This window comes from Kitasatospora purpeofusca (assembly GCF_042691725.1).
Taxonomy (GTDB): domain Bacteria; phylum Actinomycetota; class Actinomycetes; order Streptomycetales; family Streptomycetaceae; genus Kitasatospora; species Kitasatospora purpeofusca_B.
Map to the genome: position 1 here is coordinate 1,709,608 of NZ_CP170483.1, position 54,418 is coordinate 1,764,025.

At 74.8% G+C, this 54,418-nt stretch carries 56 protein-coding genes and 1 riboswitch (2 of these 57 running past the window's edge); of the genes, 24 read left to right on the plus strand and 32 right to left on the minus strand.

Features of this window, described 5'->3' with window-relative positions; translation table 11 throughout:
- A protein-coding gene (locus ACFCLZ_RS06715; protein ID WP_380283816.1) for a DUF2079 domain-containing protein crosses the window boundary here: on the plus strand, positions 1-480 show its 3' end. The gene continues 1,242 nt to the left of window position 1, outside the view; the window shows 480 of its 1,722 coding nt (coding positions 1,243-1,722); the start codon falls outside the window, past its left edge; its stop codon occupies positions 478-480.
- Between the two features lie 49 nt (positions 481-529).
- On the opposite strand, the gene ACFCLZ_RS06720 is transcribed toward ACFCLZ_RS06715, so the two are convergent.
- Together ACFCLZ_RS06720 and ACFCLZ_RS06725 are read right to left on the minus strand one after the other, a co-directional pair.
- Entirely contained in the window at positions 530-811 is a 282-nt protein-coding gene (locus ACFCLZ_RS06720; protein ID WP_380283817.1) for a hypothetical protein, read from the minus strand.
- A 35-nt stretch (positions 812-846) separates the two neighbouring features.
- Positions 847-1,815, minus strand: a complete 969-nt coding sequence (locus tag ACFCLZ_RS06725) for a Ku protein (protein ID WP_380283818.1) — start codon at positions 1,813-1,815, stop codon at positions 847-849.
- Between the two features lie 162 nt (positions 1,816-1,977).
- Between ACFCLZ_RS06725 and ACFCLZ_RS06730 the strand changes: the two genes are divergently transcribed.
- A complete protein-coding gene (locus tag ACFCLZ_RS06730; protein ID WP_380283819.1) occupies positions 1,978-2,265 on the plus strand; it encodes a hypothetical protein in 288 nt (95 codons plus the stop codon).
- Here ACFCLZ_RS06730 and ACFCLZ_RS06735 read toward each other — a convergent pair.
- The gene (locus ACFCLZ_RS06735; RefSeq protein ID WP_380286094.1) at positions 2,240-3,481 is read right to left on the minus strand and encodes a metallophosphoesterase; all 1,242 of its coding nucleotides are present in this window, start codon (positions 3,479-3,481) and stop codon (positions 2,240-2,242) included. The two genes, ACFCLZ_RS06730 and ACFCLZ_RS06735, sit on opposite strands and share 26 nt — an antisense overlap.
- A gap of 267 nt (positions 3,482-3,748) precedes the next feature.
- Here ACFCLZ_RS06735 and ACFCLZ_RS06740 point away from each other — a divergent pair, with 267 nt between their 5' ends.
- The 4 genes from ACFCLZ_RS06740 to ACFCLZ_RS06755 all read left to right on the plus strand — a co-directional run bounded on the left by ACFCLZ_RS06740 (position 3,749) and on the right by ACFCLZ_RS06755 (position 8,227).
- The gene (locus tag ACFCLZ_RS06740; protein ID WP_380283820.1) at positions 3,749-5,197 is read left to right on the plus strand and encodes an amino acid permease; all 1,449 of its coding nucleotides are present in this window, start codon (positions 3,749-3,751) and stop codon (positions 5,195-5,197) included.
- Positions 5,198-5,335: 138 nt separating this feature from the next.
- Entirely contained in the window at positions 5,336-6,283 is a 948-nt protein-coding gene (locus tag ACFCLZ_RS06745; protein ID WP_380283821.1) for an EI24 domain-containing protein, read from the plus strand.
- Between the two features lie 597 nt (positions 6,284-6,880).
- Positions 6,881-7,567, plus strand: coding sequence for a lytic transglycosylase domain-containing protein (locus ACFCLZ_RS06750; RefSeq protein WP_380283822.1), 687 nt, complete (start codon positions 6,881-6,883; stop codon positions 7,565-7,567).
- 102 nt (positions 7,568-7,669) lie between these two features.
- Positions 7,670-8,227 (plus strand): GNAT family N-acetyltransferase, encoded by a 558-nt coding sequence (locus tag ACFCLZ_RS06755; RefSeq protein WP_380283823.1) that lies wholly within the window; start codon positions 7,670-7,672, stop codon positions 8,225-8,227.
- Positions 8,228-8,249: 22 nt separating this feature from the next.
- Here ACFCLZ_RS06755 and ACFCLZ_RS06760 read toward each other — a convergent pair whose 3' ends face one another.
- The 3 genes from ACFCLZ_RS06760 to ACFCLZ_RS06770 all read right to left on the minus strand — a co-directional run bounded on the left by ACFCLZ_RS06760 (position 8,250) and on the right by ACFCLZ_RS06770 (position 11,619).
- Entirely contained in the window at positions 8,250-9,488 is a 1,239-nt protein-coding gene (locus ACFCLZ_RS06760) for a threonine/serine exporter ThrE family protein (RefSeq protein WP_380283824.1), read from the minus strand.
- A 617-nt stretch (positions 9,489-10,105) separates the two neighbouring features.
- A complete protein-coding gene (locus tag ACFCLZ_RS06765) occupies positions 10,106-10,456 on the minus strand; it encodes a hypothetical protein (RefSeq protein ID WP_380283825.1) in 351 nt (116 codons plus the stop codon).
- A gap of 536 nt (positions 10,457-10,992) precedes the next feature.
- Positions 10,993-11,619 (minus strand): hypothetical protein, encoded by a 627-nt coding sequence (locus ACFCLZ_RS06770; protein ID WP_380283826.1) that lies wholly within the window; start codon positions 11,617-11,619, stop codon positions 10,993-10,995.
- A gap of 132 nt (positions 11,620-11,751) precedes the next feature.
- Between ACFCLZ_RS06770 and ACFCLZ_RS06775 the strand changes: the two genes are divergently transcribed.
- Both ACFCLZ_RS06775 and ACFCLZ_RS06780 read left to right on the plus strand, forming a co-directional pair.
- Positions 11,752-14,679, plus strand: a complete 2,928-nt coding sequence (locus ACFCLZ_RS06775; protein WP_380283827.1) for an FAD-binding and (Fe-S)-binding domain-containing protein — start codon at positions 11,752-11,754, stop codon at positions 14,677-14,679.
- Between the two features lie 111 nt (positions 14,680-14,790).
- Positions 14,791-15,201, plus strand: coding sequence for a PaaI family thioesterase (locus ACFCLZ_RS06780; protein ID WP_380283828.1), 411 nt, complete (start codon positions 14,791-14,793; stop codon positions 15,199-15,201).
- A 23-nt stretch (positions 15,202-15,224) separates the two neighbouring features.
- Here ACFCLZ_RS06780 and ACFCLZ_RS06785 read toward each other — a convergent pair whose 3' ends face one another.
- The gene (locus ACFCLZ_RS06785; RefSeq protein WP_380283829.1) at positions 15,225-15,692 is read right to left on the minus strand and encodes a CBS domain-containing protein; all 468 of its coding nucleotides are present in this window, start codon (positions 15,690-15,692) and stop codon (positions 15,225-15,227) included.
- A 76-nt stretch (positions 15,693-15,768) separates the two neighbouring features.
- Positions 15,769-16,764: a slipin family protein gene (locus ACFCLZ_RS06790; RefSeq protein ID WP_380283830.1), complete on the minus strand. Its 996-nt coding sequence runs from the start codon at positions 16,762-16,764 to the stop codon at positions 15,769-15,771.
- A gap of 138 nt (positions 16,765-16,902) precedes the next feature.
- On the opposite strand from ACFCLZ_RS06790, the gene ACFCLZ_RS06795 reads away from it, so the two are divergent.
- Positions 16,903-17,706: a uracil-DNA glycosylase gene (locus ACFCLZ_RS06795; RefSeq protein WP_380283831.1), complete on the plus strand. Its 804-nt coding sequence runs from the start codon at positions 16,903-16,905 to the stop codon at positions 17,704-17,706.
- Between the two features lie 9 nt (positions 17,707-17,715).
- On the opposite strand, the gene ACFCLZ_RS06800 is transcribed toward ACFCLZ_RS06795, so the two are convergent.
- The 3 genes from ACFCLZ_RS06800 to ACFCLZ_RS06810 all read right to left on the minus strand — a co-directional run bounded on the left by ACFCLZ_RS06800 (position 17,716) and on the right by ACFCLZ_RS06810 (position 20,279).
- Complete coding sequence (locus ACFCLZ_RS06800; protein WP_380283832.1) at positions 17,716-18,591, minus strand: CHAD domain-containing protein; 876 nt, start codon at positions 18,589-18,591, stop codon at positions 17,716-17,718.
- Positions 18,592-19,626: 1,035 nt separating this feature from the next.
- Positions 19,627-20,013, minus strand: coding sequence for a hypothetical protein (locus ACFCLZ_RS06805; protein WP_380283833.1), 387 nt, complete (start codon positions 20,011-20,013; stop codon positions 19,627-19,629).
- Complete coding sequence (locus tag ACFCLZ_RS06810; RefSeq protein ID WP_380283835.1) at positions 20,010-20,279, minus strand: hypothetical protein; 270 nt, start codon at positions 20,277-20,279, stop codon at positions 20,010-20,012. Before ACFCLZ_RS06810 ends, ACFCLZ_RS06805 begins: the two co-directional genes overlap by 4 nt.
- A gap of 10 nt (positions 20,280-20,289) precedes the next feature.
- On the opposite strand from ACFCLZ_RS06810, the gene ACFCLZ_RS06815 reads away from it, so the two are divergent.
- The 6 genes from ACFCLZ_RS06815 (at position 20,290) to ACFCLZ_RS06840 (ending at position 27,168) form a co-directional block, all read left to right on the plus strand.
- Positions 20,290-20,604 carry a hypothetical protein gene (locus ACFCLZ_RS06815; protein WP_380283836.1) on the plus strand — a complete coding sequence of 105 codons (315 nt, stop codon included), beginning with the start codon at positions 20,290-20,292 and terminating at the stop codon, positions 20,602-20,604.
- A 213-nt stretch (positions 20,605-20,817) separates the two neighbouring features.
- Complete coding sequence (locus tag ACFCLZ_RS06820; protein WP_380283838.1) at positions 20,818-21,495, plus strand: hypothetical protein; 678 nt, start codon at positions 20,818-20,820, stop codon at positions 21,493-21,495.
- A gap of 184 nt (positions 21,496-21,679) precedes the next feature.
- Entirely contained in the window at positions 21,680-22,501 is an 822-nt protein-coding gene (locus ACFCLZ_RS06825; protein ID WP_380283839.1) for a thioredoxin domain-containing protein, read from the plus strand.
- Positions 22,502-22,565: 64 nt separating this feature from the next.
- A complete protein-coding gene (locus ACFCLZ_RS06830) occupies positions 22,566-23,237 on the plus strand; it encodes a vitamin K epoxide reductase family protein (protein WP_380283840.1) in 672 nt (223 codons plus the stop codon).
- Positions 23,238-23,680: 443 nt separating this feature from the next.
- Complete coding sequence (locus ACFCLZ_RS06835; protein ID WP_380283841.1) at positions 23,681-24,958, plus strand: hypothetical protein; 1,278 nt, start codon at positions 23,681-23,683, stop codon at positions 24,956-24,958.
- Between the two features lie 47 nt (positions 24,959-25,005).
- Positions 25,006-27,168 carry a tetratricopeptide repeat protein gene (locus ACFCLZ_RS06840; RefSeq protein ID WP_380283843.1) on the plus strand — a complete coding sequence of 721 codons (2,163 nt, stop codon included), beginning with the start codon at positions 25,006-25,008 and terminating at the stop codon, positions 27,166-27,168.
- Positions 27,169-27,187: 19 nt separating this feature from the next.
- Here the strand turns inward: ACFCLZ_RS06840 and ACFCLZ_RS06845 are convergent, their stop codons facing one another.
- The 4 genes from ACFCLZ_RS06845 to ACFCLZ_RS06860 form a co-directional block, all read right to left on the minus strand.
- Positions 27,188-27,628: a helix-turn-helix domain-containing protein gene (locus tag ACFCLZ_RS06845; protein WP_380283845.1), complete on the minus strand. Its 441-nt coding sequence runs from the start codon at positions 27,626-27,628 to the stop codon at positions 27,188-27,190.
- Between the two features lie 469 nt (positions 27,629-28,097).
- On the minus strand, positions 28,098-29,174 hold the full coding sequence (locus ACFCLZ_RS06850; RefSeq protein WP_380283846.1) for a serine hydrolase domain-containing protein: 1,077 nt from the start codon (positions 29,172-29,174) through the stop codon (positions 28,098-28,100).
- Between the two features lie 83 nt (positions 29,175-29,257).
- Positions 29,258-29,800, minus strand: coding sequence for a GNAT family N-acetyltransferase (locus ACFCLZ_RS06855; RefSeq protein WP_380283847.1), 543 nt, complete (start codon positions 29,798-29,800; stop codon positions 29,258-29,260).
- Between the two features lie 24 nt (positions 29,801-29,824).
- Positions 29,825-30,229, minus strand: a complete 405-nt coding sequence (locus ACFCLZ_RS06860) for an ankyrin repeat domain-containing protein (protein WP_380283848.1) — start codon at positions 30,227-30,229, stop codon at positions 29,825-29,827.
- A gap of 249 nt (positions 30,230-30,478) precedes the next feature.
- Between ACFCLZ_RS06860 and ACFCLZ_RS06865 the strand changes: the two genes are divergently transcribed.
- The 3 genes from ACFCLZ_RS06865 to ACFCLZ_RS06875 all read left to right on the plus strand — a co-directional run bounded on the left by ACFCLZ_RS06865 (position 30,479) and on the right by ACFCLZ_RS06875 (position 33,081).
- Positions 30,479-30,673 (plus strand): hypothetical protein, encoded by a 195-nt coding sequence (locus ACFCLZ_RS06865; protein WP_350541028.1) that lies wholly within the window; start codon positions 30,479-30,481, stop codon positions 30,671-30,673.
- 106 nt (positions 30,674-30,779) lie between these two features.
- A complete protein-coding gene (locus ACFCLZ_RS06870) occupies positions 30,780-32,408 on the plus strand; it encodes a hypothetical protein (protein ID WP_380283850.1) in 1,629 nt (542 codons plus the stop codon).
- 298 nt (positions 32,409-32,706) lie between these two features.
- Entirely contained in the window at positions 32,707-33,081 is a 375-nt protein-coding gene (locus tag ACFCLZ_RS06875) for an RNA polymerase-binding protein RbpA (protein WP_380283851.1), read from the plus strand.
- Between the two features lie 99 nt (positions 33,082-33,180).
- Here ACFCLZ_RS06875 and fxsA read toward each other — a convergent pair whose 3' ends face one another.
- The 4 genes from fxsA to ACFCLZ_RS06895 form a co-directional block, all read right to left on the minus strand.
- The gene (gene fxsA / locus ACFCLZ_RS06880) at positions 33,181-33,762 is read right to left on the minus strand and encodes an FxsA family membrane protein (RefSeq protein ID WP_380283852.1); all 582 of its coding nucleotides are present in this window, start codon (positions 33,760-33,762) and stop codon (positions 33,181-33,183) included.
- Positions 33,763-33,841: 79 nt separating this feature from the next.
- Positions 33,842-35,491, minus strand: coding sequence for an apolipoprotein N-acyltransferase (gene lnt, locus ACFCLZ_RS06885; RefSeq protein ID WP_380283853.1), 1,650 nt, complete (start codon positions 35,489-35,491; stop codon positions 33,842-33,844).
- A 168-nt stretch (positions 35,492-35,659) separates the two neighbouring features.
- Positions 35,660-37,285, minus strand: a complete 1,626-nt coding sequence (locus ACFCLZ_RS06890; RefSeq protein ID WP_380283855.1) for an amidohydrolase — start codon at positions 37,283-37,285, stop codon at positions 35,660-35,662.
- Between the two features lie 31 nt (positions 37,286-37,316).
- Positions 37,317-37,757, minus strand: a complete 441-nt coding sequence (locus tag ACFCLZ_RS06895) for an Lrp/AsnC family transcriptional regulator (protein ID WP_380283856.1) — start codon at positions 37,755-37,757, stop codon at positions 37,317-37,319.
- Positions 37,758-38,031: 274 nt separating this feature from the next.
- Here ACFCLZ_RS06895 and ACFCLZ_RS06900 point away from each other — a divergent pair, with 274 nt between their 5' ends.
- Positions 38,032-38,484: a hypothetical protein gene (locus ACFCLZ_RS06900; protein WP_380283858.1), complete on the plus strand. Its 453-nt coding sequence runs from the start codon at positions 38,032-38,034 to the stop codon at positions 38,482-38,484.
- Between the two features lie 183 nt (positions 38,485-38,667).
- On the opposite strand, the gene ACFCLZ_RS06905 is transcribed toward ACFCLZ_RS06900, so the two are convergent.
- A complete protein-coding gene (locus ACFCLZ_RS06905) occupies positions 38,668-39,831 on the minus strand; it encodes an acyl-CoA dehydrogenase family protein (protein ID WP_380283860.1) in 1,164 nt (387 codons plus the stop codon).
- Positions 39,832-40,076: 245 nt separating this feature from the next.
- Between ACFCLZ_RS06905 and ACFCLZ_RS06910 the strand changes: the two genes are divergently transcribed.
- Both ACFCLZ_RS06910 and ACFCLZ_RS06915 read left to right on the plus strand, forming a co-directional pair.
- Entirely contained in the window at positions 40,077-40,694 is a 618-nt protein-coding gene (locus ACFCLZ_RS06910; RefSeq protein ID WP_380286095.1) for a uridine kinase, read from the plus strand.
- Between the two features lie 370 nt (positions 40,695-41,064).
- A complete protein-coding gene (locus ACFCLZ_RS06915) occupies positions 41,065-43,104 on the plus strand; it encodes an AAA family ATPase (protein WP_380286096.1) in 2,040 nt (679 codons plus the stop codon).
- Positions 43,105-43,188: 84 nt separating this feature from the next.
- On the opposite strand, the gene ACFCLZ_RS06920 is transcribed toward ACFCLZ_RS06915, so the two are convergent.
- From ACFCLZ_RS06920 to ACFCLZ_RS06965, 10 genes are all read right to left on the minus strand, one after another.
- Entirely contained in the window at positions 43,189-44,172 is a 984-nt protein-coding gene (locus ACFCLZ_RS06920; protein WP_380283862.1) for an NAD-dependent epimerase/dehydratase family protein, read from the minus strand.
- Between the two features lie 98 nt (positions 44,173-44,270).
- Positions 44,271-45,320, minus strand: a complete 1,050-nt coding sequence (locus ACFCLZ_RS06925; protein ID WP_380283863.1) for a hemolysin family protein — start codon at positions 45,318-45,320, stop codon at positions 44,271-44,273.
- Entirely contained in the window at positions 45,317-46,663 is a 1,347-nt protein-coding gene (locus ACFCLZ_RS06930) for a hemolysin family protein (protein WP_380283864.1), read from the minus strand. Before ACFCLZ_RS06930 ends, ACFCLZ_RS06925 begins: the two co-directional genes overlap by 4 nt.
- A gap of 257 nt (positions 46,664-46,920) precedes the next feature.
- Complete coding sequence (locus ACFCLZ_RS06935) at positions 46,921-47,355, minus strand: PH domain-containing protein (protein WP_380283866.1); 435 nt, start codon at positions 47,353-47,355, stop codon at positions 46,921-46,923.
- A gap of 103 nt (positions 47,356-47,458) precedes the next feature.
- Complete coding sequence (hisG, locus tag ACFCLZ_RS06940; RefSeq protein WP_380283867.1) at positions 47,459-48,307, minus strand: ATP phosphoribosyltransferase; 849 nt, start codon at positions 48,305-48,307, stop codon at positions 47,459-47,461.
- 59 nt (positions 48,308-48,366) lie between these two features.
- A complete protein-coding gene (locus tag ACFCLZ_RS06945) occupies positions 48,367-48,639 on the minus strand; it encodes a phosphoribosyl-ATP diphosphatase (RefSeq protein ID WP_030306151.1) in 273 nt (90 codons plus the stop codon).
- A gap of 106 nt (positions 48,640-48,745) precedes the next feature.
- On the minus strand, positions 48,746-49,216 hold the full coding sequence (gene ribH / locus ACFCLZ_RS06950; protein ID WP_380283868.1) for a 6,7-dimethyl-8-ribityllumazine synthase: 471 nt from the start codon (positions 49,214-49,216) through the stop codon (positions 48,746-48,748).
- Positions 49,217-49,269: 53 nt separating this feature from the next.
- Complete coding sequence (locus tag ACFCLZ_RS06955) at positions 49,270-50,523, minus strand: bifunctional 3,4-dihydroxy-2-butanone-4-phosphate synthase/GTP cyclohydrolase II (RefSeq protein ID WP_380283869.1); 1,254 nt, start codon at positions 50,521-50,523, stop codon at positions 49,270-49,272.
- On the minus strand, positions 50,520-51,110 hold the full coding sequence (locus tag ACFCLZ_RS06960; protein ID WP_380286097.1) for a nicotinamide riboside transporter PnuC: 591 nt from the start codon (positions 51,108-51,110) through the stop codon (positions 50,520-50,522). The genes ACFCLZ_RS06955 and ACFCLZ_RS06960 overlap by 4 nt, the downstream gene beginning before the upstream one ends.
- 56 nt (positions 51,111-51,166) lie before the next feature.
- A complete protein-coding gene (locus ACFCLZ_RS06965) occupies positions 51,167-51,829 on the minus strand; it encodes a riboflavin synthase (RefSeq protein ID WP_380283870.1) in 663 nt (220 codons plus the stop codon).
- Positions 51,830-52,042: 213 nt separating this feature from the next.
- A riboswitch (FMN riboswitch) is annotated at positions 52,043-52,170 on the minus strand.
- 182 nt (positions 52,171-52,352) lie between these two features.
- On the opposite strand from ACFCLZ_RS06965, the gene ACFCLZ_RS06970 reads away from it, so the two are divergent.
- Both ACFCLZ_RS06970 and ACFCLZ_RS06975 read left to right on the plus strand, forming a co-directional pair.
- Entirely contained in the window at positions 52,353-52,601 is a 249-nt protein-coding gene (locus ACFCLZ_RS06970) for an SCO4226 family nickel-binding protein (protein ID WP_380283871.1), read from the plus strand.
- A 52-nt stretch (positions 52,602-52,653) separates the two neighbouring features.
- On the plus strand, positions 52,654-53,349 hold the full coding sequence (locus ACFCLZ_RS06975) for an MSMEG_1061 family FMN-dependent PPOX-type flavoprotein (RefSeq protein WP_380283872.1): 696 nt from the start codon (positions 52,654-52,656) through the stop codon (positions 53,347-53,349).
- A 95-nt stretch (positions 53,350-53,444) separates the two neighbouring features.
- On the opposite strand, the gene ACFCLZ_RS06980 is transcribed toward ACFCLZ_RS06975, so the two are convergent.
- The gene (locus tag ACFCLZ_RS06980; protein WP_380283873.1) at positions 53,445-53,639 is read right to left on the minus strand and encodes a YegP family protein; all 195 of its coding nucleotides are present in this window, start codon (positions 53,637-53,639) and stop codon (positions 53,445-53,447) included.
- 160 nt (positions 53,640-53,799) lie between these two features.
- Between ACFCLZ_RS06980 and ACFCLZ_RS06985 the strand changes: the two genes are divergently transcribed.
- Positions 53,800-54,222 (plus strand): HIT family protein, encoded by a 423-nt coding sequence (locus ACFCLZ_RS06985; protein WP_380283874.1) that lies wholly within the window; start codon positions 53,800-53,802, stop codon positions 54,220-54,222.
- A gap of 52 nt (positions 54,223-54,274) precedes the next feature.
- Here ACFCLZ_RS06985 and ACFCLZ_RS06990 read toward each other — a convergent pair whose 3' ends face one another.
- On the minus strand, positions 54,275-54,418 hold the end of the coding sequence (locus ACFCLZ_RS06990; RefSeq protein ID WP_380283876.1) for a GntR family transcriptional regulator. Its footprint extends 630 nt past the window's final position; 144 of the gene's 774 nt are visible here — the last part of the coding sequence; the start codon falls outside the window, past its right edge; it ends in the stop codon at positions 54,275-54,277.

The following is a 54,418-nucleotide window of genomic DNA, read 5'->3' on the forward strand; positions in this document are numbered from 1 at the left end:
GCCGCCTACGGCCTGGGCACGGCGGTGGTGGCCGGCTCGCTGGCGTGCAGCCTGCTGCTGGGCGGGATCAGCGTGCTCACCCCGGCCTTCTGGCGCCCCTCGGCGAGCAACGCCGCCCTGGTCCGGGGCGCCGCGCAGATCCCGGACGGCGCGCTGGTGGAGGCCGACAACCAGGTGGTGCCCCGGCTGGTCGGCCGCACCGACGTCGTCCTGGTGGACGCCACACCGCGCGGGCGCGACTACGTCCTGATCCGCTCCGACACCCGGACCTTCCCGTTCCAGACGACGGACGAGCAGGCCGACCGGATCGAACTGCTGCTCGCCCACGGCTACCGGCAGGTCTGGGCCGAGGACGGAGTGGTGCTGCTGCACCGGGAGAGCGACGAGCCGGTGCCGGGCGCGGCGGTCCCGGACGGGAACAGCACGCCGGTGAAGGAGATCGTCCCCTCGGACGTCGGCCACAACCTGTTCAAGGGCTGAGGACGCACCGGTGGCCCCGGTACGGACCGGGGCCACCGTCGGGACGGGATCAGGTGGCCATCCGGTGGCGGACCGGGAGGGTCGTCCGCCAGCGGACGAACACACCCGCCAGGGCGAGCAGGGTGGCGCCCCAGACGACGCTGAAGACGATCAGCATCGGCAGCCAGGTCACCTGGGCGGCGACGGCCCCGAGGCCGAGCGAGAGGCCGACCATGAAGACCAGGGCGGTCGGGGTGAGACTGCACAGCCAGTGCAGGGCCCGGTGCGCCCAGCTCGGGTGCTCCGGTGCGTCGGGGCCGGTGTCCAGGGCCTTGTAGGTGATGAGATCCATCGGCAATCGCCTCCGGGGGTGTCGGTCGGGGGAGGTCACGAGGCCTTCCGGGGAGTGGCGGACTTCCGGGTCGTGGTCTTCTTCGCGGCGGACCGCGTGGTCTTCCTGGCCGCCGTGGTCTTCTTCGCGGCGGCGCGCTTGCGCGGGGCGGGCTTCTCGTCGGCCTCCTCGGCGTCCTCCGCTTCCCCGGCCTCCCCGGCCTCCTCGGCGCGGGTGCGGCCCGGGTGGGCGTCCTTGGCCTGCCGCAGACTGGTGCGCAGCGCCTCCATGAGGTCGATGACGTTGTCCGGCGCCGCCCCCGCCTCCTCCTCGTGCGGCACCTCGACGCCCTGCAGCCGGGCCTCGATCACCTGCTGGAGCGCCTGCTGGTAGTCGTCGTGGAGCTGGTCGAGGTCGAAGTCCTCGGAGAGGGTCGCCATCAGGGAGCGCGCCATCCTCAGCTCCTGCGGCCGCACGGCGACGTCCTCCTCGGGCGCGATGCCGGCCGCCGGGCGGACCTCGTCGGGCCAGATGCAGGTCTGGAGCACCAGCGTGCCGTCGTGCACCCGCAGGACCGCCGGGGACTCCCGGGTGCGCAGCGCGATCTTGGTGACGGCGATCTGCCCGGACTCGACGAGCGCGTCGCGCAGCAGCGCGTAGGGCTTGGCGGCGGCCTTGTCGGCGACCCCGACGTAGTAGGCCTTGGAGAACATCAGCGGGTCGATCTCGCCCTCGTCGACGAAGGCCAGCACGTCGATGATCTTCTTACTGGGGAGCGGGAGGTCGGCGAGGTCCTCGTCGGTGAGGGTGACGGTGCGGCCGTCCGGCGACTCGTAGCCCTTGGCGATCTCCGTGTACGGGACCTCCTTCTCCTCCCGCTCGCAGTACCGCTTCATCCGCACCCGGCCGCCGTCCCTGGTGTGCACCTGGTGCAGCGGGACGTCGTGCTCCTTGGTGGCGGAGTACAGGTGGACGGGGATCGAGACCAGGCCGAAGCTGATCGTCCCCTTCCAGGTGGTCTGCATGGGGTCGCTCCTTCCCGGAGCCGTCCCGCGGTTCGCGCCGGCCGGGCACCGGCCCCGGAGATTTCCACTCTGCCCGGATTCGCGCCGTTCGGCCACAGGATGCCGCCGGACCCGTCGCGGACCGGTCGGGCGGACAATGGACGGCGGGACGGAGGTGGGCGTGTGGAGCGGAGCAGCCGGCCGGCCCCGCCGCCGGACGCGACGACGTACCGGGTGCGGTACGCACTGGCCGGCGCGGCGGGGGTGCGGCACGCCGAGGTCACCGTGGTGCCGGGGTACTCGCGCGAGAGCGACCTCCCGGCGATCCTGGCCGCCCGGCTCACCGGGCGGCCGGCGGACGCGCGGCGGATCGTCCTGCTGGAGGTGGCCGAGGCCCGCGACCCCGCTTCCTCGGGCCGCGAGCCTCCTCGGGCGGGGAGCCTTCTCAGGCCCGGAGCGAGGCCAGCGTGACGACGGTGATGTCGGACGGCGCGCCGACCCGGACCGGCGGCCCCCAGGCCCCGGCGCCGCGCGTCACGTAGAGCTGGGTGTCGCCGTAGCGCTCCAGCCCGGCGACCGTGGGGTTGGCCAGCTCGGCGATCAGGTTGCCCGGCCAGAGCTGCCCGCCGTGGGTGTGGCCGGAGAGCTGGAGGTCGACGCCGTGCCGGACCGCGTCGTGGATGGTGACCGGCTGGTGCGAGAGCAGGACGGCGGTGCGGGCCGGGTCGCGGTCGCCGAGCGCCCGGCCGAAGTCGGGGCCGTCGCCCTCCCGCTGCCCGGCGAGGTCGTTGACCCCGGCGAGGTCGAAGCCGCCCAGCTCCACCCGGGCGTTCTGCAGGGGGTGGACGCCCAGCTCCCGGACGAAGTCCACCCAGGGCGCCGCACCGGAGAAGTACTCGTGGTTGCCGGTGACGAAGAACGCCCCGTCGCGGGCCCGCAGCTGCGCCAACGGCTCGGCGTCGCGGCCGAGTTCGGCCACCGTGCCGTCGACCAGGTCACCGACGATCGTGATCAGGTCGGGCTTGGCGGCGTTGATGGTGTCGACGATCCGCTGCGTGTGGGCGCGGCCGAGGAGCGGCCCGAGGTGGATGTCGCTGACCACGGCTATCCGGTACCCGTGGGCGCGGGCCGGCAGCTTGGCCAGCGGGACGGTCACCTGCTTGAGCCGCGGTCCGCGCAGGACGCCGTAGGTGCCGGTGCCGACCACGGCCGCCGCCGCGCCGGAGGCGCCGAGCGCGACCGCCCGCGCGACGAACAGCCGCCGCTCCGGCGAGGGGGCGGCCTGCGCCTCCGGTGCGTCGGGCGCCTCCCCGCCGTCCTCATCGACGGACTCCGGGGCGGCCTCCGGGGCGGCCGCGGCCGGTGCGGTGCGGCGGACCGGCAGGCGCAGCAGCAGCGGTCGCAGCAGCTCGCCGACCCCGAGCGCGAGCAGCAGGTACAGCAGCACCGGCAGCCAGAGGTAGCCCGGCCAGGCGAACCAGCGCTCGACCGCCATCGGGAACGCCCGCCCGCCGACCAGCGCGCCGATCGAGAGCACCGGCAGGACGACGGCGAGCACCGTGCCGGCCCGGCGCCAGCGGCCGCCCGGCGCCGAGACGTCGCGCACCAGCCGCCGCCAGAGGTACCAGTGGACGAGGGCCAGCAGGCCCAGGACGAGGAGGGCACCGAGCACCACGAGGACGATCATCACGCGAGAAGTATGGACGGCCGCCTGACAAACCCCGCCGGAGGGCCCCAACGTGCTGCCGCTGCGTCAGATTTGAGCTTTTCGCGGCCTCTTCTCACCTGCGCTGACCTGGCCTTTTCCGTCCGCTCAACGAACATTTCGCGGCGCCTTGTTCCGATAGCCGGAGGTAGCGACTAGGTTGCACCGCAATGCGCGGATCCGTCCCCCACCCTCCGGCGTTCGAGCCGAGGGTCAGGCCGCGCCGGAAAGGCACAGGGCACCCTCACGATGCGTGCGGACATCACCACCCGGGCCGGTTCCTCACCGGCCGGCTCCCCCGGGAACTCCCCCTCCCCCGGCCAGGGCGGCGACGGCCACCTCAAGGCCGGGCTCAAGAACCGTCATCTGTCGATGATCGCCATCGGCGGTGTGATCGGCGCGGGTCTGTTCGTCGGCTCCGGCGCGGGCATCGCCGCCACCGGCCCCGGCATCCTGCTCTCCTACGCGCTGGCCGGTGTGCTGGTCGTACTGGTCATGCGGATGCTCGGCGAGATGGCGGCGGCCGACCCGCAGAGCGGCTCCTTCTCGGCGTACGCGGACCGGGCGCTGGGCCGCTGGGCCGGGTTCACGATCGGCTGGCTGTACTGGTTCTTCTGGGTGGTGGTGCTGGCCGTCGAGGCCACCGCCGGCGCGAAGATCCTCAACAACTGGATGCCGGGCGTGCCGCAGTGGGCGTTCGCGCTGATCGTGATGGCCGTGCTGACCGCGACCAACCTGGGCTCGGTCGCCTCCTACGGCGAGTTCGAGTTCTGGTTCGCCGGGATCAAGGTGGTGGCGATCGCCGCCTTCCTGGTGATCGGCACGCTGGCCGCGTTCGGCCTGCTGCCGGGCACCCACGCGGTCGGCGCCACCAATCTGACCGGCCACGAAGGCTTCCTGCCGCACGGCGTGGGCGCGGTGTTCACCGGCATGCTCACCGTCGTCTTCGCCTTCATGGGCAGCGAGATCGTCACCCTGGCCGCCGGCGAGTCCGAGGACCCGCAGAAGGCGGTCAGCAAGGCGACCAACAGCGTCATCTGGCGGATCGGGATCTTCTACCTCGGCTCCATCCTGCTCGTGGTGACCCTGCTGCCGTGGGACTCCGCGGCCGTCGAGGGCAGCCCGTACGTCGCGGTGCTGGAGCACGTGGGCATCCCGGGCGCCGGGCGGGTGATGGACGTGATCGTGCTGACGGCCGTGCTGTCCTGCCTCAACTCGGGCATGTACACCGCCTCCCGGATGGCCTACTCGCTCGGACAGCGCGGCGACGCGCCGAAGGCCTTCGCCACGGTGACCAAGCGCGGCGTGCCGCGGGTGGCGATCCTCTCCTCGGTGGTGTTCGGCTTCGTGGCGGTGTTCTTCAACTACACCTCGCCCGACACCGTCTTCGCCTTCCTGCTGAACTCGTCCGGCGCGGTGGCGCTCTTCGTCTGGCTCGTGATCTGCTTCTCCCAGCTGCGGATGCGCCGGATCCTCGAGCACGAGTGCCCGGAGCGGCTGACCGTCCGGATGTGGCTGTACCCGTACCTCACCTGGGCCGCGATCGGCATGATCGGGTTCGTGGTGGCGTACATGTTCACCGACGCCGACGGTCGGAAGCAGATGTACTTGTCGCTGGTCGCCGCGGCCATCGTGCTGGCGGCGTCGGCCGTGGTGGGCCGCCGGCGGCGGGCCGCGGCGGTGGCACCGGCCTCCTGAGCCGGCACGCAGTACCGTCCGCGGGCACCGGGCCCGGGAGCCGTTGCGGAGGCTCCCGGGCCCGGCCGCCTTTCCGGTGCCGTTCCGTGACGGACCGGACATGACCCGGCGACGCTGCGGCCCCTACCCTTTCCCCTCATGCGAGATCTTGCAGCGGGGATGGGGTACCTGGCCAAGGGCCAGAAGTGGGTGGCGCGGCACGGCCGCTGGTGGGCGTTCGGGATGCTCCCGGCGCTGATCACCCTGGTCGGCTACGCGGTGGCGCTGTTCTTCCTGGCCGGCTGGTCCGGGGACCTCGCCGAGTGGGCCACCCCGTTCGCCGACTCCTGGTCCTCGCTCTGGCAGGACCTGCTGCGCACCACGCTCGCCGCGCTGGTCTTCGTCGGCGGGCTGCTGCTGTCCGTGCTCACCTTCACGGCGGTCACCCTGCTGGTCGGCCAGCCGTTCTACGAGGAGCTGTGCGAGAAGGTCGACGAGACCGAGGGCGGCGCGCCGACCCCGCCGGAGGTGCCGCTCTGGCGCGAGCTGGTGGTGGCGGCCCGGGACAGCCTCCTCGTCCTGGTGCGGGCCGGCGGCTTCGGCGTGCTGCTGTTCGCGGCCGGGTTCGTCCCGGTGGTCGGGCAGACCGTGGTGCCGGTGCTGGGCTTCGCGGTCTCCGGCTTCTTCCTCACCCTGGAGCTGACCTCGGTCGCGCTGCAGCGGCGCGGGGTGCCGCAGCGCGAGCGGCTGCGGCTGCTGCGCGGGCGGCTCGGCCTGGCCCTCGGGTTCGGCGTGCCGCTGGTGCTGGGCTTCCTGGTCCCGCTGGTGACGGTGGTCGCCATGCCGGGCGCGGTGGCCGGCGCCACGCTGCTGGCCCGCGACCTGGTGCCCGTCGAGGAGGGGCCGGCGGAGGAGGACGGTGGCGGCGAGGACGGCGGCGAGGAGGACGGCGGCCAGGAGCCTGACGCGGCGGCCGTCCCGGAGCTGCCGGGCTACGACGCGCAGCGGCCCGTGGCGGGCAACCCGTACGCCGACGGCCCGGCCGCGGGCAACCCGTACGCCGCCGCCCCGCGCCCGGTGGAGCCGAACGCGTACCGCGGCGCGTGAGCGCGCCGTCACCCTGCGCCCACCCCGGTCCCGCCCGCGTGTGAGGCCCCCCACAGGGACCGGGCGGTCTACTGCCGCCGATAGTGGACGGCCGCCCGGCGGCGCGCCACCGGGGCTCCGCGGGACGCCGCCCGGCGGGTGCCCGCGCGACCGACGGGGCGGCGCCGGACCGGAACGACCCAGGCGGCGGGCCGGTTCGGGCCGTTGGTTCGTCGACGACTCCGCCGATCCCCCCATCGATTCCTCGAAACGGACAAAACGCCACGAAGCGCCCGCCGTCGGCCGGGCGCTTCGCCGTTCCGGCCGCTCGCTCCACTACCGCCCGTCGTAGCAGGCGGCTTTGCCGCCCCCGCCGGGCTCTGCCAAGAATGGCCCGTCGCCAGGCAGCGCGGCCGGTCCCCCGCCGCGCAACCCGTCCCACCCCGCCCGTCCGCACCGGGACACCACCACGGCCGTCCCGGAGCCGCCGCGGGCCGCTCCCCCGAGCGGGTCCCGCGCGATGTCCGGCGCCCGCGCCGCCGCCCCGCCCGGGGCCGGCACGCCCCGACGGCCACCGAGGCCCCGACGGCACCCCGACGGAAAAGGATCGACCGCTCCATGCAGCTCAGCCATGCCCGCCGCAACTCGCTGATCACCGGGATCACCACCCTGGTGGTGGCGAGCGCGGCCACCGCCGCCCTCGCCATCCCGGACAGCGGGACCGCCGTCGCCGAGGCCCCCGCCGCCGCGGTGGTCGGCACCGCCGGCGACACCTCGGCGGACGCGCAGGCCGCCGCCGCGGCGCAGGCGCAGGCGGACGCCGCCACGCAGGCGCAGGCCGCCGCTGCCGCGCAGGCCCAGGCCGAGGCGGACGCCGCCGCGCAGGCGCAGGCCGCCGCTGCCGCGCAGGCCGAGGCCGAGGCGAAGGCCCAGGCGGACGCGAAGGCCAAGGCCGACGCCGAGGCCGCCGCCTCCCGCTCGCAGGAGCGCTCCGCCCTGAACAGCAAGCCGTCCTACTCCGGCAGCCCGCGCGAGATCGCCGCCCAGATCGTCCCGGCCGGCCAGCTCCAGTGCTTCAACAACATCGTGTCCCGCGAGAGCAGCTGGAACATCACCGCCACCAACCCCTCCTCCGGCGCCTACGGCCTGGTCCAGGCCCTGCCCGGCTCCAAGATGGCCTCGGCCGGCGCCGACTGGCGCACCAACCCGGTCACCCAGATCAAGTGGGGCCTGGACTACATGAACTCCCGCTACGGCAGCCCGTGCGGCGCCTGGGCGTTCTGGCAGTCCCACCACTGGTACTGAGCCGGCTCCCGCGTCGATGACCGACGGGGCGCGTGGTCCGGACTGTGAGCTGGCCGAAATCCTGATGGCCCCGCGCACGTCCGGGGCGCCAGAGTGGGACCCATGGACCATGTGAGGCTCTCCGACGGGGTCGTCACGCTGACGCCGTTCCGGGCGGCGGACATAGACGCGCACCTGGCCGGCGAGGACGAACTGCTGGTGCGGTGGCTGAACGGCGGGCCGAGCACCCGGGCGGGCACCGAGGAGTACGTGCGGCGGTGCACCGCGCAGTGGGTGCACCGCGGGCCGGCCCGGGTGTTCGGGATCCGGACCGGGCCGGAACCGGTGCTGGTCGGCACGATCGACCTGCGGTTCGCGATGCCGTGCCTCGGCCCGGGGCAGGTCAACATCGCGTACGGCCTCTACCCGGCCTGGCGCGGCCGGGGCCTGGTGACCCGGGCGGTTCACCTGGTGGGCCGGTACGCGGCGCTGGAGGGCGCGACCGAGGGCGTCATCCGGGTCGACCCGGAGAACCTCGCCTCGGCGGCCGTGGCCCGGCGGGCCGGTTTCCGCTACGCCGGCCGGGTGCTGGAGCCGACGGGGAACCGGCTCGACCGGTACGTCCGCGAGCTGGTCGGGGCGCCCGCCGGCACCCGGACGGCCGCCGTCGGCGCGGTCTGAACGGCCCCCTTCGAGGACGGCTTCAAGGGCCGCGCCGAACGGCCGCCACCACCTCGCCGGTCACCAGCCCGACCGCGATCGCCGTCACCAGGGTGACCAGCTCCATCAGGTCGCGGAACCCCCCGATGGGGTGCCCGCCGGCCAGGTCGGTGAGGCCGCGCATGCCGAGCGAGCCGACGGTCAGGGTGAAGAAGCCGGGCAGCAGCAGGATCAGCCGCGGCGGCGCCCCCGGCCGGGCGGCGAGCCGGGTCGCGGCGGCGCCGAGGACGACGGCGGCGGCGAAGGTCCCGGCCACCTCGCCCGCCAGCCAGGTGGCCAGGCTCTGCACCGCCACCGTCAGGTAGACCAGGAGCAGCAGCACCGGCCCGAACCGGGCGGGGACGGCGAAGGCGAGCACGGTACCCGCGGTGAAGACGATCCAGGCGGTGAACAGCACCCAGCGCGGCAGGTCCTGGGTCGCCGTCAGATCGAACAGCGCGTGCCGGTCCCGGCCGGTGACGGCGAGTCCGATCAGGATCCCGACGTACAGCTGGAGCAGCAGGAACACCGCGTAGACCAGCCGCACGGCGCCCGGGGTGAGGTGCCCGGCCGCGAGTTCGGCGGTGGCCGCGCTCAGGTAGTCACCGGGGACGAAGAAGAACAGCGCGGGCAGCATGATCAGCACCGGTCCGCCGTGCGCCGGGGTGCGGGCGAACACCAGCAGCGCGACCACCGAGACCACCACGGCCGCCGCCAGCGGCAGCACCGGACCCAGCCGGGGCCGACGGCCCGCCGCCAGCACGAGCGTCGCGCTCGCCGAGGCGAGCACGGCGGTGGAGCCGACCTCCCACCAGGTGGGCTGCATCAGCGGGGCGAAACCGAGGGAGAACAGCACGATCCCGAGCGCCTTCGCCCACCGGGGGTACGGCGGCGGGGCGGTGTCGACGGCGGCGAGCCGCCCGGCCGCGGCGGGCAGGGTCAGCCGGCCGTCCGCGAGGTCGGCGAGCAGCGCACGGACGGCGGCCACCTGGTCGAGCCGGAACACCTCGGGGAACGCCCGGACGGTCACCGTGCTGGTCCCGCCGCCGGAGGTCACGCTGAGCACCGCGCCCTCCGGGACGACCAGCAGCCGCGCCGAGCCGCCGAGCACCCGGGCCGCCCCGGCCACGGCCGGTTCCAGCTCCTCGACGCCCTCGCCGCTGTTGCGCAGCAGCACGGTGGTCAGCCGGGCCAGGAAGGCGGTGAGTTCGCCGACCCGGGGTGGCCGCGTCAGCTGTTCCACAGGCCCGCCTCCGTCCGTGTCCCGACCGTGCCGACGCCTCCAGCCTGCCCGCCGGTCCGGGACCGCGCGCGCCGGAACCACGAGGGGGGATCCCGGCCCTGACGTGGACGCGCCCGGTGAGCGATCGGTGAAGACAGGGCGTACGTACGGCCGATTTGACGGGAGCTTCCCCGCCTACGGACCATCAGCGCTTTGCCACCGTTCGCAGGCGCTCCTACGCTCCCGCGTCATGCCCTCACCCCTGACCAGCGTCGTGGTCCCCGCCTACGACGAGCGGAGACAGCCGGCGGACTGCCTGGACTCGCTGCTCGGGCACTTCCGTCATCCATGGAACGGATGTGTCATGGCCCGGCGAGCGGAGCTGTACGACCGTAAGCCAAATGGGGCTCCATGGGTTGCCAAGAGTCTCCGCAATGATGCGCCGGTCGCCAAGACCGCCCCCCAAGGGCAACCGCACCCGTGCACCCAAGAGTGTCCGCCGGATGTCGGGCCTGTCGACAATCGACCACACCCCGCACTGACTCCACCGACTCCAAAACCTAGGCCGGATCGGCCGTAAACAGGCGAGGCCACAGCCCGAGAGCTGAGGCCTCGCAATGTCAAGCACCCTTGCAGTGCTAGCTGTTGCCACCGCTGCTGCCGCCGCCGGTGCTGCCGTTCCCGCTGCCGTTGTTCCCGCCCCCGCCATTGTTCCCGCCCCCGCCGCCGGTGGTCGGCGGCACCGACAGGAAGCTGAGCAGGCCGCCCAGGACGTTGGGGTTGTAGACGTAGGTATTGCCGCAGTTCGCCACGAAACCGTCGGAACCCGCGGAACAGAAGACCCCGGGCTGCCCATGGTGGTCGCCCTGGTGCCCATGGTGGCCACCCTGGTGACCCCGGTGGACACCGGAGTTCGCGCCGGCCACGCCCGCGCCCGTGAGCAGCAGGCTACCGACAGCAGCAACAACGACGGCGATTCGTCTGATCATCGTTTCCTCACTTGTGGAGACCTTGGCTCATCCTGCGGACCTCCGCGCGCCGACGTTGTCAGGCGCGATGACCGCCACCGGCATTGCTGAAAGGTTCACTCGGATCGGTCAGCAGGGGCCGATCACTGCGAATAGCCATGCCCCAGCCAACCCGGCGAGCCCAGTCGGCAAGGCATCCCGCCGGGACGAACTGTCGACGCCGTCGAATACCTTCTTCACTCACTCAAGAGGCGGCGCACAGCCCACCACAGTGATCAACTTCCGGCCGACTCCTCAGGGTCAGGGCTCCTGTCGTTGTCGGCGCCGTCCCGCGCAACCATGTGGTCGAGCCCGGTGCCCAGCCTCCGCACGCCCGGGAGCGTCCCTCTCGGGAACACGACGCCGTGACCGTCGCGGCGGGAAGCCTTGCGCCCTCGACGCCCTGGGCTCCCTCGCCGACCGGCCGGCCCGGACCGGGCCGGCCGACCCGCTGCCCTTCGGCCGCACCCGGCAGCACGGCGGCCGGGACCGGCCCGGCGGCGCAGGTGGCCGGGCGGTCAGGCGTGCGCGGTGCCGCCGTCGGCGGCGAGGGCGGCGGCGATCCGGCGCAGGGTGTCGGCACGGACCTCGTCCGGCAGCGGCGGCAGGAGGTCCATCCACAGCGGCAGGGTGGAGCCGAGCAGCTGCCGCTGGCCCTCGGGACGGGCGATCAGCCACAGGTGGAGGTGGGCCGCGCCGTCGCCCCAGCGGCTCACGTGGACCCTGCCGATGCCGCCGAGTCCGAGGATCGCCCGCTCCACGCGCTGGAGCACCGGGCCGAGCTCCGCCGCCCGGGCCGGCGGCAGGTCGAGCAGGTCGTGGTGGCCGCGCGGGTTGAGCAGCAGCACGGCGGGCAGGCCGTGCGGTTGGCCGTAGGCCCGCAGGCGCCAGTGCTCGTCGGTCCAGACGAAGTCCTCGTCCGGGCGGTCGCACTCGCCGCACTCCGCCGCGCCCGCCTCGCCGTGCCGGGGCGGTTCGGGCAGCTCGGGGGCGTCCAGCGGCCGCACCCGCAGCTCGCCCCCCTCGGCCGGCTGGTACGGGAAGATCTCCCAGGACGGTGCGGCGTCCTCGGGGATCGGGAGCCGCTCGCCGACCGGCAGGTGGGCGAGGAAGGGGCGGGGGTCGTCGTGAGGGTCGGTGATCATGGAAGCCGACAGTGCCAGACGCCCCGCCTCCTCGGCCAGCCCTTTCCCGGTACCGCCCGCCCGGCGCGGCTGCGATGATCGGCTCAGCCGCACCCATCACCTGGACGCGCCCACCGCCCGGGAGGACCGCCCGTGAGCCGACCCGACACCGCGCCCGGCACCGACCTGGCCCGCGAACTGTCCGCCGTGCTGCGCGGCGACGTCCGCTTCGGCGCCGCCGAGCGCACCGTCTACAGCCACGACGCCTCCAACTACCGCCAGCTGCCGCTCGGCGTCGTCAAGCCCGCCGACCTGGACGACGTGCGCACCGCGCTCGCGCTCTGCCGCCGCTACGAGGTGCCGGTGGTGGCGCGCGGCGCCGGGACGAGCATCGGCGGGCAGGCGATCGGCCCCGGCGCGGTGGTGCTCGACTTCCGCCGCCACCTCGGCGCCGTGCTCGGCGTGGACCCGGAGCGCCGCACCGCGCGGGTCGAGCCCGGCACCGTCCTGGACGACCTGCAGCGCGCCGCGCGCCCGTACGGCCTGCGGTTCGGGCCGGACCCGTCCACGCACGGCCGCTGCACCCTCGGCGGCATGATCGGCAACGACTCCTGCGGCGCGCACTCGGTGGCCTGGGGCCGGACGGCCGACAACGTCGAGTCACTGGACCTGCTGCTCGCCGACGGCACCGAGCTGACCGTCAGCGGCCCGCTCGGCCCGGACGGGCGCGCCGCGCTCGCCGCCCTGCCCGGACGCGCCGGCCAACTCCACCACCGGCTCCAGGAGTTCACCGAACGGAACCTGGCCGTCATCCGCCGGGGCATGCCCGTGCTGCCGCGCCGGGTCTCCGGCTACCCGCTGGACGCGCTGCTGCCCGAACGCGGCCACCACCTGGCCCGCGCGCTCACCGGCACCGAGGGCACCTGCGCGCTGCTGCTCGGCGCCACCGTCAAGCTGGTCGAGGACCCGCCCGCCCGCGCCCTGGTGCTGGCCGGCTACCCGGACGAGACGGCCGCCGCCGACGCCGTCCCCGCGCTGCTGCCGCTCGGCCCGCTCACCGTCGAGGGCATGGCCGCCGACCTGGTCGCCGCGCTGCTCGCCGCCGGGCCGCGCCCGCCCGCCCTGGACCGGCTGCCCGACGGCGCCTGCTGGCTGTTCCTGGAGACCGGCGGCGCCACCCCGGCGGAGGCGCTGGACGCGGCCCGCCGGATCGCCGACGCCGTCCGGCGCGAGCGCACCGCCACCGTCGCCGTGGTCACCGACCCGGCCGAGCAGCGCCAGCTGTGGGGCGTGCGCGAGGCGGGCGCCGGCACCGTCACCCGGCTCCCCGGGGGCGGGGAGGCGTGGCCCGGCTGGGAGGACTCCGCCGTCCCGCCGGAGCGGCTCGGCGACTACCTGCGCGAGCTGCGCGCGCTGCTGCGCCGGCACAGCCTGCGCGGTGTGCCGTACGGGCACTTCGGCGAGGGCTGCGTCCACCTGCGGATCGACTTCCCGCTCGCCGCGCCCCACGGGGTGCTGGTGTTCCGGGAGTTCCTGGAGCAGGCCGCCGATCTGGTGGTCTCGTACGGGGGTTCGCTCTCCGGCGAGCACGGCGACGGCCAGGCCCGCGGCGAGCTGCTGGCGCGCATGTACCCGCCCGAAGTCATCGAGCTGTTCCGGGAGTTCAAGCGGATCTGGGACCCGGAGCGGCTGCTCAATCCGGGCACCCTGGTCGACCCCCGCCCGCTCGACGCCAACCTGCGGTTCACCGGCCCGGTGCTTCCGCTGCCGCTCGCCCTGCCGTACGAGCAGGACGGCGGCAGCCTCGCCAAGGCGGTGCGCCGCTGCGTGGGCGTCGCCACGTGCGTCGACCCGGCCACCGGGGTGATGTGCCCCAGCTACATGGCCACCGGCGAGGAACGGCACTCCACCCGCGGCCGGGCCCGGCTGCTCGCCGAGATGCTGCGCGGCGGCGGCCCGTCCGGGGGCGCGATCACGGACGGCTGGCGCTCGGCCGAGGTCCGCGAGGCACTGGACCTCTGCCTCGGCTGCAAGGGCTGCGCGAGCGACTGCCCGGTCCACGTCGACATGGCCACCTACCGGACCGAGTTCCTGTACCAGCACTACCGGCACCGGCCGCGGCCCGCCGCGCACTACGCGCTGGGCCGGCTGCCGCTCTGGCTGCGCGGCGCGGCCCTGGCGCCCGGCCTGGCCAACACCGTCGCCCGCTCACCGGCGGCGGGCGCGCTCAAGCGGCTCGCCGGGATCGACCCGCGCCGGGTGCTGCCGGTCCTGCCGCCGGAGACCTTCACCCGCTGGTACCGGCGCCACCGCGCCGCCACCGGCCCGGCCCCGGCCGGCGCGCCGCCCGTGCTGCTCTGGCCGGACACCTTCGCCGACCACCTGCAGCCGGAGGTGCTGCGCGCGGCCGTCGAGGTGCTGGAGCACCTGGGCTTCGACGTCCGGCTGCCGGCCGGCCCGGTCTGCTGCGGGCTGACCTGGTACTCCACCGGCCAACTCCCCGGCGCCCGGAGGGTGATGCGGCGCAGCCTGGCCGCGCTCGCCGCCACCGGCCTGCCCGCCGGCACCCCGGTCGTCGGACTCGACCCGAGCTGCACCGCGACCCTGCGGGAGGAGGTGCCGCGCCTGCTCGGCGCCGAGGGCCGCCCGCTGGCCGAACGGACCCGCACCTTCGCCGAGTTCATCGACGAGTACGCGCCCGACGCGCCGCTGCCGCAGCTGCCGGTGGACGCCGTCACGCAGACCCACTGCCACCAGCACGCCGTGCTCGGCAGCGCGGCGGACCGCCGGGTGGAGCGGCGGATGGGCGTCGCCAACCGGGTGCTGGACTCGGGGTGTTGCGGGCTGGCGGGCAACTTCGGCTTCGAGCGCGGCCACTACGAGGTGTCGGTGGCGATCGCGGAGCGCGTCCTGCTCCCCGAGGTGCGCGCCGCCGGGCCGGAGACCGTCCTCCTCGCGGACGGCTTCAGCTGCCGCACCCAGATCGCCCAACTGGCCGACGGCCGCCGGGCCCTGCACCTGGCGGAGCTGATGCGGCGGGCGCTGCGCGCGCAGCCTTCCGACGACCGGCGGACCCCCTGACGCCGTGCGACGCTGACACCGTGCGGCGCTGACACCGTACGGCGCCGACACCGTACGGCGCGGACGCCGTGCGACGCTGACACCGTGCGACGCGCCCGCCACAATGGCGGCATGACCCTCACCACCGCCGAGGCGGACCGGATCCTGGCCGACAACTTCGCCCCCTGGGTGCGGGCGCTCGGCCTGTCGGTGACCGACACCGGCGAGCGCCACGCCGTGCTGCGGCTGCCCTGGTCCGACCAGCTGGCCAGGGAGGGCGGGGCGCTCTCCGGCCAGGCCCTGATGGCCGCCGCCGACACCGCCGGCGTGATCGCCGTCGCGGCGGCCCGGGGCGGCTTCGGCCCGGTGACCACCGTCCAGCAGTCGGCGAGCTTCCAGCGCGCGGTCACCGGGCGGGACGTCCTGGTGCACGCCCGGGTCACCAAGCTGGGCCGGCGGATCGCCTTCCTGGACATCACCCTCGGCGCGGAGGGCGAGGAGGACGCGGCGGCCCACGCCACCGCGGTCTACGCGCTGGCCTGAGCCGCCCTGTCCGGTCCGGTCCTTCACACGCCCTGCGGCGTCTCCAGCACCTCCTTCGAGCGCGGCGAGTCCTCGGCGCAGACCGCCGTCACGAACTCCGCGACCCGCGCCTGCGGCATACCGCGCGCGATGTCCGCCTCGCTGATCATGCCGACCAGCTCGTGCTCCGGGTGGTTGATCACCGGCAGCCGGCGCACCCGGTACTGCTCCATCACCCGCAGCACCTGCTCGACGTCCTCGTCCGCCTCCACCGTCATCGGCCGCCCCTGGGCCACGTCCCCGGCCGTCACCTGCTCCGCGTCCAGGCCCTCGGCCACGCATTTGAGCACGATGTCCCGGTCGGTGAGGATGCCCAGGAGCTTCTGCCGCTCCCCGCAGATCGGCAATGCCCCGACTCCGCGTTCCTTCATGATCCGGGCCGCGGCGGCGAGCGTCTCGTGCTCGCGCACGCACTCGGCGCCCCGGTGCATGATGTCGCCCGCATTGGTCATGATCGGCCTCCTGACGTGCCTGCCACTCCCACGTCTCCATCGTGGTCCGGCGCCGGGAGCCCCGCCACCGGGCCCGCTACGTCCCGCCGTCGCCCTGCTCGCCGCTGCCCTGCTCACCGCCGCCCTCGCGCCGCTCCGGCGGGTCCAGCGGCGAGTGGTCCAGCACCTCCTCCAGGGGCGGCAGTTCCAACTGCTCCATCTGCTCCAGGCCGGGCAGCGTCGGCGCCTGCGCCGTCCCCTGCTCCACCGCGTCCGCCCCGTCGACACCCCGCTCGGCGCCGTCCCGCTCGGCGACACCGCGCCGGTGCGTCTCGGTCGCGCTGTCCAGGAACCGCAGCAGCTCCACCGGGAACGGCAGCACCAGCGTCGAGTTCTTCTCCGCCGCGACCTCCACCACCGTCTGCAACAACCGCAGTTGGAGCGCCGCCGGGGTCGCGCTCATCACCGCGGCCGCCTCCGACAGCCGCGCGGACGCCTGGAACTCGCCGTCCGCCGTGATGATCCGCGCCCGCCGCTCCCGCTCGGCCTCCGCCTGCCGGGACATCGAGCGCTTCATCGCCTCCGGCAGGGCGACGTCCTTGATCTCCACCCGGTCGATCTCGATCCCCCAGCCCAGCGCCGGGCTGTCGATCATCAACTCCAGGCCCTGGTTGATCGGTTCGCGGTTGGCCAGCAGGTCGTCCAGCTCGCTCTTGCCGATGATCGACCGCAGCGAGGTCTGCGCCACCTGGGAGATCGCGAAGTTGTAGTCCTGCACGTTCACGATCGCCTTCACCGGGTCCTCCACCCGGAAGTACACCACCGCGTCCACCCGGACGGTCACGTTGTCCCGGGTGATGCCCTCCTGCGCCGGGATCGGCAGCGTCACGATCTGCACGTTCACCCGGCGCAGCCTGTCCGCGACCGGCAGCAGCGCGACCAGTCCCGGATCGCGCACCTCGTCGCGCACCCGACCGAAGCGGAACACCACGCCCCGCTGGAACTGCTGCACCACCCGCAGGCTCAGCCCGCCCACCACGGCCGTCAACAGCAGCACCGCGACAATGACCCCGACCACCACATCGACGACCATGACGGCCTCCTCACGCAGCAGCGAGCCCCGGCCGTCGCCGACCCGACCCGGCCGTCGGCCGCCGGAACCACTGGTTCCACGCTACGCCTGCCCGGTCGGCGCCCGGTCGAACCCGGTTCACACCCTAGGATCGTCGCCATGCCGCAGCCGCAGCCCCCCGCCGGCCCGCCGGACCCCGCCGACAACCCGGACCACCCGCGCCACCCCGCCGCGGCCGCCGCCCGCGCCGCGGACCTCACCGCCCTCGACCGCGTCGTCACCGGCTGCCGGGCCTGCCCGCGGCTGGTCGAGTGGCGCGAGGAGACCGCCCGCACCAAGCGCCGCGCCTACCTGGACTGGGACTACTGGGCCCGCCCCATCCCCGGCTTCGGCCCGCCCGACGCCCCGCTCGTCCTGGTCGGCCTCGCCCCCGCCGCGCACGGCGCCAACCGCACCGGCCGGATCTTCACCGGCGACCCCTCCGGCGACCTGCTCTACGCCGCCCTGCACCGCCTCGGCCTGGCCAACCGCGCCGAGTCCGTCCGCCACGGCGACGGCCTGGCCCTGCACGGCGTGCGGATCACCGACCCGGTCCGCTGCGCCCCGCCCGACAACAAGCCCACCACCGCCGAACGCGACACCTGCCGCCCCTGGATCGCCCGCGAACTCGACCTCCTGCGCCCCACCGTGCGCAGCGTCGTCGCACTCGGCGGCTTCGCCTGGCAGGCGCTGCTCCCCGCGCTCGACGCGGCCGGCTGGACGCTCCCCCGGCCCCGGCCGCTGTTCGGCCACGGCGCCCACGTCACCCTGCCGGCCCGGGACGGCGGCCCGCCGCTGGAGCTGTACGGCTGCTACCACGTGAGCCCGCGCAACACCAACACCGGCCGGCTCAGCACGACCATGCTGCGCGAGCTGCTGCGCACCGCCGCCCGCACCGCCGGACTCGACCCGGCCGAGGAGTGACGCCCGCCCTCAGACGAACCGGGCCAGCTTCGGCCGCGCGGCCCGCGCCCACACCTCGGGCAGCGCGAGCCGGGCCCGCTCCGCCTCCGCCAGCTGCTGCCCGTAGAGCACGCCGTAGGCGAACTGCTCCTCGGACGCGCCCGCCCGGTCCCGCAGCGCGGCCGACGCCACCACGGCGTCCTGGTGCTCGCCCAGCACCTCCTGGACGGCCTTCATCCGCTCCACGTACCGCTCCGCCGCCCCGCCCGCCACCGGCACCGCGGTCTCACCCGCGTACCGGGCGCGCTTGGCCGCCTTCCGCGCCTCGTGCAGCGCCACGTCCCGCTCCGCGCCGCCCGCGAGCGCCGACCGCACCCGCTCCGCCGTCCGCCGCTGCTCGCGCGCGGCCACGCGGGCCAGCTCCGGTCCGGCCGCCCGGCCCGCCCGGCCGCGCAGCGGCGGCTCGGCCAGCAGCGCCGTCAGACCGTCCGCGAGGGCGCGGCGGCGCGGGCTGTCCAGCGCGGCCACCACCTCCGGCCGGACCCGCCGGTACTCGGCCCTCCCCCAGCGCTCCAACTCCGCCGCGACCCGCTCGGGCCCGCACTCCGCGGGCAGCTCCCGCGCCCGAGCCGCCAACCGCTCGCCCAGCACCTCCCGGTCCCGGGCCCGCCCCAGCGCGGCGGCCAGCCATCGCAGCTCGGCCACCAGCTCGTCCGCGGCCCCCGGCGCGAGCAGCCGCCGGTAGGTGCGGAAGGCACTGCGCAACCGCCGGCACGCGACCCGCATCCGGTGCACCGCGTCCGGCTGGTCCGCCCGCACCGCCTCGTCCAGCCCGGCCAACACCTCAGCCTGCGCCCGGACCCGCCCGAGCACCACCTCACCCACCGTGACCACATCGCCCGCCATCCGCCCGCACCCTTCCCTGGCGCCTCCGGAACGCCTCCAGGCTAGCCCTCCCGCCCCACCCCGGGCAGACCCCCTTCCGACCACCCCCCAAGGGCCAGGCGAACCCGAAAAGCCGACCCACCCGACGCCCCACGCCACCTCCCAACCCAGCCACACCCCGCCCCGGCGGCACGCGACGCGAGAAGTCGACCGGCCCGACTTCCCACGCCGCCACCCTGCCAAGGCACCCCACACCCGCCCGCCGGCACACAACAGCAGCCTCAATTGACAGGAACACGCGGATTCAAAAGTCGACCCACCCGACTTCCCACTCCACCAACCAACCCAGCCGCACCACCCAGGATCGCCAAGCCCCCCGCGAGACGCAGCGCCACCCAACCCGGGAAGTCGGCCGGGCCGACTTCTCGCGCCACCACCCCACACACAAACCCCCGCCCCAGCACAACAGCACCCCGCGTGGGAAGTCGACCCGGCCGACTTCCCACTCCACCAACCAACCCAGCCGCACCACCCGGGATCGCCAAGCCCCCGGCGAGACACAGCGGCACCCAACCCGGGAAGTCGACCCGGCCGACCTTCCACACCACCAACCCACACACAAACCCCCGACCCACCACAGCAGCACCCGGCCTGGGAAGTCGACCCGGCCGACTTCCCACCCCACCAACCAACCCAGCCGCACCACCCGAGATCGCCAAACCCCCCGCAAGACGCAGCAGCACCCAACCCGGGAAATCGACCCACCCGACCTTCCACACCACCACCCCACACACAAACCCCCGCCCCACCACAGCGACACCCGGAGTGGGAAGTCGACCCACCCGACTTCCCGCTCCATCAACCAACCCGGCGGCACGCGGCGCGAGAAGTCGACCGGCCCGACTTCCCACGCCGCCAGCCTGCCAAGGCACCCCGCACCCGCCCGCCGGCGCACAACAGCAGCCTCGATTGACAGGAACACGCGGATTCAAAAGTCGACCGGGCCGACTTCTCGCGCCACCCCGCTCCGGCGGGGCTGTGTCGGTGTGGGTGGGCTCAGGGGCGGAGTTGGACGGCCAGGGACATGGTGTAGCCGACGAGGGCGGCGAAGAAGACCACGGCGGTGGTGTAGCGGGGGGTGAAGGGGAGGCCGGCGAGGGCGGGGTAGAGGAGGACGGCGGTGCCGGCGGCGATGTCGGCGAGGTAGAGGCCCCTGGGCGGGGCGATGCCGGTGCTGCGGGCGGCCCAGCCGGTGGCGACCAGGAAGCCGGTGAGGAGGATGAAGCCGGACAGCAGGCCGGCGCCGATGCTGGAGAGCACGGGGTGGGGTTCGGGCGGGAGTTCGCCCTCCGGGACGACCGGGCGCACGCGGTGGGCGACGGCGAGGGCGCCGACGGCCAGGGTCACGCACGCGGCGGCGCTCAGCAGGGGGGCGGGGTTCATCGGCGGCTCCGGGAGGTCGCGTGGTGGTGGCCGAGGGCGGCCGCGAGGGCGGCCGGGACGAGGACGGTGAGGACGAGCACGGCGGTCCAGGTGCTCGGGTCGAGCCCGACGGCGGGCGGAGCGGCGGGGGGCGGGGGCACGGCGGCGACGACCGCGAGGGTGGCCGTCGGGCTGGGGGCGGGCGGCGGGACCGGGGGCGGGGGCTGCGCCGTCCAGCTGGGCGAGGCCTGCGCCGGGACGGGCACGGCCGGCCGAACGGGCGCCACCGCTTCCACGGTGATCGGGGCCCGGGGCGGGATCGAGGCCGGGGCCGGTTTCACCGGGTGCGGTGAGGCGGCCGGGGATGTCGGCACCACCAAGGGCACAGGCGCAGGCGCGGGCACGGGGCTCGGCGAAGGAGCCGGCGAAGGGAGCGGCGACGACGACGGCGCCGGGGACACCGTCGGCGTCGGCACGACCGCAGTCGGCGAGGGCGAGGGCGACGGCACCGACGGCGACGGGCAGTGCCACGGCGACGGCCAGGGCAAGGTCCACGGCACCACCGGCGGCGACGGCGCCACCGGCACCGACGGCCCCGGGCCAAGGGCGTAGTCCATCGCCCGATTGTCGGACCGTCCCACCGCCCCCGTCAGCGCCTGACGCCCCCTCACCCGCCCCGCGCCCCGCCAAACCCATCGCTTCGGTGAACTCCCCGCCCCCACCTCCCGAACGAACAACCGATGCGGGACAACCTGTGCCCCGATCCGGCCGCAACCCCGGACGCACCCTCGTGCCCGTTGTAAACGTCGTGACATACTCCCGGACGTGACGACCTCCACCCACGCGACGAGGGCCCTGCGGGCCGCGGTGTTCACCGCGCTCGCCGTGCCGCTGTCCGCGCTGGGCCAGGTCCTCATCACCGGCCGTCCGCTGCCGCTCACCCTGGTGGCGATGGCCGCCGCCGTCGTCTTCCTGGTCTCGGCCGTGCTGGCCGGCGGGGAGCGGCGGCTGTCGCAGATCGCGGCCGTGATGGTCCCGGTCGAGCTGCTGCTCAACACGACCTTCAACCTGGGCCAGACCACCTGTGGTCCGGTCCTCGGCGGCGACCTCCCGGCCCGCGGCATGAACCTGCTGGTCTGTGGCGGCGGCTCGGTGGACGGGTCCTCGCTGTTCTACGGCCAGTTGGGGCATTCCGGACGGCTGGCGCCCGCCGCCACCCAGGTGCTGCTCCTGCTGGTGCACCTGGTGATCGCGCTCGCCGCCGCCACCTGGCTGCGGCTCGGCGACGCCGCCCTGTCGGGCCTCGGGCGGGCGCTGCGCGCACTGCGCCAGGCCGTCGCGGCGCCGCTGCGGGCGCTGGTCCTGCTGCTGGTCCCGGCGCCGGTCCGGCCGGTGCTGCGGGTGCCGCTGCCGGTCCCGGACCGCCGCCGCCCGCGCCGTGAGGACGTGGTGCTGAGCCCGGCACCGCGCCGCGGCCCGCCGCTGCTCGCGCCTGCCTGCTGACGAGCCTTTCGAAGGCCGGTCCTCCGAAGGACCCGTGGCGGGCGGCGCACAACTCCGACTCTCGTCCAGTCACCCCTCCGGCCGACGCATGCCGCGCACCCGTGCAGAGCACGCCGTGCCGCGCGCCGGAGCGGGACACCCCCGCGCGCCCCGCGGCGCGCCCCCACCACGGAGTTGACCGAGCATGGCTCACCCCAACCAGAAGCCCTCCCGCAAGCAGGCCCAGAAGATCAGCGCCCGTGAGCGCATCCAGGAGGCCCAGCGCCAGGAGAAGCAGGCCGCCAAGCGCCGTCAGCGGATCGTCGTCGGCGTCTCGGCCGCCGTCGCGCTCGCCCTGGTCGGCGGCACCGCACTCGCGATCGGCACGGCCGGTGACGACAAGTCCTCCACCGCGGCGGCCGAGCCGACCGCACTGGTCGTCCCGGCGAACACCTCCGGCGCCGACGGCACCGTGATCACCTGGGGCAAGCCGGAGGCCACGCACACCCTCCAGGTGTTCGAGGACTTCCGCTGCCCGGTCTGCAAGACCTTCGAGGCCACCAACGGCGAGGCCGTCAAGAAGCTGGTGGAGGACGGCACCGTCAAGGTCGAGTACCACCTGGCCGCGTTCCTGGACAAGAACCTCGGCGGCAAGGGCTCGCGCACCGCGCTGGCCGCGGTCGGCGCCGCGGCGAACGAGGGCGTGGACAAGTTCAAGGCGTACCACGACGTGCTGTACGCCAACCAGCCGGACGAGCGCGAGGACGGCTTCGGCGACGTCAACCACCTGCTGGAGCTGGCCGACCAGGTGCCGGGCCTGAAGACGGACGCGTTCGTCAAGGCGGTCAACGACCGGACGTACGCGCCGTGGGCGAAGAAGGTCGCGGACGCGTTCAACGACAGCGGGGTGACCGGGACCCCGACGGTGAAGGTGGACGGCAAGGCGCTGACGCTGTTCAGCGGCAACCGCGCGCTCACGCCGGAGCAGTTCACCGCCCAGGTGAAGCAGGCCGCGGGCTTGCAGTGAGCACCACCGGCCCGGCCGATTCCCGGCCGGGCCGGCCTCATCCTCACCCACGGAGTGCTCTGCCATGACCGCATCGACCGCTCTGCCCCCTTCCTCCCCGTCCTCCCGCCCCGCCTCCTGCGCACCGGCCGCGCCGGGTTCGGCGCCGGTCGGCGCGGGCCGCGCGTTCTCGCTGTTCGTCCTGATCGCCGCCCTGATCGGGCTGGCCGCCTCGGCCGTGCTGACCTTCGACAAGCTCCGCCTCCTGGAGGACCCCTCCTACATCCCGAGCTGCAACCTCAACCCGGTGATCAGCTGCGGTTCGGTGATGCGCACCGACCAGGCCGAGGTGTTCGGCTTCCCCAACCCGCTGCTGGGGCTGGCCGCGTTCGGCGCGCTGGCGGCGGTCGGCGCCGGGCTGCTGGCGGGGGCCGCGTACCGCCGGTGGTTCTGGCTCGGCCTGCAGGCGGGGACCCTGGTCGGGGTGGGCTTCGTGCACTGGCTGATCGACCAGGCGCTGTACGACATCGGCGCGCTCTGCCCGTTCTGCATGGTGGTCTGGGCGACGGTGGTGCCGCTGTTCTGGTACACGACGCTGCACAACCTGCGCTCCGGGGTGATCCCGGTCGGTCCCCGGCTGCGGCCGGTGGTCCGGGAGGCGGCCCGCTACCACTGGGCGCCGCCGGTGCTGTGGGCGGCGGTGATCGCGCTGCTGATCCTCAACCGGTTCTGGTACTACTGGTCCACGCTGCTCTGACGCACCATCGGCCTGACGTGACGTCAGTTCGCCGCCCACGCGGTGTTCGCGGCGCCGTACGCGACCAGTTCTCGGCCTGGATCCGAAGTGTTCGCGAGGCATCGAGTACAGCCCTCCTCCCCTGCTAGAGATGACGTGTCCCCGACGGACCCCAGCAGCCGCCCACTGCGGCGGCCGGGGTCCGGCCCGGGGGCACCGTCGTCCCCACGCCCGGTGAAAGGAGGTGACCGACATGAAGAAGATCGCCATCCGCAAGGCGGGCTCCGTCCGCCTGACCAGCGGCGCCTCGCTCTACGGCGGCGGCCCCTGCGGGCCGACCTGGCCGCCCGTCGTGCTCCCGGCCTAGTCGCGAGCGCAACGCCCGGCGGCGGGCGGTTCCACGATCCCGCCCGCCGCCGCTGGCCCACCGGCCCACCCCCGTCGGCGATCCGCATGGAGGAGCGATGCCAGAGCGGCCTGCCACCGCACCGCCCGGCCCGGCGGGCAGCGGCCACGCCAACCCCGAACAGCCCCGCGACACCGGCCCGTTGACGTTCCACCCGCTGGTCTTCCTGCCGGAGGGCGAGGAGGTGACGGTCGGCCGGCTCGACGAGGGCACCTTCGTCGTGCTGCCCGCCGACGGCGCCGCCCTGCTGCGGCGGCTGGTCGACGGCGCCGAGCCCGCCGAGGCGGCCCGGTGGTACGCGCAGAGCTACGGCGAGGCGGTCGACATCGCGGAGTTCGTCACCGACCTCGGCGAGCTGGGCTTCCTGCGCGACCCCGGCGAGGCGCCCGCGCCGCCGCCCGCGCCGGTGCGCTGGCAGCGGCTGGGCCGCGCGGTGTTCTCCCCGGCCGGCGCCGCGCTGTACCTGGCGCTGCTGGCCGGCTCGGCGGTCACCCTGGTGCGCTCGCCCGAGCTGGTCCCCGGCTACCGGCACCTGTTCTTCAGCCCGTACCTGTCGGTGCTGGTCGTCGTGATGTTCCTGGCGCAGGCGCCGCTGATCCTGGTGCACGAGGCCGCGCACGCGCTGGCCGGCCGGCGGCTGGGCCTGCCCTCCAGGCTGTCGGTGGGCCGGCGGCTGTACTTCGTGGTGGTGCAGACCGAACTCGACGGCCTGGTCAGCGTGGACCGCCGGCGCCGGATCCTGCCGATGCTCGCCGGGGTACTGGCGGACCTGGGCGTGCTGGCCGTACTGACGCTGGTCGCGGCCGGTACCCGGCACGCCGACGGCGCGCTGTCCGCGGTCGGCGGGGTCGCGCTCGGCCTGGCCTACTCGACCGTGCTGCGGGTGGTCTGGCAGGCCTTCTTCTTCCTGCGCACCGACGTGTACTACCTCGTCGTCACGGTCCTGGGCTGCGTGGACCTGCACACCACCGCCAAGCAGCTGCTGGCCGACCACTGGGCCCGGCTGCGCGGCCGCCCGGCCCCGTACGACCCGGAGCGCTGGCACCCGCGGGACCGCGCGGTCGCCCGCTGGTACGCGGTGCTGATGGCGGTCGGCTACACGCTGGCCCTGGCGACGCTGGCGGTGAACCTGCCGCCGATCGTGGCCCGGGCCTCCCGGTCGGTGCTCGACCAGCTCTCCGGGGACGGCGGCCACCGCTGGGCCGGACTGGCCGACAGCATCGTCTTCCTGGTCCTGACCGTCGGCGAGGTCGCCCTCTCCACCGCGCTGTACCTGCGCGAGCGGCGGACCCGGCGCGCGGCGGCCGCCCCCGGCGTGCTCCCGGCCGCCCCGTGACCCCGACCCCGTCCCGCCCCAACGCCCCCGCCGCCTCTGGAGGTCCGATGTCCACACCGTCCGCCGGATCCGGCCACCACGTCCTGGTGACCGGGAGCCTGCGCCGCGACCGCGCCGCCGCCCGGGCCGCGCTCGCGCTGCCGCAGCCGCTGCTGCCCGAGGTCTCCGCGCACCGCCGGCTGCGCGGCCCCTACACGGCGGCCGGGACGCTGCTGCGCGCCGTCGTTCCCGCGGCGGCCGAGCGGTGGCCGGAGCTGGTCGCCGCGCACGAGGTGGAGCTGCTGACCGCCGCGCCGGAGCTGCGCGGGCGGGTGCCGGCCGCCCGGGAGACGCTGACCTCGCTGGCCGTCCCGCAGGAACGCACCAGGTTCTACTCCCGCTGGCGGACGCTGCGCATCGCGCACGGCCTCCAGGAGTTCCTGGCCGAGCTGCTGACCCGGCGGGCCGAGGGGCCGCACGCTCTGGTCGTCGAGGACCTCGACCACGCCGACCCGACCGACCTGGAGTTCCTCTCCGTCCTGCTCCGGCGCACCGACCCGGCGCTGCTGACCGTGGTCGCCGGCGGGACCGCGGCGCTGCTCGACCCGCTGCCCGTCGACCGGGCGGTGGAGGCCGGCACGCCGCTCGGCGAGAACCTGCCCGAGGTGCTGGCCCGGTACTGCACGCTACTCGCCGCCCCGGCCGCCCCCGCCGCCGCGCAGGGTGGACCGCGGAGCGAGGCCGAGCGGGCCGCCCGGTACGTGGCCGGCGACGGCACCGACGACGACCCCGCCGCGCTGGCCGCCTACCGCGCGCTGCCCGTGCGCGAGCGCCGGGAGCTGCACGACCGGCGGGCCGCCGAGCTGGCGGCGCTCGGCGAGCCCTCGCTCGACCTGGGCGCCCTGCCCTACCACCTCGAACACGGCACCGACGTGGGCGGCGCCGGCCTCCCGGCGCTCGCCAGGGCGATGGACGCCTGCATGCTGCTCGGCTTCTACCACGCCAGCCTGGAGTTCTGCCGCCGCGGCCGCTCCCACCTCGACCCGGTGGCGTTCCCGCAGGCCTGGTGGCACTTCACCGGCAAGATGCCGACCTCGCTGTCGGCCCTCGGACGCGCCGACGAGGCCGAGGCGGTCTGCCACGAGGTCCGGGTCCACTCCGTCGACCCGACCGCCCACCTCCAGTGCGCGTACGCGACGGCGATGCTCTACACCCGGCACCGCTCCCCGGACCGCCGCGACCACGAGCGGGCGGTGGCCTGGATCAACGAGGCGATCGCGATCGCCTCCCTGCTGCCGGACCCGCGGCAGCGCGCCTTCAACACCGTCTTCCACCACAACGGCCTGGCCCTCATCGAGGCGCACCGCGGGCGCCCGCAGGCCGCGCTCGACCTGGTCACCGCCGGACTGGCGGAGCTCGACCGGGACCTCGGCGCGGACGAGCACAGCCTGCACCGCTCGGTGCTGCGGCACAACCGCTCCACCGTGCTGACCGGCCTCGGCCGGCTGGACGAGGCGCTCGCGGACCTGCGCTCCGTCATCGAGAGCGACCCGAATTACCCGGAGTACCACTTCGACCTCGGCAACCTGCTGCGCCGGCGCGGCGACGAGGAGGGCGCCCTGGCCGCGTACGAGACCGCGCTGCGGCTCGGTCCGCCGTTCCCGGAGGTGTACTACAACCGCGGTGACGTCCGCTGCTCGCTGGGCGACGTCGAGGGCGCGCTCGCGGACTTCGGCTACGTGCTGGTGCTGGACCCGAGCTTCGTCGACGCCTACGTCAACCGGGCCGGGCTGCTGCTGGACGAGGGCGACGTGGCGGGCGCCGAGCGCGACGCCCTGGCCGGCCTGGCGCTGGCCCCGGAGAACGCCCACCTGCTGGCGGTGCTGGGCCGGGTGCACGCCGAGCAGGACGACCAGCGCTCCGCCATCGAGGCCTTCGACCGGGCGCTGCGCGCCGATCCGGACCTGCTGCCCGCGCTCTGCGGTCGGGCCGGCGCCGCCTACCGGGCGGGCGAAGCGGAGGCCGCGCTGGCCGACCTCCAGCACGCCGTCCGCCTCGCGCCCGAGGACCCGCTGGTCCGCTTCAACCGCGCCTACGTACTGCTGCGCACGGACCGCTGGGAGGCGGCGCTGGCCGATCTGGACATCGCCGCCGAGCTGCTCCCGGACGACGAGGACGTCCGCGCCGCCCGCGCCGAGTGCCTGGAGCGGCGCGCCGCCACGACGGGCTGAGGGCCCGCCGCCGGGTTCCTCATCCGCGCCAGCGGTCGACCACCGTCCGGGTGCGGGAGAGGACCGCGACGGCCAGCCGGGCGGCGGCCTCCAGTACCGAGTCGGGCGCGGCCGGCCGGTGCGGGCCGCCGCCGGGCGCGGCCCGGGTCGGCCCCGGCCCAAGCGGCGCCGCCGGTGGTGCGACGGGCGCCGGTGGTGCGGCGGGCGCCGGGCGGTCGGTCAGCCGGCGGGCCCGGTCGACCAGGGCGCGTCGCCGCAGCGGGAGCAGCGAGCCCAGCGGCAGGCCGAAGCACTCCTCGTAGGAGCCGGTCAGCGCCTCCGAGGGGATGCGGCGGCCGGCCTCGATGTCGGAGAAGACGCTGTGCGCGCTGTAGCCGAGCCGCTGGGCGAGGGCCCGCATGGACAGGCCGCGCTCCAGCCTGAGCCGCCGCAGCGCCGTACCGAAGTCCTCGCCGGGCAATTCCTCCGGAGCCGCCCCGGAAACCGGCCGGGCGGCTTTGCCGGACTCCCCTGCGAATATCTCCCGGCCGCCGCCCGGGAAGGTCCGACGCCGGTCTCCGGCAGAGTTCTGGACCACCATGGAATCACCGCATTCCTGAAATCGTGCGCTGCCCTGGAAACTCACGGTCGCCGCCGCCCGGGCCGTATCCCTCCGGGCGTCACGGCGCTGACCTCGGCCGATCCCGGCCGAGGCGGAGTGGCCGACACCCCCCGACGGCCGGAGCGGATTCACCCCCCAGAAATCTGGTGGGTCTTCCGGCCCTGTTTCCGGCGCCCTTCCCCCGGGACGTCGGAAATATCGGTGACAGCCTTGCGCAATAGTCCCGCAACAGGGATCAGCATGCCCCTCGGCAGCTCCCCCGTCAATGGCGGGAAGCATCGTCCGAATGGCTCCCGGAATTCCCGGGGGAAGTCTTTCGCCCCACGCCCTAACCGAAGACCGCCCGGCGGAAGGCATTGCGCAGGTCGGTGAGCGGCCGGAAGTCCCGGTCGTAGTGGACCTTGTTGGTGAGCAGCAGCGCCCAGCGGCCGCGGCGGCGGGAGATCCAGATGCCGGTCCCGGTGAAGCCGTAGTGGACGAAGGTGCCCTCGGCCGGGTCGGTACCGGCGGCGCAGAGCCAGGACAGGCCGCGGGCGGGCGCGAGTCCGCCGGTCTGCACCCGCAGCGACTCGGCGATCCACGGCCCGCCCCACGGCAGCGCGGTCCCGGCGGGCGGGGCCAGCAGCGCGGTGAGGAAGCGTTCCAGGTCACGGGCCGTGGAGAAGGCCCCGGCGTTACCGGAGACGCCGCCGAGCAGCCGGGCGGAGGGGTCGTGCACGGTACCGCAGAGCACATCGTCCGCCGTCCGCTCGTACTCGGTGGGGGCGGTGCGGCCGGCGAACTCCGGGCCGAGCGGGCCGTAGCGGGTGTCGGCCATGCCGAGCGGCCGCCAGGTCTGCCGGGCGGCGAGTTCGTCGAGCGGCGCGCCGGCCAGGAACTCCACCAGGTGGCCGAGCAGGACGGCGGCCCGGTCGGTGTACTCGACGGCGGCGCCGGGCGGGCGGTGCAGCGGGGCGGCGAGCACTCCGGCCCGGATCGCCGCCGGGTCGGTCCCGTACAGCTCGGCGAACCGGGTCCGCAGCGGCAACCCGGCGGTGTGGGTCAGCAGTTGACGGGCCGTCACGGAGCCGGCCGGACGACCGGCCACCGACGGCCAGTAGTCGCCGAGGGGCCGGTCCAGCGGGAGGCGGCCGGCCTGCCGGAGCGCTCCGGCGCACGGCCAGAGCGCGACGATCTTGGTGACGCTGGCCAGGTCGAAGACCGTGTCATGGCCCATCGGCCGCCCACCGTACGGGCCTTGGCCGAGCACGCCGGTGCGGCCGCGGCCCCGGACGCCGCCCGCGTCGCCGACCGACCAGACGCCGCCGGTCCCGGCGGCGCGCAGGCCGGCGACCAGCAGCTGTTCCAACGGCCCGCCGGGCGCGCCGAGTTCGGCGAGCGGCGCGAGTGGCACCGATCCGGTCATCCGTACCGCTCCCCCGTCTCCCGCGAGCCCTCCCGAGTGGGCCCCCGCGGACCCCCCGGGAGGCTACCCGGCCGGGGCGCGGGTCAGACGGCGGGCACGCCGCCGAACTCCTTGCCGAGGCAGATGCTCTGCTCGTGCTCGCGGTAGAGGCCGAACTTCTCGATCGCCGCATAGCCCTCGGAGGCGTACAGGGCGACGGCCTCGGGCTGCTCGGTGCCGGTCTCCAGGACGAACCGGGTGCGCCCGGCCTCGGCGGCGGTCCGCTCCAGGTGGCGCAAGACCACCCGGGCCAGGCCCCGGCCGCGCGCCTGGGGGCGGACGAACATCCGCTTCAGCTCGGCGTCGGTGTCGCGGATGCCGAACGCCGCGGCCCGCTTGGCCCGCCAGCCGCCGCAGGCGACCGGCACACCGTCCAGGTAGGCCACCAGGAAGAGGCCGGCCGGCGGGTCGAAGTGCTCGGGGTGCAGCTCGGTGAGGTCGGCCTCGCCGTAGCGGCGGACGTACTCCTGCTGGACCTCGGCCGCGAGGAGCTGGGCGTCGGGGTGACCGAAGCCGGTGATGCGGATCTCGATGCCGTCGCCCTTCGCGTCGTGCACGAAGGGTCCTCCGGTGGTGGTGCTCTCCATGGTGGTCAAGCCTAAGGCCCGCGCTCAGCCCGCCTCGGGGCGGCCCTCGAAGCGGGCGACCAGGGCCTCCTTGCCGAACATCCGGGCGGTGTCGACGGCGGACGGGGTGCCGGCGGACGGGTCGGCGCCGCCGGCGAGCAGCGCGTCGAGGACGTCGTCGCTGCCCTTGAACACCGCGCCGGCGAGCGGGGTCTGGCCGCGGTCGTTGGCCCGGTTCGGGTCGGCGCCGCGCTCCAGCAGGGCGGTGACGGCGGCGGCGTGGCCGTGGTAGGCGGCGAGCATCAGCAGGGTGTCGCCGCGGTCGTTGGTGAGGTTGGCCGGCGCGCCGGCGTCGACGTACGCGGCGAGGGTGGCGGTGTCGCCGGCCCGGGCGGCGTCGAAGAGCTTGCCGGCCAGGGCGATCACATCGGCGTCGGGGGTGTCGGTCATGTCTCGGCCTTTCTCCGGGGACGCGCCCCGGCGGGGGCCGTCCGGCGTTGTCGGCGGTCGCGCCGGAGGCACGGTAGCGCACGAGGCATGGCCGCGGAGGTTGCGCGGCCGTTCGGGCGAACTTTCCGGCACGGACCGGCCGCTCCGGGAATCCACCCATTTGCCCCGTTCCATCCGCTATTACCTTTTGTCACGATTGTGGCACTTTCCGTGGCACTGTCCCCGCCCCCTCCCCCCGAGGAGCAGATCGTGATCCTCTCGATTTCCGGAATCGTCCTGTTCGGCACCATCGCCTTCCTCTTCTTCCGCAGGGACGGACTCAAGGTCTCCCATGCCCTCGTCTGCGCCCTCTTCGGCTTCTACGTCGCCGGCTCCTCGATCGCACCGAGCATCACCGCGGGCGGCGCCAGCCTCGCCAGCCTCCTCGGCGGCATCAAGTTCTGACCCCCTTCCTTCCCGTACCGGCCCGGGCGCGGATCCCACCGCCCCGGGCCCGGTCGTTGCAGCAAGCCCTTCCCACCGACCGTCCCACTCGCCCGGGGAGCCAGGAATGCCGCTCAACCGCCAGCACCTCACCAGGGGCCGCGACCTCGTCCGCACCGCCGGCGACCACGCCTCCGACATGTTCGCGCCGCTCACCGTCATCGGCCGCGGACTGCGCCACCACACCGCCTGGGCCAAGGACCGCTGGCGGACCACCCCGAAGGACCGGCGCGGCCCGACGCTCTTCCTGACCGCCGCACTGCTGATCGGGATCTACCTGCTGCCGCACGGCCTGCTGTTCGCCCTGATCGCGCTGATGGCCAGCGCCGCCTGGGCGGGCCGCGCCCCCAAGGCCGCGCCCGCCCCGCCCGAGCCGGACCTCGCCGAGGTCAAGCTCACCGCGCTGTACGCGGCTCTCACCCCGTACCTGGCCGGGCCCGACGGGCTCAGCCCGCTCTACCACCACGAGGGCAGCCACCGGGACGTCTTCTCGGGCTGGGAGTTCGACGCCGAGGGCCGGCTCGCCCGGCTGGAGATCGCCTACCCGGCGTACTTCACCGACACCGAGCCGACCGCCCGGGCCCGGATCGAGCAGGTCGTCCAGGGCAAGGCCGGGCGGGCCCGGGAGTACCGCTTCGACTGGGACGAGGAGTCCAACAAGCTGCGGATCGCCGCCCTGGCGCCGCTGCCCACCGACATCGCCGCGCAGCGGTTCGTGGCGGCCCCCGGCGAGATCGTGCTCGGCTTCACCGACGGGGACGGCAGCGCCCGCACCATCCCGGTGCACCAGGGCGGGGCGCTCGCCCAGCAGCCGCCGGTGGTCTGGCGCACCGGCCCGCGCTCGGCGGAGCCGCACCTGCTGGCGCTCGGCGTCGGCGGCTACGGCACCTCCAGCCTGGTCCGCTCGGTGGCGCTGCAGGCCCTGCCGTTCGCCGACCTGGTGGTGATCGACGGCGCCGGGACCGGCGAGCACGCCTGCCTGGTCAACCGGCCCGGCGTGCACACCGTGGAGACCAGCCTGCACGGCGCGCTGGCCGCGCTGCAGTGGGCGGCCCAGGAGACCGAGCGCCGGCTCACCGTGCTGAACGCCGCCCGGCACGCCGGCACCGCCGTGCCCCAGGACGTCACCCGGCCGCTGTGGCTGCTGCTCGACCACCCGACCGAGCTGAGCGAGCTGGCCCACGCCGAGGGCCGCCCCGACCCGCAGGACCTGCTGGAGCTGCCGCTGCGGCACGGCCGGGCCGCCCGGGTCACCGTGGTGGTCGCCGACGACGTCGAGGCCCGGGACCGGATCTCGCCGAGCGTGCGGGCCACCACCCGGGCCCGGGTGGTGCTCGGGCCGGCCGGCCCCGAGGCGGGCCACGCGGCGCTCGGCGTGCCGCTGGACATCGTGCCCGCGGCCCAGGCCCCGGCCGGACGCGGCTACGCCCGGATCGGCGCCGGCGCCCCGGTCCGCCTCCAGGTGCCGGCCACCGTCGACCCGCTGGACGAGGAGGCCCCGGCCGCGCTGCGGGACGCGGTGATCGCCCTGCTGCCGCACCGCGACACCCGCACCGAGGCACCGGCCCCGGCCGCGCCCGGCCGGCCGGTCCCGGCCGGTCCGGCGACCGTCCCGGTGGAACTCGACCCCGAGCCGCACGCCGGGGTGGACCTCGCCAAGGGCCCGGGCGCGCTACGATTCCGCCCGCTCGCCTGACCGCGCGGACCGGCGGACCCGCACCCGAACGGGAGGGGGCGGCGCGGGCCGCCGGTTCCCGTCCCGGTACGCTCGTCCGGGAACGGCTGCCCGATCACCGGATGTGAAATAGGTGACACCTGGGGTGATATCACCGGCCAGATGTGACAAATCGGGCGCCGGTGGGTACAAACAGGGGCGGCACGACAGACGACGCATGTCCCGGGACGGGAATCTTCGTCGGAAGCCGAGCGTTGACCGAACGACGAAGAACAGCGACCACTAGTCCTGTGGGCCATAAGCCCGGGAGGCACGATTCATGAGCGAGCGAGCTCTCCGCGGCACGCGACTCGGGGCCACTAGCTACGAGACCGACCGCGGTATCGATCTGGCTCCCCGCCAGACCGTCGAGTATGCATGTCAGAACGGACACCGATTCGAGGTTCCCTTCTCGGTCGAGGCGGAGATCCCCGCGGCCTGGGAATGCCGCTTCTGCGGGCAGGAGGCGGCACTTCTCGACGGCGACGAGCCGGAGGAGAAGAAGGTGAAGCCGACGCGCACCCATTGGGACATGCTGATGGAGCGCCGGACGCGCGAGGAGCTGGAGGAGGTACTGGCCGAGCGGCTGGCCGTGCTCCGCTCCGGCGGGATGAACCTCGCGGTGCACCCGCGGGACACCCGCAAGAGCGCCTGACCCCGCTCCCGCCGACGGGCGGGGGCACGCGAAAAGGGACCCTGGCCACCAGGGTCCCTTTCGCGTTGGCCGGCGCCGGCCGCCCGGCGGGCGGCCGGGTCAGCCGTTGATCGGCGGGCGGTAGGTGGTGTCCGGCCCCTGCGGTCCGGCGGCCGGACCGGTGCCCGGCTCGACCACCTCGCCCTGGATCACCTTGCCGTCCGGGCGGTGGATGCGCAGCTGCTCCTGCAGCCGCATCGCGTCCGCGAACGGATCGGCGCCCACGCCCGTGGTGGAGCGCAGGGCCTTGTCGGCCATCCGGCGCCCGGCGGCCCGCCACAGCGCGCGGGTCGGCGGGAACAGCAGGGTCAGCGCCAGGACGTCCGAGAGGAAGCCCGGCAGGATCAGCAGCAGGCCGGCCAGCACGGTCAGGCTGGTGCCGGTCTGCGGCTGCTTCGACTTCGGGTCGCGGGTCTGCTCGAAGGCCGCCGAGAGCGCCCGCGCGCCGGCCCGCTTGATCAGCGAGCCGCCGATCACCGCGCCGGCGATCAGCAGCAGCACCACGGTCAGGCCGCCCAGCCACGAGCCGACCTGGACCAGCAGCCAGATCTCCAGCACCAACCAGGCGGTCAGCAGCAGCGGCAGCACCCGCCGCAGCTTCGAGCGCGGCGCCGGACGGGCGGGGGTAGCTTGCTGGGTCACGGTACGAATCCACTCCAAGCGGTGCTCTGCGCGCCGCACGGGAGGTCCGGGCCGGCTACGGCACCACCTGGTCCAACGATCAGCCGGCGGCCGGTGTTCCACCCGGGGTGGCGTCCGGGGTGCCGTCCGCGCCGCCGCGGCGCCGGCGGGCGAGCAGCACGCCGCCGGCGCAGGCCAGCAGGCCGGCCACGGAGAGGGTCCACTCCGGGGCCGCGCCGACCCGGTCCGCGACGGTGGTGCCGTCGCGCAGCGGGACCGTCGCGGACAGCTCGGCGGCGGTCAGCTCCTCGGTGTGCTGGACGACGGTGCCGTCCGGGGCGATCACCGCGCTGATGCCGCTGGTCGCGGCGATCAGCACCGCGCGGCCGTGCTCGACGGCGCGCAGCCGGCTCATCGCGAGCTGCTGCTCCGGCTGGCCGGTCTTGGCGTAGGTGGCGTTGTTGGTCTGCACCACGAGGACCCGGGCGCCCTGCTCGACGGTGTCGCGGACGATCTCGTCGTAGGCGACCTCGAAGCAGATGACGTCGCCGATCCGGGCCGGGCCGAGCTGCATGACGCCGTTGTGGTCACCGGGGTAGAAGTCCCGGGCGACCCGCTGGAGCCGGGTGATCACCTTGGACAGCTGGTCGCGGAAGGGCACGTACTCGCCGAACGGCACCGGGTGCTGCTTGGTGTAGGATGCGCCGGGGCCGGTCTTCGGGTCCCAGACGATGCCCTCGTTCTGCACGTGCTGCTCGTCGGGGCCGTCGACCAGGGTGCCGACCAGGGTGGGCACGCCGATCGCCCGCACCGCCTCGTCGATCCGCGCGTAGGCCACCGGGTCGCTGAACGGGTCGAGGTCGGAGGAGTTCTCCGGCCAGATCACGATGTCCGGCTTCTCGGCCCGGCCGGCCTCGATGTCCTCGGCGAGCTTCTCGGTGGCGGCGGCGTGGTTGTTGAGCACCATCATCGGGCGGCCCAGGAAGTCCATGCCGGGGTTGGGCACGTTGCCCTGGATGACGGCGACCTTGACGGTGTCGGCGGGCGCGGTGGGCACCGGCACCAGGTAGCCGGCGAGCAGCGCGGCGACGGCGCCGAGCCCGGCGGCCGCCGCCTGCACCGGGCGGCGCGCGGTGCCGCGGCCGACCGCCCGCACGGCGGCCCAGGCCAGCAGGGTGCCGGACAGGGCGACGGCGAAGGTCACCAGCGGGGCGCCGCCGAGCGCGGCCAGCGGGGTGTACGGGGTGGCGGTGTTCGCGAACGCGAGCCGGCCCCAGGGGAAGCCGCCGAGCGGCAGCCGGTCGCGGGCCCACTCCTGGGTGATCCACAGGCAGGCGCCCCAGAGCGGCCAGCCGGGCAGCCGGGAGGTGATGGCGAGGCCGGAGCCGAGGGCGGCGAGGAACAGCGCCTCGACGACCGACAGGCCGACGGTGGCGTCCCAGCCGATCACCCGCAGCCAGCTGAGCAGCATCAGGAAGAACGGCAGGCCGAACGCGAAGCCGGTCCAGGCGGCCTGCCGGGCGGTGCGGCCCCGGGTGAGCAGCGAGAGCGCGGCGACGCCGAGGACCGACAGCGGCCAGAGGTCGAACGGCGGGAAGGCCAGCGCGAGCAGCAGTCCGGCGAGCGCGGCCAGCCCGGTGCGGGGAAGGCCGGCCCGGAGCCGGGCGAGCGCGCGGGCGCCGCGGCCCGGGCCTGATGCCTCGTCGGGGGACTCGGGTGCGGTCCCGGACCGCTCCTGGGTGACGGGCATGGCCACCGTCGCACCATCTCTCTCGCCGCCGCCCCGCGGGGGAACGGGACGGCTGTTCGGACGCTGTCCGAAGAAGGTACCCCGGAACGACACCCCGCCGTGAGCTGAGGGTCATACCCGTGGCGGGCGGGTGGTCCCGGGACCGCCCGCCCGCCGTGGTGCTCCGGTCTACTCGGCGGCCGCCAGGTGGACGGTGCGGCCGCGGACCACGGTGCGCAGGCAGGTGGGCAGCGGCTCGCCGGGCGTGAGGTCGGGCAGGCCGGGGGTGCCGGAGCGCGGGTCGGTGGACCAGCCGGCCACCCGGTCGTCCGGGGCCTGGACGACCAGCGCGCCCGCGGCCCAGACGGCGAAGCTGGCGACCGCGCCGGGGACGAGCACGCCGTCCTGGTCGCGGCCGATCGCCCGCCAGCCGCCGCGGGTGTGGGCGGTGAACGCGGCCCGCACCGAGATCCGGTGCTCGGGCGTGCGGTGGAAGGCGGCGGCCCGCACGGTGCCCCAGGGGTCGAGCGGGGTGACCGGGGCGTCCGAGCCGAAGGCCAGCGGGACCCCGGAGCGCAGCAGGGCGGCGAAGGGGTTGAGCGCGGCGGCCCGCTCGGCGCCGAGGCGCTGGACGTACATGCCGTCCGGGCCGCCCCAGGCCGCGTCGAAGGCGGGCTGCACGGAGGCGGTCAGCCCCAGGTCGGCGAAGGCGGCGACGGTCTTGTCGTCCAGCGCCTCGGCGTGCTCGACCCGGTGGCGCAGCGCCCGGACCCGGTCGGCGCCGACCCGGTCGCCGGCGGCGCGGACGCCCTCGACGACGGCGGCGACCGCGGCGTCGCCGATCGCGTGGAACCCGGCCTGCAGGCCGGCCTCGGTGCAGGCGGCGACGTGGTCGGCGACCTGGCCGGCGGTCAGGTAGGCGGTGCCGGTGTGCGCGGCGTCGGTGTAGTCGCGGTGCAGGCAGGCGGTGTGCGAGCCGAGCGCGCCGTCGACGAAGAGGTCCCCGCCCGCGCCGACGGCGCCGAGCCGGCGGGCGGTCTCGACGCCGCCGCGCTCGCTCAGCTCGCCCCAGTAGCCGAACACCTCGGGGCCCTCGCCCTCGGCGGCCAGCTCCAGCAGGGCGGCGAGGTCCTGCTCGGAGGAGATCTCGGGCCCGGCGCACTCGTGCAGGGCGCCGATGCCGAGCTCGGCGGCGCGGGCCAGGGCGGCGCGCTGGGCGGCGCGGCGCTGCTCGGGGGTGAGGCGGGCGAGCGCGGTCCGCCGCACGGCGTGGTGGGCGTCGCGGGTGAGCGGGCCGTCGGCGTGGAAGCCGGGCTGCTCGGCGAGGCCCTCGGTCAGCGCGCGCAGGGCGCTGGTGGCGAGGGCGGAGTGCACGTCGGTCCGGGAGAGGTAGACGGCGGCGCCCCCGGCGGCGGCGTCCAGCTCGGCGAGCGTGGGCGGGCGGCCCTCCGGCCATCCGGTCTCGTCCCAGCCGTGGCCGATCAGCACGCCGCCGGGCTGCTCCCGGGCGGCGGCGAAGGCGGTGAGCGCGGCCAGCGCGGCGGCCAGCGAGGGGGTGCCGGTGAGGTCGAGGCCGGTCAGCGCGAGACCGGTGGAGGTGGCGTGCACATGGGCGTCGACGAAGGCGGGGGTGACCAGGGCACCGTCCAGCTCGACGATCTCGTCGGCGGTCTGCGCGTACGCCTCGGCGGCGCCGTCGCTGCCGACCCAGGCGACGCGCCCGCCCTCGACGAGCATGGCGGTGGCGAAGGGGTCGGCGGGGCTGTAGACGGCGCCGCCGCGCAGCAGGACGGTCCGGGAGTTGCGTTCGGTCATGCGGCCTAGTCTGCACCCCCGCGCGGGCCGGTCAGAGCTTCGGGGGTCGTGCCTCGTAGGGGGTGGACAGGACGACGGTGGTGCGGGTGGAGACGCCGGCGGCGCTGCGGATGCGGGCCAGCAGGTCCTCCAGGTCACCGGGGGCGCCGACGCGGACCTTGAGGATGTAGTTCTCGTCGCCGGCGACGCTGTGGCAGGCCTCGATCTCGGGCAGATCGGCCAGCCGTTCGGGCGTGTCGTCCGGGGCGCTGGGGTCGAAGGGTTTGACCGAGATGAAGGCGGTGAGCGCCAGGTCGACGGCGTCCGGGTCGACGATCGCGGTGTAACCGCGGATCACCCCGCGCTGCTCCAGCCGGCGCACCCGCTGGTGCACCGCCGAGGTGGACAGGCCGGTGGCCTTGCCCAGGTCCGTGTAGCTCATCCGGCCGTCCTGGAGGAGCAGCCGGACGATGCGTTGGTCGAGATCCTCCACAAGGCGCAAACCTACCCCCTCGGGGGCGTGCGGATCGCCGCGCGGGGGCGTACGGCCCCCGCTCCCCGGGGCGCACGCGGGGCCGGTAGGGGGGCACGGAGTGTCACCCGGCGCGCCCCGGGGTGCCGCGCGGGCACATGCCGGACGAATGTGGCGAAGGACACACCCGGTGCATCACAGTGCGAGGAACCGCAGGGTTATGAGTCCGTTTCGGAGGGAAGTGCTGGTTGTGGCCCCGGGCGACCACGCCGGGCCCGATCCGAGGGGGATCACCATGCGCGTTACCGACCAGCGCCCGACGGGCGCGGACGACGCCCACGATACGACCGACCGCGAGGACCTCGCGGTCCCCTACGAGAGCGCGCCGGGCCTCGATCCGGGCGAGGCCGACGCCTGGGAGATCGTCCGGGTGCACTGCCCGTCGTGCCGTCGCCCGATCGCCCTGGAGGACGACGAGGAGCGGCTGCCGCAGCACGCCGTCCTGCCGCGGCCCTGGCACCCCTTCTCGCCCGCGCTCTGCCCCGGTTCGGGCATGCCGACGGACGACCTGGTCGAGGTGGAGAGCGCGGAGGACACCGGGTCCACCGCCCTGGAGGCGCTGATGGCGCCGCCGGGCGAGCACGACTGGCGCACCCAGCCCTTCTCGCACGCGCTGGTGCACCGCCCGGTCCGCTCGGCCGCCGCGCCGGCCATCCCGGAGCAGCGCGGCCGCTTCTCCCGGCGCTGAACCCCCGCGCACCGCACGGCGCACCGCACGGCCTCCGACGACTCGACAGAACGGCCCCCGGGCGTCGCTCCGCACCCTGGAGTGACGCCCGGGGGCCGTTGCGGACCCGCCCCGCGCGGCTCCTCGCGGAGCCGGGGGCGGCCGGTCGGGGTCGGGCCGGGCGGTCGGGCCCCGGCCCGGGACTCAGCCCTTGGTGAGGTGGCGGCCGATCACCAGGCGCTGGATCTGGTTGGTGCCCTCGACGATCTGCAGCACCTTGGCCTCCCGCATGAAGCGCTCGGCCGGGAAGTCCTGGGTGTAGCCGTAGCCGCCGAGCACCTGGACGGCGTCGGTGGTCACCCGCATCGCGGCGTCGGTGCAGAACAGCTTGGCCATCGCCGCCTCCTTGGAGAACGCCAGGCCGGCGTCGCGGCGGCGGGCGGCGGACAGGTAGAGCGAGCGGCCGGCCTCGATCTGGGTGGCCATGTCGGCGAGCATGAACGACAGGCCCTGGAAGTCGGCGATCGGGCGGCCGAACTGGCGGCGGGTGCGCGCGTAGTCGACGGCGAGGTCGAGCGCGGCCTGGGCGACTCCGGTCGCGCAGGCGGCGATGCCGAGCCGGCCGGAGTCCAGCGCGGCGAGCGCGATCTGGAAGCCCTGGCCCTCGGCGCCGACCAGCCGGTCGCGGGAGACCCGGGCGCCGTCGAAGTGCAGCTGGGCGGTCGGCGAGGACTTCATGCCCATCTTCTGCTCCGGCGGGGCGGCCGAGAGGCCGGGCTGGTCGCCGGGCACCAGCAGGCAGCTGATGCCGCGCGCGCCCTCCTCGCCGGTGCGCACCAGCGCGCTGTAGAAGTCGGCCCGGCCGCCGTGGGTGATCCAGGCCTTGGTGCCGCTCACCACGTACTCCTCGCCGTCCAGGTCGGCGCGGGTGCGCAGGGCGGCGGCGTCGGAGCCGGACTGCGGCTCGGAGAGGCAGTAGGCGCCGAGCTGCTCGCCGGAGAGCATGCCGGGCAGCCAGCGGTCGCGCTGCTCCTCGGTGCCGAAGGTGGCGAGGGCGTGGCAGGACAGGGTGTGCACACTGACGCCGAGGCCGACGGCGAGCCAGCCGGCCGCCAGCTCCTCCAGCACCTGGAGGTAGACCTCGTACGGCTGGTCGCCGCCGCCGTACCGCTCCTCGTAGGGGAGCGAGAGCAGGCCCGCCTCGCCGAGCGTGCGGAAGACCTCGCGCGGGAACCGGCCGGCGGCCTCGTCCTGCGCGGCACGCGGCTGCAGCTCGCGCTGGACGAGGTCCCGGGTGAGGCTCAGGAGCTCGCGGGCCTCCTCGCTGGGCAGCTGGCGGTCGACGGCCTTCGCGGGGGAGGTGGTCATGGTGGCTGGTCGCCTCCTCGGTCGTGCGCCGGGCCCCCGGGTGTGGTCGGGCCCGCGCGGGGTGTGGCAGCTCGGCCCGGCCGGCACCGGATCGCGGTGAACGGCCGTTCACATGCTCGGCGATGCGAGTATGCCCGATCGCGGCGCTGCCGTCACGACCTGCACCGGATCACTGTCCGTACCGGCACACCGGCCCCCGTAGGGTTGACGTTGTGGCTGCTTCCGAGACCTCCGTCGCCCCGGTAATGGGGACCCAGACCGTCGACGCGCTCGCCGCCGAGCTGCGGGCGCTGCCGCCCTCCTGCGGTCCGGTGCGGCTGGTCGCGGTGGACGGGCACGCGGGCTCGGGCAAGACGACCTTCGCCGGCCGGCTGTCGGCCGCGCTGGGCGGCGCCCCGGTGGTGCACCTGGACGACCTGGCGACGCACGCCGAGCCGTTCGGCTGGACCGGACGGCTGCGCGCGCAGGTGCTGGAGCCGCTGGCGGCGGGGCGGGACGCGCAGTACCGGGTGTACGACTGGACGCTGCGCCGGTTCGCGGGACCGGCCGCGGTGCCGCTCGCGCCGGTGGTACTGGTCGAGGGGGTGGGCGCCGGGCGGCGCGCGGTGCGGCCCTGGCTGAGCCGGCTGGTGTGGATGGAGCTGGACGCGGTCGCGGCCCGGCGCCGCGGCGAGGAGCGCGACGGACCGGAGCTGGCGGAGTTCTGGGCCGGCTGGGCGCTCGCCGAATCGGCGCATTTCGCCGCCGACCCGAGCCGTCCGCACGCCGACACGGTGGTCGACGGGGTGACCGGGCGGATCGCGCCGAGCACCGTCGGTGAAACTTCAACAACCCCCTTGACCTGCGTTGTCGCCGGGAAATAGGTTCTCACTCGTGGCCGGAATCGTTGATTCCGCAACCTCGGACCCGGCATCCCCGGCTTGTTCCCCCGTGAGCCGGGGATGCCGTCCGACCTTCCCGCCCCGAATCCGTCCGGCCGTCAACGGCCGTCCGCCCGATCGCTTTTGACATCGTGCGGCACCCTTCCGGATCAGCGCGGCGCCGGTACGATTCCTGGCAGGCGCATATGCGCCCCGGGGGCACACGACCCCGGCGGGGACCGTGACAACGCCGCACCGGCCGGGCCCCGAGCCACACCGCGGGGGGCGTTGAGTGACAACGGAGAGTTCCCAGAGCAACAACGCGGGCGGCCCGGCACCGAACCGGCTCGCCGACCGCGCCTGGCTGCGTGCCATGGACGCCTACACGGCCGGGGCGTACAGCCGCGCCGAGGAGGAGTTCCGCGCCGCCGTGCGGCTCGACCCCGGCATGGCCGACGCCTGGCTCGGCCTGCACGCGCTGCGCAGCGACACCTCCGGCGCGCTGCTCGCGATGTACCGCCACCGCACACGGTTCGGTGAGCAGCGGCAGCGGCACGCCCGGCCGCTCAGCTCCTGGTACTGGCTCGGCTGGTGGGTGCAGCCGATCCTGGAGACCCCCCGCGACCTCGCCCTCGCGCACGCCTCGCACTGGCTGGACGGCCGTCATCTCACCGAGCTGGACCAGGCGTTGGAGCAGTGCCCGACCCCCGCCGAGGACCCGTCGGCGCGCTTCCTGCACGCCTGCCGCTCCTATCTGCTCAAGGACTGGGAGCAGCTGATCCGGGACACCGACCGGCTGCTCGACGACGCGCTGCTCGGCATCGAGGCCGGGCTCTTCGCCGGCATGGCGCGGGTCCGGCTGGACATGTGCGCCCAGGCCCAGACCCCGCTCGCCGCCTCGCTCGCCCGCTGCCGCTCCGAGCAGCCGCAGCGCAAGGAGCTGCGGTACTGGCTGGGCCGCGCCTACGAGGGCGCCGGGCGCACCGCGGCCGCGTTACCGCTCTACCGGGCGGTGCACCGGGCCGATCCGGCGTTCATGGACACCGCGGCCCGGCTCGCGGCGATCTCGACCGAGGACGGCGTCGCCGACACCCTGCTGGACGCCGCCGGGGCCGGCGGCCGGGAGGCGGGGCGCGGCGGTCCGGAGGAGGACGCGCTGGACGCCGCGCTGCTGGACCCGCCGGACTTCGAGGCGCCCGGCGCCGACCCGGCCGGGTCGGACGCGGCCGGCTCCCCCGGCTTCGCGGACGCCTTCGGCGGGCCGGACCTCTTCGGCGGGCCGGTCCTCGACGAGCCGCTCGCGGACGGGGCGGGCGAGGCGGTGCCGGACGGGGACGGCTTCCCGGTCGTGCCCACCGGGGCCGGACCGGGCACGGGCACCGACAACAGGTCCGGCGGCGGCGCCGGCGCGCCGCCCCCGCTGGCCACCGGCGGACGCTCCGGCTCCACCGCGCCGCAACCCGCCGCCGTCTCCCCGACGGCGCCCGCGCCGGCGCGCGGCGAGGCCGCCCTCCCCCGCGTCTCCAACGCCTACCCGGCGCTCGAACGCGAGGGAAACCAGGTCGAGTTGGACGCCGCGCTGGCCGAACTCTCGCTCATGGTCGGCCTGGAGCCGGTGAAACGGCAGGTCCGGGCGCTCTCCGCGCAGCTGCGGATGGCCCGGCTGCGCGCCGAACAGGGCCTGCCGGTCCAGCCGCCCAAGCGCCACTTCGTCTTCTCCGGCCCCTCCGGCACCGGCAAGACCACCGTCGCGCGGATCCTCGGCCGGGTCTTCCACGCCCTCGGCCTGCTCTCCGGCGACCATCTGGTGGAGGCCCAACGCGCTGACCTGGTGGGCGAGTTCCTCGGCCAGACGGCCGTCAAGGCGAACGAGCTGATCGACTCCGCGCTGGACGGCGTGCTCTTCATCGACGAGGCCTACAGCCTCTCCAACTCCGGCTACAGCAAGGGCGACGCGTACGGCGACGAGGCGCTCCAGGTGCTGCTCAAGCGCGCCGAGGACAACCGGGACCGGCTGGTGGTGATCCTGGCCGGCTACCCCGAGGGCATGAACCGGCTGCTGGCCGCCAACCCCGGCCTCAACTCCCGCTTCACCACCCGGGTCGACTTCCCCAGCTACCGCCCCGGCGAGCTGACGGCGATCGGCGCCGCGCTCGCCGGGCAGGACGGCGACGGCTGGGACGAGGACGCCGCCGAGGAGCTGGCCTCGATCTGCACCCACGTGGTCCGCGAGGGCTGGATCGACGAGCTCGGCAACGGCCGGTTCATCCGCACCCTGTACGAGAAGTCCTGCGCCTACCGTGACCTGCGGCTCACCCTGCTGCGCGAGCCGCCCGGCCGGGAGGACCTCGCCACGCTGAGGCTGCCGGACCTGGTGCAGGCCTACGGCGAGCTGATCGACGGCCGGGGCTGAGGCGGGATCCGGGGCCGGACCGGGGCTGAGGCGTCCGCGTCGCCCCGGCCCCGGCCCGGCGGGCCCGGGCGGGCCCGGGGCGGGTCAGCCGGCCAGCGCCTCGGCCTCCGCCTGCGGGTCCAGCCCGACCGCCGGCCGGTCCGGGCGGTGCGGCGCGACGCCGCCGATCGACCGCAGCCAGGCCCAGGTGTCGGCGACCGTGTCGGCCGTGGGCCGGCAGCGCAGTCCGGCGGCCAGCGCCTTGCCGACGGAGGCGCCGTGCATGGTGTCGTGGAACTCGCCCGGCGGAACCCAGAACGGCAGCTGGGTCCACGGCTCGATCCCGGCGGCGGCGATCGCCTCCGGGGCCGTCCAGCGCAGCTCGGCGTCCGAGCCGGTGATGGCCGCGCAGGCCTCCAGCAGTTCGCCCGTGCTGCTGTGGCCGGGCGGGGCGACCAGGTCGTAGGGGCCGCCGAGGCCGGCCGCGAGGGCGTCCAGGGTCCAGTCGGCGAGGTCGCGGACGTCGATGAACTGGAGGGCGAGGTCGCGCGGGCCGGGCGCGAGCACCGGGCCGCCGCGGGCGATCCGGTTGAGCCACCAGGGCAGCCGGCCGATGTTCTCGTACCGTCCGACGATCAGCCCGGCGCGGACCAGCAGCGCCCGGTCGCCGAAGGCGTCCAGCGCCGCCAGCTCGCCGCCACGCTTGGCCTCGGCGTAGGGCACCTCGCCGTCGTCCGGCGAGCCGTCCACCACCGGGGCGCTCTCGTCGGTCCCGACCGGCGTCGGGTACCCGTACACCGACCGGCTGGACACGTACGCGTAGCGGCCGACCCGGCCGGCCAGCAGGCGGGCGCTGTCGCGCACCGCCGACGGGGCGGCGGACCAGGTGTCCACCACCGCGTCCCACGCCCCCTCGGCGAGGGCGGCGAGCCCGCCCTCGGCCGTGCGGTCCCCGTGCAGGACCCGCGCCCCGGGCGGCGCGGCGTGCGTCCCCCGGTGGAAGACCGTGACCTCCCATCCCCGTTCCAGTGCCGCCTCGGCGACGGCCCGCCCCACGAACTCCGTACCACCCAGCAGGAGAAGTCTCATGCCGACCACCCTGCCCATCGGGTGGCCGGCATGGGAACGGCGGCACGCTCAGAGCGGAATCGCCCAGAGCGAACCCGCCCGGAGCGAACCCGCCCGCGCTACAGCGCCGCCGAGCGGTGGTCCGGGTCGTGCACCTCGCCCACCAGCTCCTCCAGCACGTCCTCCAGCATCACCACGCCGAGCGTCCGCCCGTCCTGGTCGAGGACGGCCGCGAGGTGGCAGGCGGCCCGGCGCATCGCGCCCAGCGCGTCGTCCAGCGGCAGGGTGCCGCGCAGCACGGTGATCGGCCGCCAGAGGCGGGCCGGGACGGGCACCGAGGGGTCCTCGACGTCCAGGATGTCCTTGAGGTGCAGGTATCCGAGGTAGCCGTGGCCGGCCGGGTCGCCGTCGGTGACCGGGAAGCGCGAGAAGCCGGTGCGCAGCGCCAGCTCCTCGATCTGCGCGGCGGTCACCTTGGTGTCCACGGTGACCAGCTGCTCGGGGGTGAGCAGGACGTCGGTGAGCGGGCGGCGGCCCAGCTCCAGGGCGTCCTCCAGGCGCTCCTGGCGGTCCTTCTCCAGCAGGCCGGCGTCCCCGGAGTCGGCGAGCAGGTAGATCAGCTGCTCGGTGGTGAACACCGACTCCACCTCGTCCTTGGCCTCCACCTTGAACAGCTTGAGCACGCCGTTGGCGAAGGCGTTGAGGGTGGAGATCACCGGGGCGAGCCAGCGGGCGAGGCGGTCCAGCGGCGGGCCGAGCCAGAGCGCGGCCTTCTCGGGGCCGGCCAGCGCCATGTTCTTCGGCACCATCTCGCCCACCACCATGTGCAGGTAGACCACGACGGCCAGCGAGATGCCGTACGCCAGCGGGTGCTGCAGGCCGGCGGGGATGCCGATCGCGTGGAACGGGCCCTCCAGCAGGTGGGCGATGGTCGGCTCGGCGAGCGCGCCCAGGCCCAGCGAGCAGACGGTGATGCCGAGCTGGGCGGCGGCGAGCATCGCGGAGACGTTGGACAGCGCGTGCAGCACGGTGCGGGCGCGCTTGTTGCCGGCCTCGGCGAGCGGTTCGATCTGGCTGCGCCGGACCGAGACGACGGCGAACTCGGCGCCGACGAAGAACGCGTTGCCGAGCAGCAGCAGGACGGCGACGGCCAGTTGGAGCGCGGTCATCGGGTCCCGTCCTCGTCGTCGCCCAGGAAGTGGTGGTGTCCGGCGGTGCGTTCCACCCGGACCCGGCTGGTCCGGTGGCGGTCCACCGCCTCGACGGTGAGCCGCCAGCCGGGCAGCTCGGCCTGCTCACCGGGGTCCGGGAGCTTGCCGAGCAGATCGGCGACCAGGCCGGCCAGCGTCTCGTACGGGCCCTCCGGGGCGTGCAGGCCGATGGCCTCCAGCTGGTCGAGCCGGGCGCGGCCTTCGGCCGCCCAGGCGGGCTGCCCGTCGACCGGCGGCAGCGGCAGCAGCTCGGGGGTGTCGGCGGGGTCGTGCTCGTCCTGCACCGCGCCGACGATCTCCTCGACGATGTCCTCGACGGTGACCACGCCGGCGGTGCCGCCGTACTCGTCGACCACGATGGCCATCGGCTGGAGGCGGCGCAGCCGGTCGAGCAGCCGCTCGGCGGGGAGCGTCTCGGGCACCAGCAGCGGCGGGACGGCGAGGTCGGCGACCCGGACGGCCGAGCGGCGCGCGGCCGGGACGGCCAGCGCGTCCTTGAGCGTGACGGTGCCGGTGACCTCGTCCAGGCTGTCGGTGTAGACCGGGAAGCGGGACAGGCCGGTGGCCCGGGTGAGGTTGAGGACGTCGGCGGCGCTGGCGTCGTGCTGCAGGGCGGAGACGTCGATGCGCGGGGTCATCACGGACTCGGCGGTGAGGTCGCCGAGTCCGAGGGTCCGCACGAACAGGGTGGCCGACTCCTCGTCTATGGCACCCGCCCTGGCGGAGTGCCGGGCGAGCGAGACCAGCTCGGCGGGGGTGCGGGCGTGGCCCAGCTCCTCCTGCGGCTCGATGCCGAAGGCGCGCACGATGCGGTCGGCGGAGCCGTTCAGGACCCGGATCAGCGGGCGGCAGACCCGGGAGAACGCCATGTGCGGGGCGGCGACCGCGCGGGCCACCTGGAGCGGGCGGGAGATCGCCCAGTTCTTCGGGACGAGCTCGCCGATCACCATCTGGACGACGGTGGCGGACAGCATGCCGATGACCACGGCGGCGCCGCGCGCGGCCCCGGCGGGCAGGCCGATGGCGGTGAACACCGGCTTCAGCAGGGTCGACAGCGCGGGCTCGGCGAGCATGCCGACCACCAGCGAGGTGACGGTGATGCCGAGCTGGGCGCCGGAGAGCTCGAAGGAGAGGTGGCGCAGGGCCCGCGAGACCCGGCCGGCCTTGGCGTCCCCGGCCTCGGTGGCGCGCTCGACGGCGCCGCGCTCCACGGTCACGAAGGCGAACTCGGAGGCTACGAAGAGGCCGTTGGCCAGGATGAGCAGGAGGGCCGCGAAGAGCAGCAGCCAGGCGGTGATCACAGTGCCGCCTGCCTTCCAGTGGTCGGAAGGAGGGCGGCGCAGGTACTACCGGACGGATCGTCCATGGACGGGGAGTGTCACTCCTCAGGTCGATTTCGGGGAGGGCAATGCCTTTGCCCCGCTTTTACCAGCGTAGACCATACCCGTGCGGGTGTCGGATCCCCGTTCGGACCCGCCCGGGCGTTCGGACCCGCCCGGCGTTCGACCGCGGTGCGGCGGCCACCGCGGTTCAGCCGCCGTGGTTCAGCCACCGCGGTTCAGCCGCCGTGGTGGACGACGAGGTCGCGCAGGGCGCGGGCGTCGGCGATGGCCTGGTCCTTGCCCACGCCGGACTGGATGCCGACGGCGGCCAGCGAGGTGCCGTCGGCGAGGTCGAGGGTCGCCCACGGGTCGCCCTGGCGGAAGTTCACGCCGACGATCTCCGCCCAGGCCAGCCGGCGGCTGCGGACGAAGTTGACCACGGTCACGCCCTCGGCGTCGGCGCGGACCCGCGGCCGGGCCAGCATCAGGCCGACGCCGGCGAACAGCACGCCGCTGGCCGCCATCATGATCCGGTCGTTGAGCTGCCAGTTCGGCGGGAGGGCGACCGCGATCACGGCGAACAGCACCACCAGCAGCGCGCAGACCGGAAGCAGCACCGCGCGGGTGCGGCGCGGGGCCCAGGTGACGGGGAACTCGGCGGTGCTGGACACGAGGGGCTCCGTGGGGGTGATCGATCGGGTGGTACGGAAATGGGGTGGGGACGCCCGACGGCGGCCCCACCCCATTCAACCGGTGCTTATGCCCGCGGGTCGCTCAGAGGCGGCAGGCGTGGATGTTGGTCACCAGGATGGCCCGGGCGCCGATGCCCCAGAGGTCGTCCATGATCTGCTGGGCCTCCTTGCGGAGCACCATGGAGCGGACCGCCACCCAGCCCTCGGTGTGCAGCGGGGAGACGGTCGGCGACTCCAGGCCGGGGGTCAGCGCGACGGCGGCACCGACGTTCTCGGCGCGGATGTCGTAGTCCATCAGCACGTAGCGGCGGGCCACCAGCACGCCCTGCAGACGGCGCAGGAACTGCTCGACGGCCGGGTCCTCGCCGGCGCCCTTGGGGCGGATCACCACGGCGTCGGAGATCAGGATCGGCTCGCCGAACACCTCCAGGCCCGCGTTGCGCAGGCTGGTGCCGGTCTCCACCACGTCGGCGATCACGTCGGCGACGCCCAGCTGCACCGCGGTCTCCACCGCGCCGTCCAGCTTGGTGACGGTGGCCTTCACCCCGTGGCCGGCGAGGTGCTGCTCGACCAGGCCGGTGTAGGAGGTGGCGATCCGCAGCCCCTCCAGGCCCTTGACGTCCTCGACGTCCACGCCGACCGGGCGGGCGAAGCGGAAGGTCGAGCCGGCGAAGCCGAGCGCGAGCACCTCCTCGGCGTTGGAGTGCGAGTCCAGCAGCAGGTCGCGGCCGGTGATGCCGACGTCCAGCCGGCCGGAGCCGACGTACACGGCGATGTCGCGCGGGCGCAGGAAGAAGAACTCGACCTGGTTGCCCGGGTCGACCAGGACCAGCTCCTTGGCGTCCTTGCGCTGCCGGTAGCCGGCCTCATGGAGCATCTCCGCCGCGGGACCCGAGAGCGAACCCTTGTTGGGGACGGCGATGCGCAGCATGGAGGTCGGTTCCTTACCTGTTCGGTGTGGGTGGTGGGGGGGGTGTTCCGGGCCTGGGCCTAGAGGTACTTGTAGACGTCGTCGAGCGTCAGCCCGCGAGCGACCATCATCACCTGAAGGTGGTAGAGGAGCTGGGAGATCTCCTCGGCGGTCTGCTCGTCGGACTGGAACTCGGCGGCCATCCAGACCTCGGCGGCCTCCTCGACGACCTTCTTGCCGATCGCATGGACGCCCTGCTGGACGAGCTGCGCGGTGCGGGAGGAGGAGGGGTCGCCGGTGGCGGCCTTCTGCTGGAGCTCGGTGAAGAGCTCCTCGAATGTCTTCGAAGCCATGATGGGACTCACCTTACGGCGTGCGGACGGACGGACGGTAAACGGTTCCGGACCGTGGACAGTCCGGTGGACGTCCACGGTCCGGGGGCCGGCCCGGCCGGGCGGGTCAGAGCGCGCGCAGCGCCGCGGCGGTGGCGACGGCCGCGGTGACCGCCTCGTGGCCCTTGTCCTCGGCGGAGCCCGGCAGGCCGGCGCGGTCGACGGCCTGCTGCTCGTTGTCGCAGGTCAGCACGCCGAAGCCGACCGGGACGCCGGTGTCCACGGCGACCTGGGTGAGGCCGGCGGTGGCGGCCTGGCAGACGTAGTCGAAGTGCGGGGTGCCGCCGCGGATCACCACGCCGAGGGCGATCACGGCGTCGAAGCCGCGCTCGGCGAGGCGCTTGGCGGCGACCGGCAGCTCGAAGGTGCCGGGGACGCGCAGGACGGTCGGCTCGGTGACGCCCAGTTCCTTGAGGGCGCGGTGGGCACCGTCGAGCAGGCCGTTCATCACCTGCTCGTGCCACTGGGCGGCGATCACGGCGACCTTGAGGCCGGCGGCGTTGTCGATGGTCAGCTCGGGGGCTCCGTGGCCGCTCATGTGCGGGTGCCTTTCGGTGGTTCGGAAATACGGGGTTCGCGGGTCGGTCGGGCTCAGCCGTCGAGGCCGGGCAGGTCGTGGCCCATCCGGTCGCGCTTGGTCCGCAGGTAGCGCGCGTTGTGCTCGCCGGCCGGGATCTCGACCGGCTCGCGGCCGGTGACCTTGAGCCCGTGCTCGGTGAGCGCGGTGAGCTTCTCCGGGTTGTTGGTCAGCAGGGTCAGCGAGCTCACACCGAGGTCGCAGAGCATCTGGGCGCCGATGCTGTAGTCGCGGGCGTCGGCGGGCAGGCCGAGGTCGAGGTTGGCGTCGACGGTGTCGCGGCCCCGCTCCTGGAGCTCGTAGGCGCGCAGCTTGTGCGCCAGGCCGATGCCCCGGCCCTCGTGGCCGCGCAGGTAGAGCACCACGCCCCGGCCGGCCTCGGCGACCTTGCGCAGCGAGGCCTGGAGCTGCGGGCCGCAGTCGCAGCGCAGCGAGCCGAGCACGTCTCCGGTCAGGCACTCGGAGTGGACCCGGACCAGCACGTCCTCGCCGTCCGGCAGCCGGCCCTCGGCGTCCAGGCCGCCGGCGACCAGGGCGATGTGCTCGACGCCGTCGAGGGTGCCCCGGTAGCCGATGGCGGTGAACTCGCCGTAGGCGGTGGGCAGTGCGGTGACGGCGGCCCGGTCGACGTGCAGTTCGGTGCGGCGGCGGTAGGCGATGAGGTCCTCGATGGAGATGATCGCCAGGTTGTGCTCGCGGGCGAAGGCGACCAGCTCGGGCAGCCGCGCCATGGTGCCGTCGTCGTTGACCACCTCGGCGATCGCACCGGCCGGCGCGAGTCCGGCGAGCCGGGCCAGGTCGACGGCGGCCTCGGTGTGGCCGGGGCGGACCAGCACGCCGCCCTCGACGGCGCGCAGCGGGAAGACGTGGCCGGGGCGGGCGAGGTCGCCGGGCCCGGTACCGGGCGAGGCGAGCAGGCGCACGGTGCGGGCCCGGTCGGCGGCCGAGATGCCGGTGTCGACGCCCTCGCGGGCGTCCACCGAGACGGTGTAGGCGGTGCCCTTGCGGTCCTCGTTGACCTGGGTCATCGGGGGGAGCTTGAGGCGGTCCAGCTCGGCGCCGGTCATCGGGGCGCAGATCACGCCGGAGCTGTAGCGGATGGTGAAGGCCATCAGTTCGGGGGTGGCGGCACTGGCCGCGAAGACGATGTCGCCCTCGTTCTCGCGGTCCTCGTCGTCGACGACGATCACCGCGCGGCCGAGCGCGATGTCGGCGACGGCCCGCTCGACCGGGTCGAGGACGAGTGCGTCGGACTGGTTCTCGGTCATGCCGTTGCTCCCTGCGGGACGGTGGTGGACACGGGGCGCGGCGCGCGGGTGCTCAGCCACCACGAGCGCAGCCCGAGCAGGACCAGGACGAAGTAGACGGAGTAGGTGAGGCCGGAGAAGGTGTAGCCGGTGTTGAAGGCGAGCGGCACGCCGACCAGGTCGACGGCGATCCAGGCGAACCAGAACTCCACCCAGCCGCGGGCCTGGGCGACCATCGCCGCCAGGGTGCCGACGAAGATGTAGGCGTCCGCCCACGGGCTCCACGAGCCGAGCGCGGGGATCGTCAGGAAGGCCCAGGCCAGCAGGCCGGTGCCGGCCGCCGTGCCGGCGGCGAGCGCGGCCCGTTCGCGCCAGGTGGCGAAGCGGACGGCGACCTCGCCGGCGCCCTGCCGGCCGTGCCGCCACCGCGTCCAGCCCCAGGCGGCCGTGGCGATGACGATCAGCTGCTTGCCGACCATGCCCGGCACGTCGCCGGCCAGGTAGGCGGTGACCAGGACCAGGCCGGAGAGCAGTTGGACCGGCCAGCTCCAGACGGACCGGCGCCAGCCGAGGGCGAGGCCGGCCATGCCGAACAGGTTGCCGATCATGTCGGACCACTTCACGTGCTGGCCGAACACCGTGAAGGCGTCACCGTTGAGCCAGTTCACCGGTCCTCCCCGGTGGCGGTCGGGGGCAGCGTGCGGGAATCCAGCAGCCGCTCCACGTACTTGGCGAGGACGTCGACCTCCAGGTTGACGCTCTCGCCGACGGCCCTGGTGCCGAGCGTGGTCAGTGCCAGGGTCGCCGGGATGAGGCTGACGGTGAAGCTGTCGCGGGCGGCCTCGACCACGGTGAGGCTGACGCCGTCGACGGTGATCGAGCCCTTCTCCACCAGGTAGCGCGTGATGGACTCCGGCAGCGAGAAGCGCAGCACCTCCCAGCGGAGTTCGCCGGCGGCGTCGCGCTCCCCCGGCTCACGACTCAACAGCCGTCCGGTGGCGTCGACATGACCCTGCACCAGGTGTCCGCCGAGGCGGGCGCCGAGCGCCATGGCGCGCTCCAGGTTGACCCGCGAGCCGGGCTTCAACGCGCCCAGGCTGGAACGGTGGAGGGTCTCGGCCATCACGTCGGCGCTGAACTCACCGGTGCCGGCGGCCAGTTCGAAAGGGGTGTCGACGACGGTCAGGCAGACGCCGTTGACCGCGATGGAGTCGCCGTGGCGGGCGCCCTCACAGACCACCGGGCCGCGCAGGCGGATTCGCGAGGAGTCGCCGATCTCCTCGATCGACACGACCTCGCCGAGCTCTTCGATGATGCCGGTGAACACCCGGGTCCTCCTCGCGCTTGGGGCGCGGACTCCGGGGTGTGGCACGGGAGATGGCACGGACGGGTGCACGGGCGCACGGCTCGCCGGACGGCTGCGGGACCCGTCGTCGGGCCGCTGCCGCACCGCACGCCGGAGGAGGGAAGCCCTCGACCGTCGCCGTACCTCACCTCCCGCGGTCCACCGGGGGACCACGGGTGTCGCTCACTCGTCCGCCGCGCACGCCTCCCATCCGGACTTTAACCGTCGGTCCAGGAATTTCACCTGGTCAACCGGCCGCTGGCTGCGGACGGGTCGCGGACTGTAACCGCCGGTTCGGATTTTCACCGACCCCGGAGTGCGCTGAACGTCACTGCTACTGCTGACGTCATTGTGCCACGCTCCGCGCGGGGCCCGGGAGAGGCCTTCGCTGTGGTCTGTTTCACGGCGGCACCGGGAATGCGCGCGGGTCCGCGGGGGCGCAAGCTGGTGGGAGGGGCGGGTTGCGGGCCGGGCGCGGGCTCCGGCCCCAGGAGGTGCGAGCACGATGGCCAGGTTCATGGACGTCCACCACGGGATGGCCGGCATCACCGAGGAACAACTGCGCATGGCGCACCAGGCCGACCTGGACATCCAGGCCGACGAGGGCGTGCGGTTCGAGCAGGCGTGGGCCGACCCGGAGGCGGGTGTCGTCTACTGCCTCTCCGAGGCGCCCTCGAAGGAGGCCGTGCAGCGGATCCACGAGCGCAGCGGGCACCCGGCGGACGAGGTGCACGCGGTTCCGCTCGCCGTCTGAGCCGGGCGGCCCTCCCTGTCCGGCCCCGGGAAGCTCCGTTACGTTGGCCGGTATGACCAGCACACCGGAGATCGCTGTTCCGTCACTTCCCGGGCCGCCGGGGCCGTCCGCGCTCTACAACGCCCTCGGCGCCACCGCCGTCCGCGACGCCGCGCAGCTGCGGGAGGTCTACGAGCAGCCCGGCGAGCACGCGCGCCGCAAGCAGGTGGACCGCATCCACGAGGTCGCCCGGCAGTTGATCGCCTGCTCCTCGCTGGTCCTGGTGGCCAGCACGGACGCCGCCGGGCGCTGCGACGTGTCGCCGCGCGGCGGGCCGCCCGGACTGGTCTCGGTGCTCGACGAGTTCACCCTGGCGATCCCGGACGCGACCGGCAACAAGCGGCTGGACACGCTGCACAACATCGTCGAGACCGGCCGGGTCGGGCTGATCTTCGTCGTCCCCGGCCGGGACACCACGCTGCGGGTCAACGGGCGGGCCTGCGTCTCCACCGACCCGCGGCTGCTGGAGCAGCTCACGGCGGTCGGCAAGCCCCCGCGCAGCGCGATCGTGGTGGCGGTCGAGGAGGTCTTCGCGCACTGCCCGAAGGCGTTCCTGCGCGCCTCGGCGTGGAAGCCGGAGAACTGGCTCGCCGCCGACGCCCAGCCGAGTTCGGCCGAGGTCACCCTCGCGCACCTGGCGGACCCGGAGCTGACCGTCGAGGCGATCGAGCGCAACGAGCGGGAGGCCCTGCTCTACCGCTACGAGTAGCGGGCCGGGCGGCGGGAAGAAGACGGCGGCAGCGGGGCCGGCCCCGGACGACGCTCGTGTCCGGGGACGGCCCCGCTGCCGCCGTCCCGGGCCGGTCAGGCCGCGGCCTTGGACTTCACGTCCACCACGCTCGCGCCGTCCGCCGCCCGCTGGACGGCCTCGACGCCCTTGTGGGCGGCGTCCTTGCTCGCGTACCCCTGGCCGGTCGCGACGATCTCGCCGTTGCCCGCCTTGAGCCGGAACCGGTACTTGCCTCCGGCGTCCTCGTAGATCTCGAACTTGCCCGCCATCCGGGCCACCTCCTCGTCGACGGGACGCGCCGCGCGCCCCACCTGCACGGTGCCCCCCGGGGGCGGTGGGCCGCACCCGCTCGGGGTCCGCTCGGGTGACCTCCCGCCGGCGCCCCGCCGAGCGGATGCCGGGGCCGCGGCGGGCCGGTTGAATGGACGGATGGACTGCGTCTTCTGTGCGGTGGTGGCGGGCACGGAGCCCGCGCACCGGGTGCTGGACGACGAGGCGGCGGTGGCCTTCCTGGACCGCCGGCCGCTGTTCCCGGGCCATGTGCTGGTGGTGCCGCGCGCCCACCACCGCACCCTGGCGGACCTGCCGGCGGCGCAGGTGGGCCCGTTCTTCCTGCGGGTGCAGCGGGTGGCGGCGGCGGTGGAGCGGGGGCTGGGCGCGGCGGGCAGTTTCGTCGCGGCGAACAACCGGATCAGCCAGTCGGTGCCGCATCTGCACGTCCACGTGGTGCCGCGCAATCCCAAGGACGGGCTGCGCGGCTTCTTCTGGCCGCGCCGGGCGTACCCCGACGAGGCGGGCGCGGCGCTGGTCGCCGAGCGGCTGCGGGCCGCGCTCGCCCCGTCGCAGGGTTGAGGTCCGCGCGTCGGCCGACCCGGGCGTCGGGCACCCCGGCCGCGCGGGCGCGTCAGTCCGCTTCGAGGCGGGTGGTGAAGCTGAACCGGTCACCCCGGTAGAGCGAGCGCACCCGCTCCACCGGCCGGTCCTCGGCGTCCCGGGTCAGCCGGTGCAGCAGCAGCATCGGCAGGGCCGGCGGGGTGCCGATCAGCAG

Bases quoted from the DNA above. Each gene is read 5' to 3' on its own strand.
- ACFCLZ_RS06955 (WP_380283869.1), bottom strand. From the start codon at position 50,523: ATGACCGAGAACCAGTCCGACGCACTCGTCCTCGACCCGGTCGAGCGG.
- ACFCLZ_RS06765 (WP_380283825.1), bottom strand. From the start codon at position 10,456: ATGATCAGACGAATCGCCGTCGTTGTTGCTGCTGTCGGTAGCCTGCTG.
- ACFCLZ_RS06805 (WP_380283833.1), bottom strand. From the start codon at position 20,013: ATGAACCCCGCCCCCCTGCTGAGCGCCGCCGCGTGCGTGACCCTGGCC.
- ACFCLZ_RS06750 (WP_380283822.1), top strand. From the start codon at position 6,881: ATGCAGCTCAGCCATGCCCGCCGCAACTCGCTGATCACCGGGATCACC.
- lnt (WP_380283853.1), bottom strand. From the start codon at position 35,491: ATGCCCGTCACCCAGGAGCGGTCCGGGACCGCACCCGAGTCCCCCGAC.
- ACFCLZ_RS06870 (WP_380283850.1), top strand. From the start codon at position 30,780: ATGCCGCTCAACCGCCAGCACCTCACCAGGGGCCGCGACCTCGTCCGC.
- ACFCLZ_RS06910 (WP_380286095.1), top strand. From the start codon at position 40,077: ATGGGGACCCAGACCGTCGACGCGCTCGCCGCCGAGCTGCGGGCGCTG.
- ACFCLZ_RS06850 (WP_380283846.1), bottom strand. From the start codon at position 29,174: ATGACCGGATCGGTGCCACTCGCGCCGCTCGCCGAACTCGGCGCGCCC.
- ACFCLZ_RS06755 (WP_380283823.1), top strand. From the start codon at position 7,670: ATGGACCATGTGAGGCTCTCCGACGGGGTCGTCACGCTGACGCCGTTC.
- ACFCLZ_RS06915 (WP_380286096.1), top strand. From the start codon at position 41,065: ATGGACGCCTACACGGCCGGGGCGTACAGCCGCGCCGAGGAGGAGTTC.
- ACFCLZ_RS06960 (WP_380286097.1), bottom strand. From the start codon at position 51,110: ATGATCGGCAACCTGTTCGGCATGGCCGGCCTCGCCCTCGGCTGGCGC.
- ACFCLZ_RS06835 (WP_380283841.1), top strand. From the start codon at position 23,681: ATGCCAGAGCGGCCTGCCACCGCACCGCCCGGCCCGGCGGGCAGCGGC.
- ACFCLZ_RS06875 (WP_380283851.1), top strand. From the start codon at position 32,707: ATGAGCGAGCGAGCTCTCCGCGGCACGCGACTCGGGGCCACTAGCTAC.
- hisG (WP_380283867.1), bottom strand. From the start codon at position 48,307: ATGCTGCGCATCGCCGTCCCCAACAAGGGTTCGCTCTCGGGTCCCGCG.
- ACFCLZ_RS06920 (WP_380283862.1), bottom strand. From the start codon at position 44,172: ATGAGACTTCTCCTGCTGGGTGGTACGGAGTTCGTGGGGCGGGCCGTC.
- ACFCLZ_RS06945 (WP_030306151.1), bottom strand. From the start codon at position 48,639: ATGGCTTCGAAGACATTCGAGGAGCTCTTCACCGAGCTCCAGCAGAAG.
- ACFCLZ_RS06840 (WP_380283843.1), top strand. From the start codon at position 25,006: ATGTCCACACCGTCCGCCGGATCCGGCCACCACGTCCTGGTGACCGGG.
- ACFCLZ_RS06900 (WP_380283858.1), top strand. From the start codon at position 38,032: ATGCGCGTTACCGACCAGCGCCCGACGGGCGCGGACGACGCCCACGAT.
- ACFCLZ_RS06985 (WP_380283874.1), top strand. From the start codon at position 53,800: ATGGACTGCGTCTTCTGTGCGGTGGTGGCGGGCACGGAGCCCGCGCAC.
- ACFCLZ_RS06855 (WP_380283847.1), bottom strand. From the start codon at position 29,800: ATGGAGAGCACCACCACCGGAGGACCCTTCGTGCACGACGCGAAGGGC.
- ACFCLZ_RS06725 (WP_380283818.1), bottom strand. From the start codon at position 1,815: ATGCAGACCACCTGGAAGGGGACGATCAGCTTCGGCCTGGTCTCGATC.
- ribH (WP_380283868.1), bottom strand. From the start codon at position 49,216: ATGAGCGGCCACGGAGCCCCCGAGCTGACCATCGACAACGCCGCCGGC.
- ACFCLZ_RS06890 (WP_380283855.1), bottom strand. From the start codon at position 37,285: ATGACCGAACGCAACTCCCGGACCGTCCTGCTGCGCGGCGGCGCCGTC.
- ACFCLZ_RS06860 (WP_380283848.1), bottom strand. From the start codon at position 30,229: ATGACCGACACCCCCGACGCCGATGTGATCGCCCTGGCCGGCAAGCTC.
- ACFCLZ_RS06800 (WP_380283832.1), bottom strand. From the start codon at position 18,591: ATGGCGGGCGATGTGGTCACGGTGGGTGAGGTGGTGCTCGGGCGGGTC.
- ACFCLZ_RS06720 (WP_380283817.1), bottom strand. From the start codon at position 811: ATGGATCTCATCACCTACAAGGCCCTGGACACCGGCCCCGACGCACCG.
- ACFCLZ_RS06785 (WP_380283829.1), bottom strand. From the start codon at position 15,692: ATGACCAATGCGGGCGACATCATGCACCGGGGCGCCGAGTGCGTGCGC.
- ACFCLZ_RS06825 (WP_380283839.1), top strand. From the start codon at position 21,680: ATGGCTCACCCCAACCAGAAGCCCTCCCGCAAGCAGGCCCAGAAGATC.
- ACFCLZ_RS06740 (WP_380283820.1), top strand. From the start codon at position 3,749: ATGCGTGCGGACATCACCACCCGGGCCGGTTCCTCACCGGCCGGCTCC.
- ACFCLZ_RS06970 (WP_380283871.1), top strand. From the start codon at position 52,353: ATGGCCAGGTTCATGGACGTCCACCACGGGATGGCCGGCATCACCGAG.
- ACFCLZ_RS06770 (WP_380283826.1), bottom strand. From the start codon at position 11,619: ATGATCACCGACCCTCACGACGACCCCCGCCCCTTCCTCGCCCACCTG.
- ACFCLZ_RS06980 (WP_380283873.1), bottom strand. From the start codon at position 53,639: ATGGCGGGCAAGTTCGAGATCTACGAGGACGCCGGAGGCAAGTACCGG.
- ACFCLZ_RS06795 (WP_380283831.1), top strand. From the start codon at position 16,903: ATGCCGCAGCCGCAGCCCCCCGCCGGCCCGCCGGACCCCGCCGACAAC.
- ACFCLZ_RS06830 (WP_380283840.1), top strand. From the start codon at position 22,566: ATGACCGCATCGACCGCTCTGCCCCCTTCCTCCCCGTCCTCCCGCCCC.
- ACFCLZ_RS06780 (WP_380283828.1), top strand. From the start codon at position 14,791: ATGACCCTCACCACCGCCGAGGCGGACCGGATCCTGGCCGACAACTTC.
- ACFCLZ_RS06975 (WP_380283872.1), top strand. From the start codon at position 52,654: ATGACCAGCACACCGGAGATCGCTGTTCCGTCACTTCCCGGGCCGCCG.
- ACFCLZ_RS06790 (WP_380283830.1), bottom strand. From the start codon at position 16,764: ATGGTCGTCGATGTGGTGGTCGGGGTCATTGTCGCGGTGCTGCTGTTG.
- ACFCLZ_RS06925 (WP_380283863.1), bottom strand. From the start codon at position 45,320: ATGACCGCGCTCCAACTGGCCGTCGCCGTCCTGCTGCTGCTCGGCAAC.
- ACFCLZ_RS06745 (WP_380283821.1), top strand. From the start codon at position 5,336: ATGCGAGATCTTGCAGCGGGGATGGGGTACCTGGCCAAGGGCCAGAAG.
- ACFCLZ_RS06735 (WP_380286094.1), bottom strand. From the start codon at position 3,481: ATGATCGTCCTCGTGGTGCTCGGTGCCCTCCTCGTCCTGGGCCTGCTG.
- ACFCLZ_RS06905 (WP_380283860.1), bottom strand. From the start codon at position 39,831: ATGACCACCTCCCCCGCGAAGGCCGTCGACCGCCAGCTGCCCAGCGAG.